The 46,476-nt window shown below is 36.4% G+C and carries 50 protein-coding genes (1 of these 50 cut by a window edge); 16 read left to right on the top strand and 34 right to left on the bottom strand.

Going from position 1 to position 46,476, the window contains the following annotated elements; translation table 11 throughout:
• Positions 1-1,196, top strand: a 1,196-nt coding sequence (locus CZ487_RS06880) for an IS1182 family transposase (protein ID WP_077211387.1), incomplete at its 5' end; no start/stop codon positions are given.
• Between the two features lie 141 nt (positions 1,197-1,337).
• Here CZ487_RS06880 and CZ487_RS06875 read toward each other — a convergent pair.
• From CZ487_RS06875 to typA, 3 genes are read right to left on the bottom strand one after another with little or no spacing between them, the layout of a single operon-like run.
• Positions 1,338-1,628, bottom strand: a complete 291-nt coding sequence (locus CZ487_RS06875; protein ID WP_077211891.1) for a hypothetical protein — start codon at positions 1,626-1,628, stop codon at positions 1,338-1,340.
• An 8-nt stretch (positions 1,629-1,636) separates the two neighbouring features.
• Positions 1,637-1,951, bottom strand: a complete 315-nt coding sequence (locus CZ487_RS06870; protein ID WP_077211386.1) for a YlaH-like family protein — start codon at positions 1,949-1,951, stop codon at positions 1,637-1,639.
• A 23-nt stretch (positions 1,952-1,974) separates the two neighbouring features.
• Positions 1,975-3,813 (bottom strand): translational GTPase TypA, encoded by a 1,839-nt coding sequence (gene typA / locus CZ487_RS06865; protein ID WP_077211385.1) that lies wholly within the window; start codon positions 3,811-3,813, stop codon positions 1,975-1,977.
• 157 nt (positions 3,814-3,970) lie between these two features.
• Between typA and CZ487_RS06860 the strand changes: the two genes are divergently transcribed.
• Positions 3,971-4,156, top strand: a complete 186-nt coding sequence (locus CZ487_RS06860; protein ID WP_077211384.1) for a YlaF family protein — start codon at positions 3,971-3,973, stop codon at positions 4,154-4,156.
• A gap of 59 nt (positions 4,157-4,215) precedes the next feature.
• Here CZ487_RS06860 and CZ487_RS06855 read toward each other — a convergent pair whose 3' ends face one another.
• Positions 4,216-5,013, bottom strand: a complete 798-nt coding sequence (locus CZ487_RS06855; RefSeq protein WP_077211383.1) for an inositol monophosphatase family protein — start codon at positions 5,011-5,013, stop codon at positions 4,216-4,218.
• Positions 5,014-5,211: 198 nt separating this feature from the next.
• Entirely contained in the window at positions 5,212-5,406 is a 195-nt protein-coding gene (locus CZ487_RS06850) for a hypothetical protein (protein ID WP_077211382.1), read from the bottom strand.
• A 166-nt stretch (positions 5,407-5,572) separates the two neighbouring features.
• Between CZ487_RS06850 and CZ487_RS06845 the strand changes: the two genes are divergently transcribed.
• Positions 5,573-6,208, top strand: coding sequence for a YktB family protein (locus CZ487_RS06845; protein WP_077211381.1), 636 nt, complete (start codon positions 5,573-5,575; stop codon positions 6,206-6,208).
• 91 nt (positions 6,209-6,299) lie between these two features.
• On the opposite strand, the gene CZ487_RS06840 is transcribed toward CZ487_RS06845, so the two are convergent.
• Both CZ487_RS06840 and CZ487_RS06835 read right to left on the bottom strand, forming a co-directional pair.
• Positions 6,300-6,572, bottom strand: coding sequence for a UPF0223 family protein (locus CZ487_RS06840; protein ID WP_077211380.1), 273 nt, complete (start codon positions 6,570-6,572; stop codon positions 6,300-6,302).
• Positions 6,573-6,654: 82 nt separating this feature from the next.
• Positions 6,655-7,614 carry an NAD(P)H-dependent flavin oxidoreductase gene (locus CZ487_RS06835; RefSeq protein WP_077211379.1) on the bottom strand — a complete coding sequence of 320 codons (960 nt, stop codon included), beginning with the start codon at positions 7,612-7,614 and terminating at the stop codon, positions 6,655-6,657.
• Positions 7,615-7,848: 234 nt separating this feature from the next.
• Here CZ487_RS06835 and CZ487_RS06830 point away from each other — a divergent pair, with 234 nt between their 5' ends.
• A complete protein-coding gene (locus CZ487_RS06830; protein WP_077211378.1) occupies positions 7,849-9,318 on the top strand; it encodes an aminotransferase class I/II-fold pyridoxal phosphate-dependent enzyme in 1,470 nt (489 codons plus the stop codon).
• Positions 9,319-9,410: 92 nt separating this feature from the next.
• On the opposite strand, the gene CZ487_RS06825 is transcribed toward CZ487_RS06830, so the two are convergent.
• Positions 9,411-9,533, bottom strand: coding sequence for a GapA-binding peptide SR1P (locus tag CZ487_RS06825; protein WP_077211377.1), 123 nt, complete (start codon positions 9,531-9,533; stop codon positions 9,411-9,413).
• A gap of 218 nt (positions 9,534-9,751) precedes the next feature.
• Complete coding sequence (locus tag CZ487_RS06820) at positions 9,752-10,051, bottom strand: DUF3055 domain-containing protein (protein WP_077211376.1); 300 nt, start codon at positions 10,049-10,051, stop codon at positions 9,752-9,754.
• 201 nt (positions 10,052-10,252) lie between these two features.
• On the opposite strand from CZ487_RS06820, the gene CZ487_RS06815 reads away from it, so the two are divergent.
• A complete protein-coding gene (locus CZ487_RS06815) occupies positions 10,253-10,687 on the top strand; it encodes a DUF1885 family protein (RefSeq protein WP_077211890.1) in 435 nt (144 codons plus the stop codon).
• 1,095 nt (positions 10,688-11,782) lie between these two features.
• Complete coding sequence (locus CZ487_RS06805) at positions 11,783-12,151, top strand: hypothetical protein (RefSeq protein ID WP_077211374.1); 369 nt, start codon at positions 11,783-11,785, stop codon at positions 12,149-12,151.
• A 40-nt stretch (positions 12,152-12,191) separates the two neighbouring features.
• Here CZ487_RS06805 and lpdA read toward each other — a convergent pair whose 3' ends face one another.
• From lpdA to CZ487_RS06780, 5 genes are all read right to left on the bottom strand, one after another.
• Positions 12,192-13,604, bottom strand: coding sequence for a dihydrolipoyl dehydrogenase (gene lpdA / locus CZ487_RS06800; protein WP_077211373.1), 1,413 nt, complete (start codon positions 13,602-13,604; stop codon positions 12,192-12,194).
• A 3-nt stretch (positions 13,605-13,607) separates the two neighbouring features.
• Positions 13,608-14,894, bottom strand: a complete 1,287-nt coding sequence (locus CZ487_RS06795; protein WP_077211372.1) for a dihydrolipoamide acetyltransferase family protein — start codon at positions 14,892-14,894, stop codon at positions 13,608-13,610.
• 56 nt (positions 14,895-14,950) lie between these two features.
• Complete coding sequence (locus CZ487_RS06790; RefSeq protein ID WP_077211371.1) at positions 14,951-15,928, bottom strand: alpha-ketoacid dehydrogenase subunit beta; 978 nt, start codon at positions 15,926-15,928, stop codon at positions 14,951-14,953.
• A gap of 3 nt (positions 15,929-15,931) precedes the next feature.
• A complete protein-coding gene (pdhA, locus tag CZ487_RS06785; protein WP_077211370.1) occupies positions 15,932-17,044 on the bottom strand; it encodes a pyruvate dehydrogenase (acetyl-transferring) E1 component subunit alpha in 1,113 nt (370 codons plus the stop codon).
• A 603-nt stretch (positions 17,045-17,647) separates the two neighbouring features.
• Positions 17,648-18,310 (bottom strand): YkyA family protein, encoded by a 663-nt coding sequence (locus CZ487_RS06780; RefSeq protein WP_077211369.1) that lies wholly within the window; start codon positions 18,308-18,310, stop codon positions 17,648-17,650.
• A 179-nt stretch (positions 18,311-18,489) separates the two neighbouring features.
• Here CZ487_RS06780 and def point away from each other — a divergent pair, with 179 nt between their 5' ends.
• Entirely contained in the window at positions 18,490-19,044 is a 555-nt protein-coding gene (gene def, locus CZ487_RS06775) for a peptide deformylase (protein ID WP_077211368.1), read from the top strand.
• Between the two features lie 32 nt (positions 19,045-19,076).
• On the opposite strand, the gene CZ487_RS06770 is transcribed toward def, so the two are convergent.
• The gene (locus tag CZ487_RS06770) at positions 19,077-19,847 is read right to left on the bottom strand and encodes a Cof-type HAD-IIB family hydrolase (RefSeq protein ID WP_077211367.1); all 771 of its coding nucleotides are present in this window, start codon (positions 19,845-19,847) and stop codon (positions 19,077-19,079) included.
• A gap of 579 nt (positions 19,848-20,426) precedes the next feature.
• On the opposite strand from CZ487_RS06770, the gene CZ487_RS06765 reads away from it, so the two are divergent.
• Together CZ487_RS06765 and rnjA are read left to right on the top strand one after the other, a co-directional pair.
• A complete protein-coding gene (locus CZ487_RS06765) occupies positions 20,427-20,639 on the top strand; it encodes a DNA-dependent RNA polymerase subunit epsilon (RefSeq protein ID WP_077211366.1) in 213 nt (70 codons plus the stop codon).
• Positions 20,640-20,642: 3 nt separating this feature from the next.
• The gene (rnjA, locus tag CZ487_RS06760; RefSeq protein ID WP_077211365.1) at positions 20,643-22,310 is read left to right on the top strand and encodes a ribonuclease J1; all 1,668 of its coding nucleotides are present in this window, start codon (positions 20,643-20,645) and stop codon (positions 22,308-22,310) included.
• Between the two features lie 69 nt (positions 22,311-22,379).
• Here the strand turns inward: rnjA and CZ487_RS06755 are convergent, their stop codons facing one another.
• The 6 genes from CZ487_RS06755 to CZ487_RS06730 form a co-directional block, all read right to left on the bottom strand.
• Positions 22,380-23,039, bottom strand: a complete 660-nt coding sequence (locus CZ487_RS06755; protein ID WP_154676014.1) for a potassium channel family protein — start codon at positions 23,037-23,039, stop codon at positions 22,380-22,382.
• Between the two features lie 99 nt (positions 23,040-23,138).
• Positions 23,139-24,260 carry an N-acetyldiaminopimelate deacetylase gene (locus tag CZ487_RS06750; RefSeq protein WP_077211363.1) on the bottom strand — a complete coding sequence of 374 codons (1,122 nt, stop codon included), beginning with the start codon at positions 24,258-24,260 and terminating at the stop codon, positions 23,139-23,141.
• A 92-nt stretch (positions 24,261-24,352) separates the two neighbouring features.
• Positions 24,353-25,066, bottom strand: coding sequence for a 2,3,4,5-tetrahydropyridine-2,6-dicarboxylate N-acetyltransferase (gene dapD, locus CZ487_RS06745; RefSeq protein ID WP_077211362.1), 714 nt, complete (start codon positions 25,064-25,066; stop codon positions 24,353-24,355).
• 115 nt (positions 25,067-25,181) lie between these two features.
• Complete coding sequence (locus CZ487_RS06740) at positions 25,182-26,072, bottom strand: LysR family transcriptional regulator (RefSeq protein ID WP_077211361.1); 891 nt, start codon at positions 26,070-26,072, stop codon at positions 25,182-25,184.
• Positions 26,073-26,174: 102 nt separating this feature from the next.
• The gene (gene cbpB, locus CZ487_RS06735; protein ID WP_077211360.1) at positions 26,175-26,609 is read right to left on the bottom strand and encodes a cyclic-di-AMP-binding protein CbpB; all 435 of its coding nucleotides are present in this window, start codon (positions 26,607-26,609) and stop codon (positions 26,175-26,177) included.
• Between the two features lie 267 nt (positions 26,610-26,876).
• On the bottom strand, positions 26,877-27,113 hold the full coding sequence (locus CZ487_RS06730) for a YkuJ family protein (RefSeq protein ID WP_077211359.1): 237 nt from the start codon (positions 27,111-27,113) through the stop codon (positions 26,877-26,879).
• Between the two features lie 181 nt (positions 27,114-27,294).
• Between CZ487_RS06730 and CZ487_RS06725 the strand changes: the two genes are divergently transcribed.
• Together CZ487_RS06725 and CZ487_RS06720 are read left to right on the top strand one after the other, a co-directional pair.
• Positions 27,295-28,251, top strand: coding sequence for an MBL fold metallo-hydrolase (locus CZ487_RS06725; RefSeq protein WP_077211358.1), 957 nt, complete (start codon positions 27,295-27,297; stop codon positions 28,249-28,251).
• Positions 28,252-28,284: 33 nt separating this feature from the next.
• Entirely contained in the window at positions 28,285-28,527 is a 243-nt protein-coding gene (locus tag CZ487_RS06720; protein WP_077211357.1) for a glutaredoxin family protein, read from the top strand.
• Between the two features lie 40 nt (positions 28,528-28,567).
• Here CZ487_RS06720 and CZ487_RS06715 read toward each other — a convergent pair whose 3' ends face one another.
• From CZ487_RS06715 to gmd, 4 genes are all read right to left on the bottom strand, one after another.
• Positions 28,568-28,810 carry a hypothetical protein gene (locus tag CZ487_RS06715; protein WP_077211356.1) on the bottom strand — a complete coding sequence of 81 codons (243 nt, stop codon included), beginning with the start codon at positions 28,808-28,810 and terminating at the stop codon, positions 28,568-28,570.
• 544 nt (positions 28,811-29,354) lie between these two features.
• On the bottom strand, positions 29,355-30,218 hold the full coding sequence (locus CZ487_RS06710) for an alpha-1,2-fucosyltransferase (protein ID WP_077211355.1): 864 nt from the start codon (positions 30,216-30,218) through the stop codon (positions 29,355-29,357).
• A gap of 57 nt (positions 30,219-30,275) precedes the next feature.
• Positions 30,276-31,652, bottom strand: a complete 1,377-nt coding sequence (locus CZ487_RS06705; protein ID WP_077211354.1) for a sugar phosphate nucleotidyltransferase — start codon at positions 31,650-31,652, stop codon at positions 30,276-30,278.
• Positions 31,653-31,718: 66 nt separating this feature from the next.
• Complete coding sequence (gmd, locus tag CZ487_RS06700; RefSeq protein ID WP_077211353.1) at positions 31,719-32,828, bottom strand: GDP-mannose 4,6-dehydratase; 1,110 nt, start codon at positions 32,826-32,828, stop codon at positions 31,719-31,721.
• Positions 32,829-33,176: 348 nt separating this feature from the next.
• Between gmd and fcl the strand changes: the two genes are divergently transcribed.
• On the top strand, positions 33,177-34,109 hold the full coding sequence (gene fcl, locus CZ487_RS06695; RefSeq protein ID WP_077211352.1) for a GDP-L-fucose synthase: 933 nt from the start codon (positions 33,177-33,179) through the stop codon (positions 34,107-34,109).
• Between the two features lie 366 nt (positions 34,110-34,475).
• Here fcl and CZ487_RS06690 read toward each other — a convergent pair whose 3' ends face one another.
• Positions 34,476-35,690, bottom strand: coding sequence for an EAL domain-containing protein (locus CZ487_RS06690; protein ID WP_077211889.1), 1,215 nt, complete (start codon positions 35,688-35,690; stop codon positions 34,476-34,478).
• A gap of 269 nt (positions 35,691-35,959) precedes the next feature.
• Between CZ487_RS06690 and CZ487_RS06685 the strand changes: the two genes are divergently transcribed.
• Positions 35,960-36,832: a metallophosphoesterase gene (locus tag CZ487_RS06685; RefSeq protein WP_077211351.1), complete on the top strand. Its 873-nt coding sequence runs from the start codon at positions 35,960-35,962 to the stop codon at positions 36,830-36,832.
• Between the two features lie 82 nt (positions 36,833-36,914).
• Here the strand turns inward: CZ487_RS06685 and CZ487_RS06680 are convergent, their stop codons facing one another.
• On the bottom strand, positions 36,915-38,999 hold the full coding sequence (locus tag CZ487_RS06680) for an RNA degradosome polyphosphate kinase (RefSeq protein ID WP_077211350.1): 2,085 nt from the start codon (positions 38,997-38,999) through the stop codon (positions 36,915-36,917).
• Positions 39,000-39,143: 144 nt separating this feature from the next.
• Positions 39,144-40,682, bottom strand: coding sequence for a Ppx/GppA family phosphatase (locus CZ487_RS06675; RefSeq protein ID WP_077211349.1), 1,539 nt, complete (start codon positions 40,680-40,682; stop codon positions 39,144-39,146).
• A gap of 180 nt (positions 40,683-40,862) precedes the next feature.
• Here CZ487_RS06675 and CZ487_RS06670 point away from each other — a divergent pair, with 180 nt between their 5' ends.
• Positions 40,863-41,327 (top strand): YkyB family protein, encoded by a 465-nt coding sequence (locus CZ487_RS06670; RefSeq protein WP_077211348.1) that lies wholly within the window; start codon positions 40,863-40,865, stop codon positions 41,325-41,327.
• A 58-nt stretch (positions 41,328-41,385) separates the two neighbouring features.
• Here CZ487_RS06670 and CZ487_RS06665 read toward each other — a convergent pair whose 3' ends face one another.
• Positions 41,386-42,291 carry a chemotaxis protein gene (locus tag CZ487_RS06665; RefSeq protein ID WP_077211347.1) on the bottom strand — a complete coding sequence of 302 codons (906 nt, stop codon included), beginning with the start codon at positions 42,289-42,291 and terminating at the stop codon, positions 41,386-41,388.
• Between the two features lie 310 nt (positions 42,292-42,601).
• On the opposite strand from CZ487_RS06665, the gene CZ487_RS06660 reads away from it, so the two are divergent.
• Complete coding sequence (locus CZ487_RS06660; RefSeq protein WP_077211346.1) at positions 42,602-42,805, top strand: hypothetical protein; 204 nt, start codon at positions 42,602-42,604, stop codon at positions 42,803-42,805.
• Positions 42,806-42,880: 75 nt separating this feature from the next.
• Here the strand turns inward: CZ487_RS06660 and CZ487_RS06655 are convergent, their stop codons facing one another.
• Positions 42,881-43,315, bottom strand: a complete 435-nt coding sequence (locus CZ487_RS06655) for a universal stress protein (protein ID WP_077211345.1) — start codon at positions 43,313-43,315, stop codon at positions 42,881-42,883.
• Between the two features lie 185 nt (positions 43,316-43,500).
• On the opposite strand from CZ487_RS06655, the gene CZ487_RS06650 reads away from it, so the two are divergent.
• Positions 43,501-44,652: an aminotransferase A gene (locus CZ487_RS06650; RefSeq protein WP_077211344.1), complete on the top strand. Its 1,152-nt coding sequence runs from the start codon at positions 43,501-43,503 to the stop codon at positions 44,650-44,652.
• A gap of 27 nt (positions 44,653-44,679) precedes the next feature.
• Here CZ487_RS06650 and CZ487_RS06645 read toward each other — a convergent pair whose 3' ends face one another.
• From CZ487_RS06645 to CZ487_RS06630, 4 genes are all read right to left on the bottom strand, one after another.
• Positions 44,680-44,859, bottom strand: a complete 180-nt coding sequence (locus CZ487_RS06645; protein WP_077211343.1) for a hypothetical protein — start codon at positions 44,857-44,859, stop codon at positions 44,680-44,682.
• 70 nt (positions 44,860-44,929) lie between these two features.
• Entirely contained in the window at positions 44,930-45,811 is an 882-nt protein-coding gene (locus CZ487_RS06640; RefSeq protein ID WP_077211342.1) for an NAD(P)-dependent oxidoreductase, read from the bottom strand.
• Between the two features lie 118 nt (positions 45,812-45,929).
• Complete coding sequence (locus tag CZ487_RS06635) at positions 45,930-46,388, bottom strand: hypothetical protein (RefSeq protein ID WP_077211341.1); 459 nt, start codon at positions 46,386-46,388, stop codon at positions 45,930-45,932.
• A gap of 76 nt (positions 46,389-46,464) precedes the next feature.
• Positions 46,465-46,476, bottom strand: the final stretch of a protein-coding gene (locus CZ487_RS06630; RefSeq protein WP_077211340.1) for an SDR family oxidoreductase. 774 nt of this gene lie beyond the right edge of the window; 12 of the gene's 786 nt are visible here — the last part of the coding sequence; its start codon lies beyond the right edge, outside the window — the gene reads right to left on this strand; the stop codon is at positions 46,465-46,467.

The raw sequence follows: 46,476 nt of genomic DNA, 5'->3' as shown, positions 1-46,476 counted from the left end.
CTTTTAAATACTTTCTCAACATGGCACCAGAGGAGCAAGTAATTGATCCTAGCTCTTTAACAAAGTTTAGAAAATTACGGTTAAAAGATATTAATCTTTTAGATCTGCTTATCAATAAGACTGTAGAAATAGCTATTGAAAAGGAAGTCATCAAAAGTAATTCTATTATTGTTGATGCCACCCATACAAAAGCTCGGTATAACCAAAAAACTCCTAAAGAGGTCCTTATGGACCGTTCCAAAAAACTGAGAAAAACGATATATCAAATAGATGAAAATATGAAGAGTAAGTTTCCATCCAAAACGACAACGGATGTACTAGAGGATGAAATCAAATATTGCCAAGATCTCATTGATGTGATTAAAAAGGAAGAAGTTCTTGTTCAATATCCAAAAGTAAAAGAACAGTTAAATCTTCTGGAAGAAACCGTTGCCGATGATGTTGAACAATTACAGATATCAGAAGATAAAGACGCAAAAGTTGGACATAAAAGTGCGGATTCCGCATTTTTTGGATACAAAACACACCTTGCCATGAGTGAAGAGAGAATTATCACAGCGGCAACAATAACCACTGGCGAAAAGAATGACGGAAAGCAATTAGAAGCGCTAATTGAAAAAAGTATCGAAGCTGGAATGGAAGTTGAAACTGTAATTGGTGATGCAGCATATTCTGAAAAGGGAAATATAGAATATGCCAATAAAAATGAAATAAAATTAGTAGCTAAACTAAACCCTTCTGTCACACAAGGATTTCGTCCAAAAGAGGATGAATTTGAATTTAATAAAGATGCTGGAATGTATGTCTGTAAAGCAGGGCATATGGCTATAAGGAAAGCGAAACAAGGAAAAAAAGGGGAAGGTAGAAACCAAGTAACTACGTACTATTTTGATATAGAAAAATGTAAACATTGTCCGTTTAAAGAAGGATGTTATAAAGAAGGGGCTAAAAGTAAGACTTATTCTGTAAGTATCAAATCAAACGAGCATACAGAACAGGCAAAATTTCAGGAAAGTGAGTATTTTAAAGAAAAATCTAAAGAACGATATAAAATAGAGGCTAAAAATAGTGAATTAAAACACAGGCACGGGTACAATGTTGCAAAATCCTCGGGTCTATTAGGCATGGAATTACAAGGTGCAATGTCTATATTTACAGTAAATCTAAAAAGAATATTGAAGCTAATGAATCAATAATAAGGGGATATAGACCCCAATCCACACAAAAAACGACTCAGAAAATAAAATTCTGGGTCGTTTTTTGATCCACTTCTATAATCCCTCCGAAAAATCCGAAGGATTTTCAGTGCCCTCCTTTATGAATGCCTGGTTTTTTCTTTATTCTTCTGGGAAATTTCTATACTTTTCTGGTTCCGCATTTATTTGATCTAGCATAACTTCGATTAGCTCTCGAGGATATCGATACATTTTTCTTTCGCCTTTTTGTTGATAATGAACATAGTACATAACGTCGTCCTTTGTTACCTCAATATCAGAGACACCATGTTCATTTTCCAGCATACCGAAGAACATTTCTTCCGTTTCTAGAGCAGCAGCATCATCTGGTCGTACGTCCGTGACTACTTTAATAGTTAACCAATTATAAAGGGCATCTTGTAACGATTTTATCATAGCCATTACATTTCATTGCCTTTTTCTTTCTTTTCTTGGTTAAGACGAACTTTATAAATAATCAAAATTAGCGCAGCAACGACAAGTCCCTCTGTTATTGGCAAAAAGACAGCAAAGAAAGTCAGAATCGTGCATCCTAAAACGAGGAATGCGTAGATCACCACATTTTGTATTAACGGAAGTTTTCTTGCAAATCCCAATTTAAACACGATGATACAAAGAATAATAATTGTAATATACAGAAACCACATTCCCATTTTGGGATTTTCTTGTACTTTAAACAATGCAGCAAAAAAAGACAGTCGTTCTGTAATATCCATTTGAAATACTCCCCTTTAAAGCCCTAGTTCATTTCCGCATACTTCTTCTTCTTAGCTACTCTTTCTCTCTCACCTTTATCAAGAATTTTTTTACGTAAGCGGATTGATTCCGGTGTCACTTCACAGTACTCATCATCATTTAAATATTCCAATGACTCTTCTAATGTCATAATTCTAGGTTTTTTCATTACAGATGTCTGATCTTTCGTTGCTGAACGAACATTCGTCGCATGCTTCATTTTTGTGATATTAACCGTAAGATCATTATCACGGTTATGCTCTCCGACGATCATACCTTCGTAGATCTCTGTACCAGCATCAACGAAAATAACTCCACGATCTTCTACTCCCATAATACCATATGTGGAAGCTTTTCCGGATTCCATTGATACAAGAACTCCTTGACGTCTTCCTCCAACTTGTCCCTGTGCCATTGGCTGGTAACTGTCAAAACTATGGTTAATGATTCCAAAACCACGTGTTAACGTCATGAATTCAGTCATATAACCAATTAATCCACGTGCAGGAACCATGAAAATTAAACGAACTTGACCGGTACCATTGTTAACCATATCAAGCATTTCACCTTTACGAGCACCCATAGATTCCATAATTGCCCCAGTATGCTCTTCAGGTACGTCAATTTGAACACGTTCAACAGGTTCGCAGCGAACGCCGTCAATTTCCTTAACAATAACTTCAGGCTTCGATACTTGAAGTTCATATCCTTCGCGGCGCATGTTTTCAATTAAAATTGATAAATGCAGTTCACCACGTCCAGAAACGATCCACGCATCAGGTGAATCGGTATTGTCAACGCGCAAACTAACATCCGTTTGAAGCTGCGCACGCAGACGTTCTTCAATCTTTCTAGAGGTAATATATTTACCTTCACGACCAGCAAATGGGCTATTATTTACTAAGAACGTCATTTGTAAGGTCGGTTCATCGATTCTTAACACTGGCAATGCATCCTGATGTTCAATCGGACAAACTGTTTCCCCTACATTTATATCTTCCATTCCTGAAACGGCAATAAGGTCTCCAGCATGAGCTTCTTGAACTTCTTCTCTTTTAAGGCCAAAGAAGCCAAAGATCTTAGTTACACGAAATTGTTTGACTGAACCGTCCAGCTTCATTAATGCAACTTGTTGTCCAACCTGCATCGTTCCACGGAATACACGGCCAATCCCAATACGGCCAACGTAATCATTATAATCAAGCAGGGCTACTTGGAATTGAAGCGGTTCATCGCGATTATCCACTGGTGAAGGAATATGATCAATAATTGCTTCATATAATGATTGCATATTTTCGTCCTGCTGATCAGGATTTGTACTAGCAGTACCGTTTATTGCTGAAGCATATATTACAGGAAATTCCAATTGTTCTTCATTTGCATCTAACTCAATAAATAAATCTAATACTTCATCAATTACTTCTTTCGGTCTTGCAAAATCACGGTCAATTTTATTCACAACGACAATCGGTGTTAAATTTTGCTCTAGCGCCTTTTTTAATACAAAACGCGTTTGAGGCATACAACCTTCATATGCGTCTACCACTAGCAGCACACCGTCAACCATTTTCATGATGCGTTCAACCTCGCCGCCGAAATCAGCATGGCCTGGTGTATCAAGGATATTAATTCTTGTATCTTTATATTGAATCGCAGTATTTTTTGCCAAAATCGTAATACCGCGCTCCCTTTCAATATCATTAGAATCCATCGCACGTTCTTCTACATGTTCATTTGTTCGGAATGTACCAGATTGCTTTAACAGTTGGTCTACAAGCGTTGTTTTCCCATGGTCAACGTGCGCAATAATTGCTATATTTCGAATATCTTCTCTTAGTTTCAAATAGTTCACTCCTACCTTTATTATCAAATCCGTCACTACATTATCATAACTGAAACATTATAACACAATTACAGTAGAAACCTAAAAGCTTTTTGTAGTAAAATAGAAATATTCACCGGCATATTGAATAAAATCAGCTCCTTTAGGAGGGATATAAGTGAATAATATTAAATGGCCATTATTATTTTTTGCAATTGCCGCCGCTGCATGCATGATTTGGACAGGTATTGCAATTGGTTTTAGAAGTTCTCTCGGAGTCATTGCCTCTTTGGTAGCACTTGTGTTAGTAATGGGATTTGGCTTCAAAACGAAGAAAAAAATGCGTGAAAATGGTGAGTTATAAAAAAGAACCGGGAAACCCCGGTTCTTTTTTGTTTATTTTCAATATCACCACTATGTATGTTACCAATTCCCATCCTTTAAATAATCTTTCAATACCGCTTCATGCAAACCAGGTTTTGAGAAAAATACAGAATTTTGTTTAAGTAAGTTAATCTTCTCTCCTCTTAAAGTACTTGCAACTCCTCCAACTTCTTCCACTAGAACTAAGCCCGCTGCAAAGTCCCATGGAGATAATCTCAGCGTAATATAAGCATCCAGCCTTCCCGCCGCTACACTTGCAATTTCAATGGCTGCTGAACCATATGAACGGGTTCCTCGCACATCCTTCACCAAGGCGCCCAGTATAGCAGGATCTATTCTCCGATTCGCTGTCACCCAGGTCGCATTGACACCAATGATCGCATTTTGTACAGGGACCTCCTGCAATTTATCTAAAGGTGCTTCATTTAGAAAGGCACCTTCCCCTTTTATTGCATGGTACAATTCACGATGTACAACGTCATAAATAAGCCCAATTTTACCAATACCATCCTCGTATATCCCAATGGAAATAGCAAAATTCCGCTGTTGATGGACAAAATTCATCGTCCCGTCAATTGGATCAATAATCCAAACAACTCCCTTTAAACTTTCAAGTTCATCACCAAAACCTTCTTCACCTAGAATTTTATGATTTGGAAATGTCTCGTTGATTTTTTTTATAAAAAATTGTTCTGTTTCTTTGTCCATGTTCGTGACCAAATCGTTGCGATTAGATTTTGTCTCAACATCCAATGTTTCCTTAAATGACTTCTCAATTCGTTCTCCAGCTTCAACTATCCATTGCTTTGCATAACGGTATATTTCATGGGTATCCATTTTATCAGCATCCTCTTTCAAAATATTTACCACAGCTTATTTATTATTAGCGTAATGGAAAAAACAAGCACGTTCAACTTTTAAGGCAGCAAACATAAAAAGCGAACCCCTCTAAAATGTACAGGGGTTCGTTTTAAGCAATTTTCGATACCCATTTTGTATTTTCGTCATTGCTTTAATCTGTTCTCCTTGTCTTCTTTATAGAGCTTTCAAAACAATCAATTCTTCTCTAATTTTTTCCAGCTTTTCTTTGCTTTTACTCTTCTGTTTTTCATTATTATCCGTCATTGCTTCAAAAAGAGTTGCTAACTCATAATCAAGTTCTAATCTCAAGACTGCCTTTCTCTCTTTTTCAAGGTCCCTCTTCTTTAATGAATTTACCAATTGTTTCATAGGATGAACCCCCTTTCTACTTTATAGAACATTCAGATTATTTTTATTATTATATTATGAGTGTACTAATTTAGATGCAACAAATTTGTGCGATGACCCACCTTCAAAGTTTCTGTTTATCTCCGAATATGCTACAATAACTGACAAAAAGGTGAGGAGTAGTGATATGTCTTTTTCCGGTTTTACTAATAAAGACTTTGATGTTTTTAAAATAGATGGATTTGAAGAACGAATGGATGCCCTGAAGCAGCATATTAGACCCAAGCTTGAAGATTTAGGGCATCACTTTGCACCAACACTTTCCGCTTTAACAGGCGATGAAATGTTTGCACATGTAGCAAAGCATGCAAGGAGAACAGTCAATCCACCTAATGACACTTGGGTAGCTTTTGCAAACAATTCACGTGGTTATAAGATGCTGCCGCATTTTCAGATTGGATTATGGGGAACACATATATTTATTTGGTTCGCTGTAATTTATGAGGCTGGAAATAAGGCTGAATTCGGCACTGTGTTAAAAAAGCACTTAGAGGAAATTTATAAGGAAACTAATGAAGATTTCGTTTGGTCAGGTGATCATACAAAACCTGCTGCAATTCAGCATCAAGACCTTTCGGAAGATGAATTAGCATCCTTATTCGAACGGCTGCAATCTGTCAAAAAAGCGGAAATACTGTGCGGCTATCATATCCCAAAAGATAAAGCAGTGGATATGTCCGCTCAAGAATTTATTGAAAAAGTTAATAAGGTATTTAAAGACTTACTACCCCTTTATAGACTTGCGCAAACTTCAAGTTCATAAAGAAAAGTGCCCAAATTATATCAGAGATAGATTTTCTTATATCTGTAGTAAAAGAAGAACTCGACTTTTTAAATCGAGTTCTTTTCTTACTTTATGGCATTTTTATTTTGTCTCCCGGCTTACTTTCTTTAGCCTTTTTTATGGTTCTGTAGGAGGAATATCCACTTATCTCCTCAAACTCCCCACATACTTTTTTCTCCTCTGACTTACTTGGAACAATCTCTTTGAATCGTCGATATGTACCCATTAATATGTCGCGGTCAACACCTTTTTCATAGGCTGCCTCAATCACTTCATAAAACTTAATGACATCTACAATTTCATCTGTAGACCAATGGTAATCGATCGGATATTGATACTCCATTCATTTCACCTACTATTTAAGAGATAAGCAAGGGCTGTCATATTAGTCTAATGGATTATTTGAATAACAGCAATCTTTGCAGTTATTCTGCCCATTTCCCCCTAATATTTTCAGCATCTCTAATCATTGTATCAAATAATTCTTGAACGGTAGGACAATCTTTAATCAGTCCCATCACTTGGCCAGCCCATGCAAAGCCTTCATCTACATTACCGTCGTATATATAACGTTGATTAGCCGTCCCGCTAATATAATCCTTTAATTCCTCATAACCCCCGCCTTTACTTTCGATTTCTAAGATTTTATCAGTCCAAGAATTGATAATTGCTCTAGCAGGAGCACCAATACTTCTCTTGATAACAACTGTTTCATTCTCATTACCTTGAATTAGGCGTTCCTTATATTCTTTGCTTGCGTGTACACATTCTTTTGTGGCAATAAATCTTGTACCCATTTCAATGCCTTCAGCGCCTAAACTAAGCGCAGCCATCAATCCTCTTCCGTCACCAATTCCACCTGAAGCAATCACAGGAATTGAAACGGAATCAACAACTTGAGGGATTAAAACAAATGTTCCGATATCATCTCTTCCTAGATGCCCGCCACCTTCTTGACCAACAACCATTACAGCATCTGCTCCTAATTCCTCAGCTTTCTCAGCTTGTCTGCGTGCTGCTACAAGCACTAGCTTTTTAACATCGGTACCTTCTAATTGATCAAAAATAGGCTTAGGATTTCCACCCGTCATTGTAACCACCGGTACACTCTCTTCAATAGCGACATCTAAAAAATCAGCAAATGTTCTCCCATGCTGTCCAATTGCAAAATTCACGCCAAAAGGCTTGTCTGTTAACTTTCTGACTTTCTGTATTTCTTCTCTTAAGGACTCCGGATTTGGCAGGGACATTGCCGTAATTTGCCCTAACCCTCCTGCATTTGATACTGCTGCAGCAAGTTCTGAATAAGCCAGATGGGCAAGACCACCCTGAATAATTGGATATTTAATATTTAACATCTCGGTCACTCTTGTACTCCACTTCATCTTATTTCCTCCATCTTAAATTTGTTTTCATTATTAAATTTCTATTTTCATGTGTTAATTTCCTTTCATCTTCAAAAACTAACAACGATAAAGTCATATTTTTTCTATGCAACGAAAATGATTAATGCTATAATTCATTTGTTTTATTTACAACTTTAAGTACTGCAAGTTTTAAAACATGAATGGCAGTACGACCAAATAGAAAATAATACTATTAAAGAGGTGTGGAAATACTTGTCCCAATACGATACACCGTTATTTAGCGGTTTACTAGAACATGCTAAAAAAAATCCTATTCAATTCCATATTCCTGGTCATAAAAAAGGCGTAGGGATGGATCCGGATTTTAAAAATTTCATTGGTGAAAATGCTTTGTCAATTGATTTAATCAATATAGGCCCACTTGATGATCTACACGCTCCTAAAGGAATGATAAAAAAAGCACAGGATTTAGCTGCAGAAGCTTTCGGTGCCGATCATACCTTTTTCTCTGTCCAAGGTACAAGCGGTGCAATTATGACCATGGTCATGGCTGTATGCGGACCAGGAGATAAAATCATTGTTCCTAGAAATGTGCATAAATCTGTTATGTCAGCTATTGTCTTTTCAGGGGCTGTTCCGATCTTTATTCACCCTGAAGTAGATGAAAACCTTGGGATCTCACACGGAATCACTACTGATGCCGTAGAAAGAGCGCTAGAACAACATCCCGATGCTAAAGGGGTACTCGTTATTAACCCGACTTATTTTGGGTTTGCAGCAGATTTAAAGAAGATTGTAAACATTGCCCACTCTTATGATATTCCTGTACTTGTGGATGAAGCACATGGTGTACATATTCACTTCCACGAGGATCTGCCAATATCCGCTATGCAAGCAGGTGCAGATATGGCAGCAACAAGTGTTCATAAATTAGGTGGTTCAATGACACAGAGCTCTGTATTAAACGTAAAAGAAGGTCTTGTCTCGTATAAAAGAGTGCAATCTATTCTAAGTATGCTGACAACAACCTCTACTTCCTATTTACTGCTTGCTTCCTTGGATACAGCCCGCAAACAATTGGCAACAAAAGGGAGAGAACTGGTAGATAGGACTATTACCCTTGCTAAATCAATGCGTAAGGAGATTAATGAAATACAACATCTTTATTGTGTCGGGGAAGAGATTCTAGGAACACAAGCAACGTTCGATTTCGATCCAACAAAATTAATTATCTCAGTAAAAGAGTTGGGATTAACGGGTTTTGAGGTTGAAACCTGGCTTCGAGAAACATACAATATCGAAGTTGAACTTTCCGATCTTTATAACATCCTTTGTATCGTAACACCAGGAGATACTGAGCAGGATGCAAATGCTTTAATTAAAGCTTTAAGGGAATTGGCTCAAAGACCGCGCAATAATTCATATGTAGTCAATGCAAAAGTATTACTGCCAGATATCCCCGTATTATCGCTAACGCCTAGAGATGCATTTTATGCAGAAACGGAGCTTGTTCCGTTTGATGAATCAGAAGGAAGGATCATTGCAGAGTTTATTATGGTTTATCCGCCTGGAATTCCTATTTTCATACCAGGTGAAATCATTACAAGAGATAATTTGCTATATATAAAGGAAAATATTAAAGCAGGACTGCCTGTACAAGGTCCGGAAAATTTTGACGCAAGAATGTTAAGAGTAATAAAAGAGCATAAAGCAATCAAATAAATTAAAACCTTCCTTTCACACAGGAAGGTTTTTTTACAAAAAAAAAAAAAACATACCACGAGAGTATGTTCTGTTATTAAAAGATTTGACCACTATTCTTCTGTATTAGGAGTATGACAGCAATCGCATTTTGCATTTGCATAAAGTACCGTTACTTTTTCATCTTCGAAATGATCAATAGTTGTTTCACAAGTTTGGCATACGATGGTACCCATCCTTCATTCCCCTTTTCATTAAGTAATCTTATCATATTGAAAGCGTTTAATTAGCTCTTGAATATATAATAATATATCATTATTAATATTTCAAGCCTAAATTGTATAACACATTAAAGTTTTTTGAGCACTTTTTAATCATAAATTGAACAGTTTAAAGGGAATGAGGAGTTTATTCATTCTAAAAACAGACCTGAAAAAGCTCAGGTCCGTTCTTCTTATTCATATTGAGGAGTATAAGGAGTTTGCGGAAGGGCTAATTTAAAAAACTCAATAAGGTCAGATACTTGCTGTTTATCTTGGATACGAAAGGCAGATTGGATGTACTCGAGATCTTCGAGGTCTTTAGGATCGAGGAGGGTCGAACGGCCAGTTTGCATACAAATAACAAGAGGTTTACCGAAAAACATATTCGTGTAAATAATTCCAAAATCATAGCGTGTTTCTTCTGTTGTAAAACCAACAAATCGAACTTTCGCTTTTTCATTTTCATCATATAACTTATCGAAAAGTTCCATATCTTTCCTCCTTTTTTTTGAATATTTAGAATCTTAGTATAACTTGTTAATGCAATTTTTGCAATAGTTCTAAGTGATTATGTATTAAGTTGTCACAGAATTTTATTAAATGATAAAATAGGAGATAGAATCTTTTTAGTTTTTAAATATATGATAGTAATGGAAGTAGGTCTATTAGAAAAGGGAATTGGGGGATGTAAAATGACTAGCAATGCATACATAAAACTCGTACCAGCATCACTTAAAGAAACCGTTACCACAGAAGATATTAAAGAGCTTTTTCAATATTATAAAGAAATTACAAGCAAAACCGGTAAACAAGTAGGTTGGGATTATAGTCAATCTGCCTTTCCTTATGAAGTAAAAGAAAAGCCTGAAGGAAAAGACCAATGGTTTTATCTAAAGTCTAATCATCATGATTACAATATGATCTTAATCGGTGTGGACGCTGAGGAAGTAACCGAGGATGACGGATCCAAAAGGAAGCAAACCTATATCCAAGTAACACTTCCAGAAACAGCAAAATTCGGAGACAAAGCTAAAGCAAATGAATTCTGTAAATTCCTCGCAAAAAAGTTACAAGGTGAACTCCATTTATTTAATGGAAGAATCATGTACTATTATCCTAGAAAATAAGTAAAAGGGCAGTCAATAAGTCCCTAAAAAAAGCAATTGGAGAAAAACAGCTCGTTTTTCTCCAATTGCTTTTTTATTATATGTATCATTCCCTGAAAGTAGCCGTCGGATACAGGCTACTTTCAGTATATTGTGGGCTAATGCCACAATTCCAAACCCTATAAGAGCCATATGATTCTCTGGAACAAGTGTTTCAATATCAAGAATATGAATTGAATTTGAAGGTTGGCATAGGTTTTAAGTGTTGGAGCTAATTGTCTTTTAGGAGGCATTTTTTCATCAACCTCTGGAAGAAGAGTCATTTGAGTTTTATAATTTGCAGTAGTAGTCGTTGGAAAAACCCCCTTTTAAAATGTTGGTTTGGTCACTTACATCTTAGAAGGACGTTTTCCTGTACTTTTTTATAATTTGATAGTTGATAAGCCAAAAAAGATTTAATATAGGTTGATTGGAACGGAAGGCACGAAGACTCCTGCGGGATGACGGGGCAGGGGAGACCCCACAGGCGCTTAGCGCCGAGGAGGCTCCCCGTACCGCCCGCGGAAAGCGAAGTGCCTGAAGTGGAAATCAACAGCTCCATTTAACCAACATCTATAATTAAAAGGCTGTCAATGGTCAGTTACCTGACTTTTGGACAGCCCCTTTCTCCTTTTACTTAAAATTTTAAATATAATTTAATATTAACTGAATCAACCCATATGCGGCCAAGCTAAATACGCTAATCATAAAGGTTTTTCTTATTGATTTGATCATATAGTTGCCAGAAACAACTGCTATATAGAAAAATACTAGAAACATAAGTATATTATATAAAGGATCATCATATTTTGAGAGCCATTCAATAAGAGTATAACTGCTCCAAATAATCATCTGATATAAAACAACCATATATATCTTCATTTAAACCTCCATTTACTGCTAGAAATAGACTTTACTATATTTTATGAATACACCCCTAATGATATTTTTCATTTATGTAACATTTACATGACAATAAAAGAATAGGACTGTTCATATGTTAAAATATGTTCTAAATCTTGAATGAATGTGAATGACTTCTATTCGAGTTACTTTAGGGAAAAGCGAGGAATTGAGATGAAGGGGCTATCGATCATTATGATGATTTCTCTTTTGTTCATCACTACTGCATGTCAAAAAGAAAAATTAAAAATTGATAGCAGCACTAAACAGATCGTATTTTTCACTGATGAATCTAAATATCAAATTGAAGCACCTTACTATGATGCAATTATTGCTCTGAAGCAGCAATTTCCTGAAGAAATAAAGAATATGTTAATTCTTCCGCCGTCAAAAGCAAAAGATTATTACGATACATTTAAAGTAAAAGAGTGTCCCGCTATTATAGTCATGTACAACGATCAGGTTGTAGCAAGGGTAGATGGGGAAATTTCACGGGAACAAATTGTTAAACCTATCTCTTCCGCTCTTTCTAAATCACAATAAAAAATCCTTCTCGGCCGTCCGAGAAGGATTTTTTACATTATTATTTTAAAATATGAATTGGAGTTCCAAGAGCAACTTCTGCTGCTTCCATTGTAATCTCACCTAGTGTTGGATGAGCATGGATGGTCATAGCGATATCCTCTGCTGTCATACCAGCTTCAATCGCTAAGCCTAGTTCAGCAATGATATCTGATGCATTTGCACCAGCGATTTGTGCCCCGATCACAAGTCCATCTTCTTTGCGAGTGACTAATTTTACGAAACCATCTGTGCTGTCAAGGGATAAAGCACGTCCATTAGCCGCATATGGGAATTTAGCAGCAACAACGTCAATACCCTCATCCTTTGCTTCTTGTTCTAAATATCCTACTGTAGCTAGTTCAGGGTCTGAGAATACTACAGCTGGAATTCCAAGATAATCAATTTCAGATGGATGGCCAGAAATAGCCTCTGCTGCAATTTTTCCTTCATAAGAAGCTTTATGTGCTAGTTGAGGTCCTGGTACAACATCACCAATGGCATAAATATTGCTGACACTTGTACGGCACTGCTTATCAATTTCAATAATACCGCGGTCACTTACTTTAACGCCAGCTTGTTCTAGTCCCATTTCATCCGTATTTGGACGACGTCCAACCATTACAAAAACATAGTCAGCATCAATTTTCTGTTCTTCGCCTTTAGCTTCATAAGAAACAGTCACACCATTTTCTGTTTCTTCAACACCTTTAGCCATTGCTTTTGTAACGATTTCCACACCTTTTTTCTTAAGGCCTTTCTTCACAATAGCAGTCATTTGCTTTTCGAAACCAACGCTTAGAATATCATCCGCACCCTCTAAGATTGTTACTTGCGTTCCGAAGTTTGCATATGCACTTCCAAGTTCAACACCAATTACACCGCCGCCAATTACGACAATCTTTTCAGGTATCTCTTGTAGTGCAAGAGCTCCTGTCGAGCTTAGTACACGCTTAGAGAACTTAAACGTAGGTAATTCAATTGGACGAGAACCAGTTGCAATAATGGCATTTTTAAACGTATAAGTTTGAGACGCTGTTTCGCTCATTACTTTTAATGAATTGCCGTCCACGAAGAACGCCTCACCTTGAACGATATCCACCTTGTTACCTTTTAATAGTCCTTCTACTCCGCCTGTAAGTTTCTTAACAATGCTAGCTTTCCAATCCTGGACCTTAGTAAAGTCCACTTTTACGTTTTCAGCTGTAATTCCGTAAGCATCAGAATGCTTTGCTGTTTCATAGCGATGCCCAGCTGCGATTAGAGCCTTTGAAGGAATACAGCCGACATTTAGACAAACTCCTCCAACGTGCTCCTTTTCTACGATCGTTACCTTTTGGCCTAGCTGAGCAGCACGAATGGCTGCAACATACCCACCAGGGCCTGATCCGATGACTATAGTATCTGTTTCAATCGGGAAATCTCCAACTACCATGTATTACGCCTCCATTAACAATAGTTCAGGGTCATTTAATAAACGTTTAATATGGTTAAGAGCATTTTGTGCAGTTGCTCCATCAATCATTCTGTGATCAAAGCTTAAAGATAGTGCAAGAACAGGAGCTGCTACAATTTCGCCGTCCTTAACAACTGGCTTTTCGGCAATACGACCAATACCAAGAATGGCAACTTCAGGATGATTAATAACCGGTGTAAACCATTGACCACCTGCTGAACCGATATTTGTGATTGTACAAGATGCACCTTTCATCTCATCAGGAGCTAGTTTACCATCTCGTGCTTTTCCTGCCAACTCATTAATCTCATTTGAGATATTGAATACAGATTTACGATCTGCATCTTTAACGACCGGAACTAACAAGCCTTTTTCAGTATCAGCAGCAATTCCGATATTGAAGTAGTGCTTATGAACAATTTCTTGTGTTGCATCATCAAGTGATGTATTAAGAACTGGGAATTCACGCAATGCGCTCGTTAAAGCTTTTACAACGTAAGGAAGGAATGTAAGCTTGATTCCTTTGTTTGCAGCAACTTCTTTAAACTTCTTACGATGTGCAACAAGCTTTGTAACATCAATTTCATCCATTAATGTAACATGCGGTGCAGTATGTTTAGAGTTAACCATCGCCTTCGCAATTGCTTTGCGGATACCGCTCATCTTTTCACGAGTTTCAGGATATTCTCCAGCTGGGATCGGCATAGGAGCTGCTTTTGTTTCAGCTTCTGGTGCTTCTGGTGCTGCCTGCCCTTCAGCTTTAGCGGCTGCTGGTGCTCCACCACTTAAGAAAGCATCTATATCTGATTTAAGTACTCGTCCGTTGTCACCTGAACCAGCAACCTGACGGATATCTACACCATTTTCGCGCGCATACTTACGAACTGATGGCATTGCAATAACTCTTCTATTAGGATCTGCCTGTTCAGTTGCTGCAGCAGGTGCTTCTGCTGCTGGAGCTGGTTCTGCAGATTTAGCTTCCTCTTTTGGAGTTTCTTCTTCATCGCCTTTAAATTTTAAATCTTCATATCCAGGCGCATCAAACGTAATTAGTACTTGGCCAACTGTAGCAACAGTTCCTTCATCAACAAGTACTTCTTCAACTGTTCCTTCTACCGGAGAAGGAATTTCTACGACCGCTTTATCATTTTGGACTTCACAAAGAACGTCGTCTTCTTGTACTTTATCTCCTGGTTTTACAAACCATTTTACTATTTCACCTTCATGGATACCTTCACCAATATCAGGCAATTTAAATTGGAATGCCATTGGAAACACCCTCCTATTGTTGCTTTCATTTGTGTATAGATTAGGGCTAGTCCCTATTAAAAGTTAAATACTTTCTTTGCTGTTTCGATAATATCCTTATAATTCGGAAGCCATACAGCTTCAGCTTGAGGGAATGCGAATACAGTATCTGGTGCTGCTACACGTAAAACTGGTGCTTCTAAACTTAAGATCGCACGATCGTTGATTTCAGCAACTACATTAGCAGCAACTCCCGCTTGTTTTTGTGCTTCTTGTACAACAATAGCACGGCCCGTTTTTTCAACAGAAGAAATAATCGTATCAATATCTAATGGACTTACTGTACGTAAATCAACTACCTCTACAGAATGTCCTTCTTTTTCAAGCTCTTCCGCTGCCTTAATAGATTCATGAACCATTGCCCCATATGTAATAATGGATAGATCAGAACCTTCACGTTTCACTTCTGCTTTTCCTAATGGAATCGTATATTCTTCTTCCGGTACCTCTTGTCTGAATGAACGATACAACTTCATATGTTCAAGAAAAATAACAGGATCGTTATCACGAATTGCGGAAATTAATAATCCTTTAGCATCATATGGAGTAGAAGGAATTACTACTTTTAAACCTGGCTGCTGTGCCATTAAACCTTCTAAGCTGTCCGCATGCATTTCAGGAGTATGTACCCCGCCGCCAAATGGTGAACGAATCGTTACAGGAGAATGGTAGCGGCCACCTGAACGGTAGCGCATACGAGCTAATTGACCAGAAATAGAATCCATTACTTCGTAAACGAACCCAAAAAATTGAATCTCAGGAACTGGACGGAATCCCTGTAAACCAAGACCAACTGCCAGCCCGCCAATACCAGATTCAGCTAACGGTGTATCAAACACACGATCTTCTCCGAATTCTTTTTGAAGACCCTCTGTTGCACGGAAAACCCCACCGTTAACGCCTACGTCTTCACCGAATACGAGTACATTCGGATCATTACGCAGTTCTGTTCGTAACGCATCCGTGATTGCTTGAATCATTGTCATTTGCGCCATGGTTTATTTCGACTCCTTCTCTTTATATAGTTCATATTGTTCTTTTAAATTATGTGGCATTTCTTCATACATAATAGACATTAAATCCGTTACTTTTTGTTTTGGAGTATTATCCGCTACTTTAATTGCTTCTTTAATGTCTTCTTTTGCTTTTTCGATCGTTTCATTTTCCATTTCTTCATTCCAAATTCCCTTGCCTTCAAGGAACTTACGGAAACGAACAAGCGGATCTTTCTTTTCCCATTCATTATCTAGTTCTGCTGTACGATAACGAGTTGGGTCATCCCCCGCCATTGTATGTGGACCATAACGGTATGTTAATGTCTCAATTAAAGTTGGACCTTCACCATTGACCGCACGCTCACGAGCTTCACTCACAGCCGCATACACAGCTAACGGATCCATACCATCCACTTGAATACCAGGAATACCAGCTGCTACTGCCTTTTGTGCAAGTGTTTTTGCTGCAGATTGTTTTTCAACAGGAGTTGAAATTGCAAAACGGTTGTTTTGAACAATGAAAATAGCTGGAGCATTGTATGCACCTGCAAAGTTAATACCTTCGTAGAAGTCACCTTGAGATGTTCCACCGTCACCAGTATACGTAATCGCTACTGTCTTCTGACCGCGCTTCTTCATTCCTAGTGCAACACCAGCAGTCTGAACATACTGTGCACCAATAATGATTTGTGGGGAAATAACATTAACTCCTTCTGGAATGTTCCCACCTTCAAAATGTCCTCTTGACCATAAAAATGCTTGAGATAGTGGTAAACCATGCCAAACAATTTGAGGTACATCACGATAACCGGGTAAAATAAAATCTTCTTTTTCTAATGCGAATTGTGAAGCCAGCTGAGAAGCTTCCTGTCCTGCTGTTGGCGCATAGAAACCTAAGCGGCCTTGTCTATTAAGGGAAATTGAACGTTGGTCAAGAATACGTGTATAAACCATACGTCTCATTAACTCTTGTAGCTGATCATCAGATAATTTTGGCATTGCCGCTTCATTTACGACCTCACCATTTTCATTTAATACCTGCAATGTTTGAAACTGCTCTTCTACTTTTTCGAGTTGCTTTTTAACATCGAAATTAGCCTTCGTTTTAGAAGCCATTGTAGTCACCTCTTCCTTTCAATTAAAAGAATTATTAAAGTGATTTTCGTTCCCTTATATCGCAACGATTTGCCATTGGTCCAAGAAGTAATCACTCGAATTGATATGTAGGGATAATGAATATAACAAAAATTAGGATACCCGAAACGGAATCTTATTAGAAATATTTCTCAAGGGAAAATATGCTTACACAAATATCGACCCCTTAGATTCAATAACTTTAAAAGCAAACATACTTTTAAAAACTAGTTTTCCACAATTTCTGTCAAAATAAAACAATGGGATTCATATTTATGATCCATCAAACTGTATTACTATTTTCTCAAAAAATACTAATACAATATTTCTTTCGTTTCTTAGTGTACAACAATGAAATTCTTTTAGTCAATCACTTAGACTCAAGTTTTCAACCTTTTTCAGTTGTAAATATTAAGATTAATCTAAAATCTGTACTACAAAAAATACCATACTGTACTATATAACAACCATTCCATCCGAACTGTTATAATAAAGATAGTTATTTAAGAATAATTTTAAAGTGAAGTTTATCACTTTAAGTATTCAAAAAAAAGAACCGGTTATCCCGATTCCTACTATGATGGGTTATTTTTTTGTTTCTATTCCTGCACTTTCATAAAATTCTTCTTTTATTACATTATATTCCTTCGTTTTTTCATTAAATATTTTATTTGATTCTAATACGTGCTCATATGCTTCATTAATTTTAAGAACTTTCTCTTCTAGCGTTTCTATCGGTACATTCCCTTTTTGAAAAAGTTCATATAATTCTTGGTCCAATTCTAACCCAGTTAAATATTGTTCATATAAATTGTCATGTGATTCGTACCTAGTCATCATAGTATCGTATAACTGTTTGGCCTGACCTTGTAAAGTTTCTTCATCCAATTCTTCAATTAGCGGCAAAATCGATTCAAATTGCTGCTTCGAAGATCTTAAACTTTCCTTCTCTTTGTCCATATGCTCTTTTCTATCTTGAACAATTTTTATGGCTTCCGTCGCTAACTCTTTAATCTGCTCTTTTTCTTTCATACCTAGTTCAATAATTTGACTATATAATTCCTGTTCTTTCTTTTCCAATTCAACTAAGGGCTCTTGCTGCATTTCAAATTGTTTTTCGGTTTCAACTACTTTTTCTAATATTTCATACATTTCATTCACTGTTGCTTTCGAGTTCATACATGCTGTTAATGTCAAAAATCCACCTAATAGAAAAATATAAAGATAAATTCTCTTCACAAAAAGCACTTTTTCGCCTCCTTTATTGACAATTCTTACTATAGCGACTGTCCTACTGTTTTACAATAGAGAAACCCCAAAAAATGGAAAACTTATTAGATAACCTATCCAATCACAGGGAATGATATGACATTTGGAGAATAAGTTATTATAATGTAAGAAGCAGTTATTTATGGGAGTGAAGTACGATGATAACAATGGAAGACATTATACGGGACGGGCATCCGACTTTAAGAAAAGTTGCGGAAGAGGTTGTCCAGCCTGCCTCCGAGGAAGATAAAAAAATACTAAGCAGCTTGCTTGAATACGTAAAAGCGAGTCAAGATCCTGTAACAGCAAAAGAAAAAGGACTTCGTCCAGGAGTAGGACTGGCTGCTCCACAGATAAACATCTCTAAAAGAATGATTGCCGTTCATGTTACGGACGAAAAAGACCAGCTTCATAGCTATGCTCTTTTCAATCCAAAAATTATTAGTCATTCAGTTGAAAAAGCTTATTTATCTACCGGTGAAGGATGTTTATCGGTCGATGAATCCATACCAGGGTATGTACCCAGATATGCTAGGGTTACAGTGAAAGCCACAACTCTTAATGGAGAAGAAGTAAAACTGCGCTTAAAAGGATTGACAGCTATTGTGATTCAACATGAAATTGATCACTTGAACGGAATTATGTTTTATGATCATATCAATAAAGAGGATCCATTTAAACCAGTGGATAACGCGATTGCGATCGATCGTTAACCTATAAAAAGGAACTTCCAGAGGAAGTTCCTTTAAATTAAATCGAGTTCTTTTAAACCATACCAAATCCCATCTTCCCCTACATCCTTCGTAATCAAATCTGCATGCTTCTTAACTTCTTCCTTAGCATTTCCCAACGCCACACCAGTTCCTACTGTCTTAATCATTTCAATGTCATTCAAACCATCTCCAAAAGCATAAACATCTTTTAGTTCAAACCCAAGTCTTTCAATCATCTTACTAATCCCTTCTGCCTTCGATCCACCCATTGGAATGACATCTGTCGATAAAGGATGCCATCTTAAAAACAGAAAATTATTAAATTCGTCGATATACTTATTTTCTTCCCCTTCTTTACAAAAAAGCAAGGACTGATAAATATCACGATCCAAATAAAAATCCTCATCCTTTTCAGGGTGTGCAAATTTCAAACTCGCCATGCTTTCTTTTATAAAATCATGATGTGAGACAGTAGCTTTCATTGTTTTTTCATTCATTAATACGATCGGGTGATTGTTACTTTTCGAAAATGATATTAAGCGGTTTAATTCATTGTGATCTAACGGGTTTTTATATATCACTTCATTTTCGAACACAACATATTGTCCATTAAAGCTGACAAATGAGTCTATATCCAATTCTTTTCTCAAACTTTCAAACATAAAGGGTGCCCTGCCTGTCGCAATCGCAACAAAGGTTTCAGATCTTTTTAATAACTGAATAGCTTCTTTTGTTTTCGCCGGTAATTTTTTATCATGGTCCAGTAATGTACCATCTATATCAAAAAACACAATTTTTTTCATTTCTACTCTATTCCCTTTCAAACATTCTTTTTTTGCTACTAGTATTGATCTATCATCTTGATTGTATTTCCACGATAAACTTCCTCTCCATCCTTTGTCAATTTTATTTGTGAAACTACCTTTGCCTCAATGACCACTTTTATCCATGAGAGAAAGATTGAATTCTTCATATAATATAGGTAAGAAAAACAATCTACCTCGGACGAATTTTTCTTTACTTTAGACAATTACCGTATAATACTAGAAGTAAGGAGATGATCCACAATGTTAAAGAAGCTTAGAAAAAAGCTTGTTGATCAGTGGAAAGAATTGCTTCGAAAAAAATCAATTGCATAAACACCAGCAAAAGCGGCAATAAAGAGCTGGAAACAATCTTTTATATTATTCCTAAAAAGAGCCCTTCTAACTTGCGAAGGGCTCCTTCCTTATAGTAAATTGAGATATAGTATATATTTACATAATCATTACTCAGTTACCAAAATTTATAAAATTGCCCATAAAAAAGAAAAGGAATGAAATAGCTGTCCTTTTCTTATATAATAAATAAAGCTACTATCGGAATAAGGAGAGAAATGAAATATGGTATTCAAAGTGTATTATCAAGAATTAATGAAAGAAGTTCCAGTTCGAGAAAAAACGAAGTCATTATATGTGGAAGCGGAATCCGTAAGAGAAGTGCGTACAAAATTGGCAGACCGTCCATATAATATAGAGTTTGTTACGCCCGTTCAAGGTGCATTCTTAGAATATGAACAAAAAAATGAAGACTTTAAAGTATTGGAGATAGGATAATTTATGAAATTTGTCAAAAATGACCAAACTGCTGTCTTTGCACTTGGCGGTTTGGGTGAAATCGGTAAGAACACGTATGGAGTACAGTTCCAAGACGAAATCATCTTAATTGATGCTGGAATTAAATTTCCAGAGGATGAACTGCTTGGAATTGACTATGTTATACCTGATTATACTTACTTAGTTAAAAATGAAGATAAAATAAAAGGGCTATTCGTAACTCACGGTCATGAGGATCATATTGGCGGAATACCTTATTTATTAAAACAAATCAATATTCCTGTTTATGGAGGGAAATTGGCATTAGGACTTATCCGTAATAAATTAGAAGAACATGGTTTATTACGTCAGGCTAAGCTCATTGAAATTAAAGAAGATGACATCATTAAATTCAGAAAAACATCCGTCACTTTCTTTCGGACTACACATAGCATTCCTGACTCTTATGGGATTGTCGTGAAGACGCCGCCAGGGCAAGTAGTTCACACAGGTGATTTCAAGTTTGATTTTACCCCTGTTGGAGAGCCTGCAAATCTAACAAAAATGGCTGAGATCGGTAAAGAAGGGGTTCTATGTTTATTATCTGACAGTACGAACAGTGAAGTCCCAAATTTCACGATGTCAGAACGAATTGTTGGAGAGAATATACATGATATATTCAGAAAAGTAGACGGCCGGGTTATCTTCGCAACTTTTGCATCCAATATCCACCGTCTCCAGCAAGTGACAGAGGCAGCGGTGGCAAACGGCAGAAAAATTGCGGTATTCGGCAGAAGTATGGAAGCTGCCATCGCCATCGGACAAGACTTAGGATATATTAGGGCACCAAAAGATACATTTATTGATGCTGGTCAAATTAACCGTCTTCCAGTTAATCAAGTTACCATTCTTTGCACAGGTTCGCAAGGAGAACCAATGGCTGCTCTTTCACGGATTGCAAACGGAACACATCGTCAAATACAAATAATCCCAGGTGATACTGTCGTTTTCTCATCTTCACCTATTCCAGGCAACACAATCAGCGTTAGCAGAACAATTAATATGCTGTTTAGAGCAGGGGCCGATGTGATCCATGGTAAAGTAAGTGATATCCATACTTCAGGGCACGGCGGCCAGGAGGAGCAAAAATTGATGCTTCGTCTGATTAAGCCTAAATTCTTTATGCCAATCCACGGTGAATATCGTATGCAAAAAATGCATATGAAACTTGCGGCAGATTGTGGAGTTGCTCCAGAAAACTGTTTTATTATGGACAATGGTGAAGTACTTGCTTTAAGTGAAGATACCGCACAAGTAGCTGGTAAAATCCCATCAGGCAACGTATATATTGACGGAAGCGGCATCGGAGATATCGGAAATATCGTATTACGTGATCGTCGTATTTTATCTGAAGAAGGCCTGGTAGTAGTCGTCGTCAGCATCAATATGAAGGACTTCAAAATCGCTGCAGGACCTGATATCATATCACGCGGTTTCGTATATATGCGCGAATCAGGTGATTTAATAAGCGATGCACAAAGCTTAATTTCAAAGCATTTGAACAAGGTGATGGAACGAAAAACCACGCAATGGTCTGAAATCAAGAATGAGATTACAGACACTCTTTCACCGTTTTTATATGAGAAAACGAAACGTCGTCCAATGATCCTTCCGATCATTATGGAAGTTTAATTAATTAATACTTCAACAAAGAAGCACTCCGAATATAGGAGTGCTTCTTTATATATATGCTTAATCAAGTTAACTCATAACTTTCTTTTCAAAACGATTTATATCTGAATCAGCCCCAATTACAATTAAAATGTCGTTTGCATGAATAATCTCATTTGCGTTTGGTGAGACAATTATATCTTTTCCTCTTTTAATGGCAACAATATTAATACCGTATTTTGCACGTATGTCCAATTCAATAATTGTATTCCCAGATAATTTTTCACTAGCGACAATTTCAACGATGCTGTGCTCATCTGATAGTTCCAAGTAATCTAATATACTTTTCGATACCATTTTATGCGCAATTCTCTTGCCCATATCTCTTTCTGGATGTACTACACTATCCGCGCCAATTTTCTTCAACACTTTTTCATGATAATCATTCTGTGCTTTTACCGTGATATGTTTTACTCCCAATTCTTTCAAAATTAAGGTCGTTAAAATACTCGCCTGAATATCATCACCAATAGCAACGATCACGTGGTCAAAGTTTCGAATTCCCAGCCCTTTTAGAACGGATTCATCAGTTGTATCACCCACCACTGCATGTGAAGCAATCATAGCAAATTCATTAACACGATCTTCATTATTATCGATTGCTAAAACTTCCATTCCTTGTTCGGCCAATTCACGGCATATACTGCCGCCGAAACGCCCTAATCCAATTACAGCAAATTCCTTTTTCACAAAAACTCCCCCGGAAGTTAAAATATGTTCCATTTTACCATATAACTATAGTAGAACATACATCAGACTAAGAAAACACAAAAAACCAGGACCTTGAAACTAGGCCTGGCTTCCTTTGTATTCGATATATTTTGTTATTGTTGTTATAGCTTTGCCAATCGCATTTTCATTAGGGTTAAGTTTTGAGTGGTGTAAACCATAACTTGAGTCAACTCCTAACCAAAACATAAATCCAGGAATTTCTTTAAGCATATAACCAAAATCCTCACCAGTCATAGCTTTATCACAGTGTATTAACTCAATATCAGTCTGTTGTTCTACAAATCCCATAAATTCTCTCGTTAATTTTTCTTCGTTATAGACTTGGTGATACATACTTCCATAATCAATAGCAGCTTCACAGTTATAACCTGCTTCAATCCCTTTAACAAGGGCAGTTATCCGGTTTTTAACCATATCCATTGACTCGACAGAAAGAGTTCGGATGGTACCTTCTAACCTCGCATTTTCAGCAATGATATTTTGAACCGTTCCGCTCGTTATTTTTCCGATGGTAATAACAGCACTGTCAAGGGGATTGACATTTCTTGATATAATGGATTGCAGCTGTGTAACAAGCATGCTGGCAGCAACGACCATATCATTCGTTTGATGAGGATATGCAGCATGGCCGCCTTTCCCTTTTAAATCAATGAAAAGTTCAGATGTGTTAGCAAACAATAACCCTTCCTTAACAGCAATAGATCCCACTGGATACTCTGGTGCAATATGCAGGGCTATTATCATATCAGGCTTCCATGCCTTCATAATATCAGATTCGAGCATAGGCTGCGCTCCACCTGGTCCCTCTTCTGCAGGCTGAAAGATAAAAAGTAAGGAATCATCGATGGGATTATTTACAAAATGAGTAAGCACCCCTAGAGCAATACTCATGTGAAAGTCATGTCCGCATGCATGCATCTGTCCTGGATGCTCTGATACAAATGGCAGCTGGGTTTCTTCGCCAATGGGAAGACCATCTATATCTGTACGATAACCAATTATTTTAACAGGATTGAGACCATTTATTTTAACAAATATCCCTGTTCTCCATGTCTTGATTTCGAGCCTTTCCTGTGGCAAAGAATGAAGATAATTTAATAAATAGCGCTGTGTTTTGTGTTCTTGAAAACCTAATTCCGGTATTTTATGTAAATCTCTTCTTATTTGAACAAACTCCAAATTGCAGCCTCCTTACAATAACGTATTAAGAAAGCGTGGATAGCTATCCACGCTTTTAGTCCAATTAGGCCTTGAACTTGACCATCTCTAATCTAAATCTGACGAAGGGCCTGCATAATTTCAGTCTTCGAAAGTGTTTTCTCATCAATTTCTTTAATTACACGGGCAGGTACACCTGCTACTAGTGTATTAGGCGGGACATCCTCTATTACAATAGCACCAGCTGCTACTCTTGCTCCTTTTCCAATTTTAACACCTTCGAGAACGACTACATTTGCACCAATTAGGACATCATCTTCTACAACAACTGGTTTTGCAGAAGGGGGCTCAATGACACCTGCTAAGACCGTCCCCGCACCAATATGACAGTTTTTCCCGACTGTTGCTCTTCCTCCAAGTACAACATTCATGTCAATCATAGTTCCATCGCCAATTACGGAACCAATGTTAATAGATGCACCCATCATAATAACAACATTGTCTCCAATTTCTACTTGGTCACGGATAACCGCACCTGGCTCAATACGCGCATTAATGTTTTTCATATCCAGTAATGGAATTGCAGAATTTCGACGATCATTTTCTACTACGTAATCTTCAATTTTTTCTTTATTGGATTCAATCGCAGGTCCAACCTCACTCCATTCACCAAAAATCACACCAGTATTTCCAGTTATAAAAGTTTTGGCATTCTCTCCAAAATCAATACCTTCAAGGTCCCCTTTAACATATACCTTTACAGGTGTTGATTTTTTACTATTCGCAATAAACGAAATAATCTCGTTAGCATCCATCATTTTGCTCATACTTTTGTTCCTCCCTGCGAAATTATGTATAGGTTCTCAATATTTTCCAGAAAAATCCTATAAATAGGGTTATTCCCGAACACTACTTTAACAGACAAAAGCAATGAAGACAAGCCTAAATATCATTATTTTCCTCGTGTAAAAATTCTTTTATTATACTGACAAAAGCTTGCACTTGCTTCAACTGAAAAGCTGATTCATACCCTAAAAGCCATGTGTCTCTATGCAGTGGTTTTCCATCTTCATCAAGCAAAGGAATTTTAAAGATATCCTGTTCACCGCCATGAAGTGTTATCGCTGGCAAAATCGCATATCCAATCCCGTTAAAAGCCATCTGTTTACATGTTTCGATTTGATCAACAACAATCGTTCTTTTCGGAAGAGTCTGGAATTGCCGATGCCACCAATCTTGGATTTCTTGATAATAATTAGAATCACTTTTGAATTGAATAAAAGGACGATCGGTCACCAGCACTTGTTCAGGTGAAGTGATTTCTTTATCTACTAGATACAAGCTGTCTTGAAACAGATGAATTTTCATCCCTTTCCAGTCTGGTGTCCCCCGAATAATCCCAATATGTACTTGGTCCTCGTATAGAGCTTTTAAAATTTCACTGCTCCAGCCCGTCACCAAGGAGATCTTCGCATGTGGATAGCGATTGACAAATTTTTTTAAGACTTGGGGCAGCCAATTCTGCCCGACAATTGAAGCAACCGCGATTCTTAGAGTTCCGTATACTTCTGAATTCATGGCGTTAATGGATTCTTTGACTTTCTCTTCTTTATCGAGGACTTCGTTAACAAACTTTATAACAAGTTCTCCTGCTGGGGTTAGTGATAAGCCTTTTTGAGATCGAATAAACAGCTTTGTACCCCACTCATTCTCTATATTTTGCAGCCGCTGTGACAGAGCTGGCTGTGATACAAACAACCTTTCAGCTGCTCTGCGCATATTCATTTCTGAAGCTAAAACAGAAAGGAGGTGATAGGCAGATAGTGTTGACAAATTCACACCTTCTTTTTACAGTTTTTCAGCAAAATTAATTCCTGTAATTGTATTATTAATAAAAAATTACGGCCTCCTATTCATTAGGAGGCCCAGTAAATATTATAACGAAAAATTCTTGTGTAATTGTTCCAATATCGTCCTTCTTGTAAGGATCCCCTCAAAATAGCCTTCCTTACTTTCAACACAAAGAAATGGGTGATTGATCAACAATTCTAAACATGCTTTCACGCCAGTGTCTAGCGTTACTCTTGGGATATCCTTATTCATGACTTCCTCAACAGGCTTTTCCTCAAGCTTCTCGAATTCAATTCGTTCAAGACCAAGTATAGCCTCCATTATAATCGGAGTACTGATTAATCCGTGTAATTTATATTGAGGATCAAGCACAGGAATAGCTGTGTAACCGCTTTTTGTAAGTACCAATAAAGCATGCTCTAAGCTATTTTTAATTTGAACATGAGCAACCCGTTCTGAAGGAATCATATAATCCCGAATATTCATCTCTAAAAATTCTCCACTGTGAAGACTAATCATAGCGAAAACCCCTCATTAATGTTTTCATTCTATCTTATTCTATCACAGTTTCATTTGGGATGCGTATGATTGCCTATCCTTTACTTGTTTCAATATTTCTTTTTTCATAAAGACATTTTGGACATTGATAAATCACGTTTTGGTTCGATTGCGCCGTTAATACATGATTCATTTCAACTTCAAATGAGCAGTTCGGGCACTTTACTGTTGGAATCATACTTTCACCTCGAGGATGTGAATTCAGCATCATGACCTTCGCCTTTAGTCCTATTGGATTAAATCAAATATTTCAATAGTAATCATATCGATATTATCAAACTGATATCTCTTCGGCTTTTCCTTCTCATTGTATACTTCTAATTCGTACGTCTCCGTTTTCGGATGATATGTAACCTGACACTTTTTTTCTCCATTTACTTCAAAAAAACGCTGAGCAGGCTCGCCATTACTTCCTTGCTCTTGGAGATTCTTTAATCTTGTAATAATACCTTGCAGCTGTGACATATTCCCTCTCCTTTCGAAACAAACCTAAGCTGATTTACTCATAGGTTTCTCTTTTGACATGTTTCTATCCATTTAGATTAATTTCAGAAAATTCTTACCTCCGCTTTACATGCCAATATTTACAGCATAAAATAATGTTAGTGCTTTGCACAAGAAAAACCTGAAAAAAGGGGGATTTTTTTTGAAGAATGTGGAACAACTCTTAGAAAAGATCTATTTAATAGACGGCCATGATTTACAGTTAGAGCAACGTACAGGTACATATGTATTGGCTGAAGATGAATTGACCATTATTGAGACAAGTGCTAGTCCTTCTATCCCATACATTCGAAGCGGATTAACGGAGCTTGGTTTTTCACCAGAGGATATTAAGTATATTATTGTTACACATATTCACCTTGATCATGCTGGAGGGGCGGGATTATTTCTACAAGAGTGCCCTAATGCAAAAGTCATTGTTCACCCAAAAGGAGAAAGACATTTAGCAGATCCTGCTAAATTGATTGCAGGAGCTAGAGCAGTATATGGAGAAAAGTTCGACTCTTTGTTTAATCCGATTCTTCCAATTCCTAAGGAACGATTAATGGTGATGCATGATAAGGATTCTTTTTCCATAAGTGAAAATTGCACGCTTACTTTTTACGATACCCCGGGTCATGCAAACCATCACTTTAGCATACATCATTCCGGTGTAAATGGAATGTTCACTGGAGACACTTCAGGAATTTTGTATCAGCCGCTTTTGCGTGATGGGATTGAATTTTACTTACCAACCACATCTCCTAACCAGTTTGATCCTGACAAGATGCTTCAATCTATGGAATTGTTTAAAAGTTTGCAATTAGATTATATCTTTTTCGGGCACTATGGAATGTCTAAAAACCCGAATGAAGTTTACAAGCAGGTCTCCTATTGGCTTGATCAATTCGTGGATAAAGCTGAGGAAGGATACCAACAAGCAGATACGATTGAACAACAAATCGAGGCAACCACAAATGGCCTTGTACAAAGAATAAAAAGACATTTGCAGGAACTTGGAGTCCCAGACCATCATGAAGTTCATGAAGTCATTAAACTTGACATGGAGGTCTGTGCTATGGGATTAATTGAATATCTACATAAAAAAAGTACTAAATAATCTGTACATGTATAGAACTGGGGGTAAACAGCTTTGCCAAAAATCACGCTTTACTCACAGCCGGACTGCCCGCCCTGTGAAATTACAAAACGCTTTTTAACAGAATACGGATTTAATTACGAGATTAAAGATATTATGAAAGATCAAAATGCGAAAAATGATCTTATCAAGAAATATAATTCGTACTCCACTCCCACCATCGTAATAGATGAGGATACAATTATCACAGGATTTGACATTCAAAAATTAAAAGATGCTTTAAAGATTGAAATATGATTGAATGCAAAAGCTGGTGCCTTCCGGGGCACCAGCTTTTTCACCACCAGCCTGTATAGAAACCAAAAAATATGATCGCAAAAAACCATAACAAAAAGGCCAAGGCATAACTTAAAAAAACCGGGTTTTTTATATAAACATGTCTCTTCACATTGGAAGATATAGATGCATCTAATTCTCCCTTAACCTCTTTTTGCCCCTTTGCTGCAGACAGTGTAAATCCTAGAGAAAATACAAGTATTCCGATACAAATGAATGTCAAGGTTAATATGAACATACTCATGGGTAATCCCCCCACCTTTAAGAAAGTATTACTCTTACCTTTCCAACATTCATTTGTAAATATTCTTGTTAAATTTAACAGTTAGCACCGGACATTATAAGAGAACTGTTTGTTCATGGGAATGAGATACTATATGCAAAGCATTAGCTTACCCTACATTAAAAAAAGATTTCGGAGATGAGAGGAAAGGCGTATCTATTACCCCTATGTCCCGCCAGTCTATCTAAATCAAGAAGGGTCAAGGAACCTGTCTCCTTGACCCTTCTTGATTTATCCTTCTTAGAATTTGTCACTGTGGCACCCAAAAGAATCTTGTTTCACAATTTATGTTCCTCAGGTGGTTAATTCAAAGTAAATAACTTAACATCGACAAGATCAAACAGTTTGTCCCGTTCGAACAAATAACATTACATGATCATGTCATGTCATGATTATCTAATAGCTTAAACCACTCTATTTATTTCCTATAAAACATCTAAAGTTCTCCTTAAAGTAGCTTCGGAAGAATACATTATCCTAAAAACTCTAGTAAAAGGATCATATGCTAAGGTTGACTCCATAAAAGTACCCGTGAGCTCCAAGGATCATATGGTACTAAACTTTTAGCTTTATATATGGGTCGATAAAAACTTTTCCCGTTTACATTTAGCATGCTTGCAGCAAATGAAAAACTACTATTAGAGATTGCCATAACATCGCATTGACTTAATAAGTAAAAGTCAGGGTAAAAATTACAATTTGGAAATAGTTGATTCATTTCACTCTGATCGAAGATATTGTTTGAGGTTATTGGGCTGTATTCAGAGAAGTCGTGTATTACTGAATCTATATCATCGCTAGCAATAAAAAGAACTGGTTCTTCTAACGTAGGCCAGATTTGCTCTAATAATTCCTTGTACCACTCAGTAGGAGCTGCATAGAAAAATCCCCTCAGTTCAGAATCTTTGTAATGTAGATAATCCCCTCTTCTAAGGTGAAGCCCAATGATTGTCTTACCTTTTGAACGTAGCCTTGTCATACCCTTTTGCAAAAAGCTTTCAATCGATGGTACTGGTGTAAATAAGGAACGTACATAATCTTTATATGATGAAATATGACTTGTATGAAATTGAAAATATCCCCAAAGATCAACATTTGTGTACGGGGGTTCTTCATGTTCAAATACATTTTCGTCGATTGTCCCTATATTTTTAACTTCGTTTTTAAATTCATCTTCGACAACAGTTGGGTATCTTTTAGAGACTTTCGGGTCTCTTGCATTGAATAAATAATTGCCAATCCATCTAGGTGTCTGTACTTCTAATCCAAAAACTTTTCCATATATTTTTAAGAAAGCATACTGAAAAATTTGATTTCCAAACCTTCCATTTTTACCAAGAGTTGTCATAGCAATGACTTGTTTTTTCATAAAACTCACCTCCAACAACATACTTCCAATTTTTGAAAGAGCATAAAAATTTCTTATTCATTGAAGATTATCCTCTAATTCTTCCCATGTCATAAAAAGGCGAGTTATGTCTTCTTCAACAAGTTTCTTACCTAGTTGGACTTCAATTACCTCTAACTCAGTAACAGCTTTAATACCATGCTTTGATCCTATGGGAATTTCCAAAACATCACCCGGTTGAACATCAAAGATTTGATTGTCGAGAACGAACTTTCCTTCCCCTTTTATAATTGTCCAAACTTCCATTCTATGATTATGATATTGATAACTTAAATTCTTCCCAGGTTTGACGATAATTTTTTTAGTTAAAACTTTATCTCCACTCTCATATTCGGTGTAATCTAGTACACTGTAGTAACCCCAGCGACGTTCTTCAAACATCGGTCTATCTTGGAAATGGGCAATTAAGTCTTTAATTTTCGAACTCGCAGACTTGTCCGAAACTAAGATTCCATCTGAACTACATGCAATTACAAGATTCGTCAGCCCCTGTGCGATAACAGGGATATTTAATTCATTAATTACATGGGTATTTAATGAATCATCACTTACAATGCCTCTCCCTAACAAGCTTGAATTCATTTCTTCTGTTAGAGTATTCCAAGTCCCAAGATCCTTCCAATTACCATTATAATGTACTACAGTGACTTGACTTTCCTTTTCAACTACTTCATAATCAAAGCTCCTAGTGGGTAACTGTCCGTATAGCTCGTAAAACTGATCATAATTAGCTGGCCATCCATTTTCTTTGATTATAGAGATGATATAGCTAAGTTTAAAAGCGAAAACTCCACAGTTCCATAGTGCACCGTCTTCAATTAATTTTTTGGCTGTTGCTTCGTTTGGTTTTTCAATAAACTTTCTTACGGGTAAATAATTAGGTTGTTTTTTTTTATTTTTTCCTTTTTTGTCAGGTAAAATATATCCATACTTCTCTGATGGATAGGTAGGTGTTGCCCCAAGTAGGACGAGATTTGAATTTGATTGTTCAACGATGGAATCTAATTGGTTTATTTTTTCAAAGTATTCATTTTCTACATATGCATCAACAGGCAGTACACAAATTATTTCATTTAAAGGCATCTTTTCTTTTGAGTATAAATATAAACAGGATAAGGCTATAGCAGGAAAAGTGTCTCTTTTGTGAGGTTCGATAATTAATGGTATATCTGTCCCTAACTGATTTTGTATGATATCGACTTGCGTTTTACTTGTTGTAATATAGGTTTTGTCTTTTAAACTATTGGACTGAAGCTGTTCCCAAACTCTTTGGACCATAGATTCAGGTTGTCCCTCTTTATTCTTCAAAAGTTTTAAAAATTGTTTAGATCTTGATTCATTTGATAACGGCCAAAGTCTTTTACCAGATCCTCCGGATAATAGTATTAATTTCAAATGATTACCCCTTTTTCCTTTTTTTAAAAATTACCTTATACTTTCTCACCTTAGGCATGATTATTTTTAATCAAAAAAAACATTAGGACTAAAACCTTCTGACTCTAGGATTTTTTCTTTTCGTGCTTCCTTTAAATCATGTTCAATCATTTCTTTTACTATCGTTTTTAGACTAATTTTAGGTGACCACCCTAATTTCTTTTTGGCTTTTGTACTATCACCGATTAACAAATCTACTTCTGTTGGTCTATATAATTGGGGATCTACAACTACTACTTCTTTGCCAATTGGTAATTGGTAGTTTAAATCATGACAAGCTCTCACATAGCCTTTTTCGTTTTCTTTTTCTCCTCTAAATTCTATTTCAATGCCTAGTTGAGAAAATGAAAGCTTAACAAACTCTCTCACCTCTGTGGTAATGCCGGTTGAAATGACATAATCATCTGGTTTATTCTGTTGAAGAATTAACCACATAGCCTCAGCATAATCTCTTGCATGACCCCAATCCCTTTTAGCATTCAAATTTCCTAAATAGAGCTTTTCTTGTAAACCCAACGCGATTCTTGCTGCACTTTTGGTTATCTTTTTAGTAACAAATTCTTCTCCTCTGATGGGACTTTCATGATTAAATAAAATTCCGTTACACGCAAACATTTCATATGCTTCTCGATAGTTTACTGTTATCCAATAGCCGTAAAGTTTTGCAACAGCATAGGGGCTTCTTGGATAAAATGGTGTGTTCTCCTTCTGAGGTACCTCTTGAACCTTTCCATATAGTTCTGAGGTAGAAGCTTGATATATTTTTGTTTTTTTGATTAATCCCAATATTCTTACGGCTTCCAAAATTCGTAACGTTCCTATCCCGTCCACATTCGCTGCATATTCTGGAGTTTCAAAACTTACGTGAACATGGCTCATGGCAGCTAAATTGTAAATTTCATCAGGTTCAATCTTTTTAATAATGCGTACTAAGTTGGTAGAATCAGCCATATCGCCATCATGTAATTGAAAATTTAAATAATTATTTTTCGTTATTAGTTCCCTAATTCTCTCAGTATTGGATAGTGAACTTCTCCTTTTTAAACCGTGTACAACATAGCCCTTTTTCAATAAAAGGTGAGCAAGATAAGCCCCATCTTGACCAGTAATACCTGTAATTAACGCTACTTTTGTCATGATATAAACCTCACTAGTTTTACATTGTATATCAATAACTTATGTTTCACTCAAAAGAAGAGGTAGGGCGAATTTATTAATTTTCAACAATCTATAAAATATAGACTCTAGAAATAACAGCTGAATTTTCTTTGCATACAATATCTTGTATTTATATTAATGAAGCCTGCAGAAAGGTTCTGATTATTCATATAATTTATTAATATCAAAGAATTTAATATGTAACAGGTTTACCGAGTTATGGTAATGATCGATGGAGAAAAAAGATTGCTTAAAGTTGAAGTACAAAAATACAGAACCAGTTTATTGGTATAAGGAATTAAATGAATTTGACTGGTGGTGAGGAAAATGAAATTAGACAGTAAAATTTATGTAGCTGGACATAGCGGTATGGTAGGGTCGGCAATTGTTCGACGTCTACATCAACTTGGTTACAAGAATATTGTCACGAAGACTTCAAAAGAACTTAATTTAATAAGGCAAGATGAAGTAGAGAAATTTTTTGAAGAAGAAAGACCAGAGTTTGTATTTTTGGCTGCGGCAAAAGTGGGAGGGATTTATGCTAACGATACTTTTCCAGCGGAGTTTATCTACAATAATCTTATGATCGAAGCAAACGTTATTCACAATGCTTACAAATATAAAGTTAAGAAGCTATTATTTTTAGGCTCATCTTGTATATATCCGAAGATGGCTGCACAACCAATTAAGGAAGAGTACTTACTTACAGGCCCGTTGGAGTCTACTAATGAAGCCTATGCCATGGCAAAATTGAGTGGTATAGCATTATGCAAATTTTACCGAAAACAGTTTGGATGTAACTTTATTTCAGTCATGCCTACAAACCTCTATGGGATTAATGATAATTTTGATTTGAAAACGTCCCATGTTCTGCCTGCACTTATAAGAAAATTCCATGAAGCCAAAATCAACGGAGATCAACAAGTAGTGATTTGGGGGACAGGAAAACCAAAAAGAGAGTTTTTATTTGTTGATGATTTAGCGGATGCTTGTGTGCATCTCATGAAAAATTATAATAATGAAATGCATGTAAATGTTGGAACAGGGAAAGATTTAGAAATTGGTAAACTAGCAAATATAATAAAAGATGTGGTTGGATATGATGGTGATATTATCAATGATCTAACTAAACCGGATGGAACACCAAGAAAATTACTTGATGTAAGTTTGTTAAAAAGTACTGGGTGGACATCCTCCACCAATTTAAAAGAAGGAATAGAAAAAGTGTATCACTGGTACGTTAGTCAATACCATAAATGAATAATCTTCTTCTTATAAAGTTTAACGGTTAACGACTAGGGAGCTGGAGATTAAGTGACCCACTTTCATTACCTTTTTTGTATACTTTTACTAACTTTAGATAACCCTGTGGACGTTCCATAAATCACGGAAAACAGATTATATTTTATGTTATAGGGGATTTTTCTTCCTACTATTCCTTTGAGATAGGTTTTGTTTCTTATTTCATTTCACTCATACAAATAAAAATCTCACTTTCCAAATAGAAAGTGAGATTTTTTCACATTTAAATCCTTGATTTTATCCTTATTGCGTGACTTCTTCTCCCTGATAAATCCGAAAAGAAGGAACTATTTTATCGGAAACGATTTCTTTTTAACTCTTTATTTATAGCAGCCCTATTTGTTCATATAAATATTCATACGATAAATCAATGAATAAATAATGCTTCTCATTAAAAGGATAAGAAAAGGTCCGAATTATCTCCCCTGTTTCAATATCACTGTATAAGTCAGATAGTATTCCTTTCTTTTCTTTTCGCATTTTTAAAATATTCTCTAGGAAGTAAGGACGCCAGCTCCAATTCTTTTGTAAATACTCCGGCTGAATAACCCAGCCATCTTTTCCCTTAAAGATATTAGGTGATTCTTGAAAACCATCCTCATCGCATACATACATTCTAAATGCCATTTGATCGAGGTCCTTAACTAGCGAATTTAGTAAAACTTCATAACTATCCAACCTTCGATACTTCTGTAGTAGCTCTGAAATCTTCAATTGGAAGCTTTCCGTAATTTCATAAAGGGCTTCAAGCTTCTTCTTTTCATTCGATATAAAATGCTGACATTCTTTTTTCAATTGATCTTTTAGAATATCACGATCAACAAAATCCGGAACTGGCTTATGCAAATAAAAACCTTGGTAATAGCGTCCGCTATTTTTCCATGCATACTCAAGCTGATAAACCATTTCAATATTTTCAAAAAGCAGGGTTGCTCCAATCTTTCTCGCAAGCATTGACAAGGAATAAATAATATCTTGAAAACCAGGGGACGTATTCGTGGACCTTAAAGCCAACAAATCAACTTTTAAGATATTGGGAGAAATTTGCCCAATTCTGTCTAAGTGGCTTCTGTCATTTCCTAATTTATCTACGGCAATTCTAATCCCATACGTACGGTAATAATTAAGTAAATGATCTAAATGCTCAATATCCCCATGATAATTTCTTTCCGATATTTCAAGAACAATACGATTCATCGAAATCCCTTTTTCTTCGAATTCTAAAAGAATTTGAAGAAGTTCCTCTTCATCTCCGTGCATCAATAAATCTGCATCTCTATTTATAAAAATAAAGATATCGCTATCTAAGGTAAGACATAATTGTAATGCCTTCTTTAGAATATGATTATCCACTTCAATTCTGTATTCTTCAGGTATATTCTCGTCCAGAAAAAAGGGACCAAGGCTTTTATATTCTCCTTCGGTTTTGTATCTCCCTAAAATCTCATAACCGATGACACGATGTTCATCAGCACTGAATATCGGTTGAAAAAAAGGCACTGTATTATCTAAATCTGTTAAGATATCCAATGCATCCACACTCATACACTCCTTATATCCTCCTTTCACGACAAAAGGAACTGGCTGCCATATGCTTAAAGAGGATTTGAAAATTCAACCATTTTACATGGTTATAGCTATGTAAATTTCGTTTACATTTTATCACTTTTTGTTTATTTTTCATACAAATATTACCTATGGAAACTCTTCCGGTTCTTGGCAAGACAGTATGCTTCTTTTTCTCTCTATTGTTTGTTAGTATAAATGAATAATAGAATAGAACTTCAGTGATAGGTTGGGAGAACAGTATGCCCGAAAAAGTTTCAAGAAGACATTTTATAAAAAAAGCCCTTGGTACCTTCCTTACAGTTACAGGCCTTTCTGCAGGTGGGTATTATTATGCTGGACATATAGAGCCTTATCGATTAAAAATAAATCATATTCAAATTAAACATCCTAAAGTCCCGAATGGTTTTGAGCGTTTTAAAATGGTTCAATTTAGTGATACACACTTGGGTTTTCAATATGATTTAGAGCAATTTAAGCAAATAGTTGACAAGATCAATGACCTTAATCCTGATATTCTTTTTTTTACAGGCGATCTGCTTGACGAGCCGAATAAATACAAAGAGATTGAAAAAGTGGTTCCTATATTAAATCAACTTCAAGCTCCCTTTGGAAAGTTCTCAATATACGGAAATCATGACCACGGGGGGTATGGGTCAGACATTTATAAGGAGATAATGGAAAAAGCAGGTTTTACGCTTTTACTAAATCAATCAACTGAAATTAAACTCCTAAACGGCGATCGTATTTATATAGCTGGTATCGATGATGCAATGTTAGGAAAACCCAATATTGAAAACTCTCTGACTGGTGTACCAGACGAAGCTTATAAAATCCTTCTTTCTCATGCTCCAGATTTAGCAGACATTGCCGCTTCCTACAATATACATCTGCAACTAAGCGGGCATAGTCATGGAGGGCAGATCAAAATTCCTTTCCTGGGTGCTCTCGTAAAGCCCCCATTTGCAGAGAAATATTATGAAGGATCTTATACGATTGGGACAGATGACCCCCTTACACTTTACGTCAATCGCGGTTTAGGAACTACACGATTACCATTTCGGTTTTTATCAACTCCAGAGCTTACTATCTATACGCTTTCCTCAAAAAATTGAAAAAGAAGCTTGCAACAGCTTCTTTTTCATTTATTCCTATATAGGGAGTTTCATTGTCACTACGAAAATTATACTAATTTTTCTATTCTTCATCCTCCTGCAGCTGGTACACTTCTCTCATCAATACCAATTGATTGTTTAACTCTTCGTTTTCATTTGTTACGTATTGATAATGTCCTAAAGAAGATTGTTCCCGAGCTTTTCGATTATCATTCAGCTGCAGCTTCAAAACATGCTTGATCTTTTGCTTTAAGACCCCCTCAAAAATCGGGAAGAGTATTTCTACTCTGCGGTCCATATTTCTGGTCATTAAATCAGCAGAAGATAAGTATATTTTTTCTTCTCCGTTATGATGGAAGTAGTAAATTCTGCTATGCTCTAAAAAACGGCCAACAATACTGATAACGCGGATATTCTCACTTACCTTTGGCACTCCAGTCTTTAAACAACAGATCCCCCTCACGATTAAATCAATTTTCACACCTGCGAGGGAAGTCTCATACAACTTATTCATGATCACTTTATCTGTTAGGGAATTCATCTTCGCAATGATGCGGCCGTTTCCATATTTTCTATGATAAGCAATCTCTCGATCTATTAAGTCAATAAATTTATCTCTAATATCATGGGGAGACACGACCAAATGGTTGTACTCAGGCTTTTCCGTGTAGCCACTCAAATAATTAAAAAAGTTCGTTGCATCAATTCCAAATTTCCGCTTTGCGGTCATATAGCCCATATCTGTATAAATTTTCGCTGTTTGATCATTATAATTTCCCGTTCCTAAATGAACAAATCTTTCAATTTTCCCATTCCGTCTTCTAACAACTAAAGTAATTTTGCTATGTGTTTTCAAGTGGGTCATCCCATAAATGACGTGACAACCAGCTTTTTCTAGTTCTTTAGCCCACTGAACATTGTTTTCTTCATCAAACCTAGCTTTTAGCTCCACCAAGACGGTAACTTGCTTGCCATTTTCTGCAGCGCGTTTTAATGATTCAATCACTGGTGAATCACCGCTGACACGGTAAAGCGTTTGCTTGATAGCGAGAACATCAGGATCATCTGCTGCATCCGATACAAAATCAATGACAGGTTGGAAGGACTCATATGGGTGATGAAATAACAAATCTTGTCTTAGTACTTTACTAAATAAATCCTCGTTTGATTTCAAATCAACCGGCGGCTGAGGGATAAAAGCCTGGTAACACAAATGTTCCATAGTTTGTGATAAAGTCTTGTAGAAAGAAAATAAAAATGTTGGGTCTAACGGTCCATCTACAATATAAATATCTTTTTGATGTATCTCAAGCTCATCAATTAAATAAGAAACCACTTTCTCATCTTGAATATCCTTTCTCATTTCAAGGCGGACAGCAGCCCCCCATTTACGTTTTTTTAATTCTTTTTCAATTTCTAAAAGCAGATCTCTTGCCCCTTCCTCGTGAATGGTAAGATCCGCATTTCTCGTAATTCTAAATTGTGTTACAGATTCAACATGGAACCCTTTAAACATTTTATAGATAAAATGACAAATGACATTTTCGAGCAGGACAAAGATTTGTCCAGTCTCAGAGGGCACTTTAATAAATCGATCTAGTACTGCCGGCACCTGAACAATGGCTAGCTTACAAGGAGCATCATCATTAGTTTCTTTAATACTAACAGCTAAATTTAGACTCTTATTTAATAAAATTGGAAATGGTCTGTATGCATCAACAGCTAAAGGGGTTAACACTGGAAAGACCTGTTCATCAAAATACTCTTCTAGAAAATAAAGCTGATCTTCATTTAATTCATTAATATTAAAAAGATAAACTTCATTATTGCTTAATTCAGGCAGTATCACGTTCAACAAAGTATAGTATTGAGACTCTACTTGCTCATGGGCATTTATTGAAATTGCAGATAGTTGTTGTTTCGGTGTCATCCCTGCTTTATTTTCTGGTTTGTTAAAGCCGGCTTTGACTTGATCTTTCAGACCTGCAACCCTCACCATAAAAAATTCATCTAAATTAGAGCTGACAATCGCAAGAAATTTGAGCCTCTCCAATAATGGATTTCGGTGGTCTTGGGCTTCTTGAAGCACTCTTTCATTAAAAGCAAGCCAACTTAACTCTCGATTATTGTAATAAGCTGGGGAATTCAAATCAATATTCTCTCTCATGTGTTTGCACCTCAACTGACATTTCGTACCCATTCATCATGCTCCGGAAACTTTTGTAGAAATATGACGAATATTGTATCTATTTCGTTTATATTAAAAGGGTATCAGTTTTTTGTTAATCAATTGTAAACAGTATGTAAATTTTTATAAATTTCTAAATGTCAAATGTATATCCTTCTTAATCGCCTTCATTAAGTGCCTGACTTGTTTTTCAGCTTGGTATTTTTCCACAAAGACATCTCCTGAACATTGTAGTATGAATTCCATCTTGCCGTCTTGCGCCATTTGTAGATGTGCTGCTTTGATAATTCCTCTTTTTGAGGCATCAAGTGCTGCAGCCAGTTTCGTAATCGCACCAGCAACCCTGATTTCCAGAAATTCTTCCTTTGAGAACCAGTCGTGAAAGCGTTCATAATACTGCTTTAAAAGAGTATTATTTTTGAATGAAGCAATGAGAGCTAACTTCAACCGATCCTTATGTAATAACCCTTCTATAGATGTATTCGCTAATAAATAAAATGTATGCTGGCTGCTAACATCTGAATCAACATATTCGCCAAGATAATAAACGCGTGCACTTAAATCTACTAAATGTATTTTTTCCTCACTATGACCAACCTGACATAATTGAGAGATCTGTTGATAAATTTGTTTTGCTAAGAATGAGACATGCTTTGAATGATCTATTTGAATCCCATAATGATGAACAAGCTCATCGATACTGGCTCCGGCTATTTGTTCAGATTGAATTCTATCTCCTTGCTCCTTGTACTCCTTTAAGAAGATCCCATCTCTTAGTCCCTTCCTGCTAAACAAAAAGGTATCAGATTCAACATAGTTAGTGAGCTCAACAAAAACTTCAATGGCGGGAAGGATAATATCTGCTCTGTCTGCAGCCAATCCTTCAAGCTTTGCAAGCTGATCGACATGCAGTCCTTCAACTAAAGAAAGCACTTCTTGCAAATCCTGTAAGCTCATCGAATACTGATGAATACCTGATAACGGATAGTTCTTTAAATTTTGATGAACTTGTGCTACATTTCTAGCACTCCCTCCAATGGCAATTATCGGAACGTTTAGGTCTTTTAACCACGGCAAAGTTTTAAAGGATTCTACTATATAGTTTTGCAGCTGTTTTTTTTCCACAGCAGTAATTTTATCACCGTTAATGAACTGTTGACTTAGTGATACAACACCAAAGGGGAAACTATGCGAGTATTGAAGCTCACGGTCTTTAAAATATGTAATCTCTGTGCTCCCTCCGCCGATATCTATTGTTACAGCATCAGCAATCGGCGTAGTGTGAATGACGGCAAAATAACCGAAATACGCTTCCTCATTTTCAGTTAGAATGGTTACATCGAAACCAGTTTCTGTTTTTACACGTTGAGTTATTTCCTTTTTATTAAGAGCCTGTCTAATCGCAGCTGTTGCGACACATTTAACTTCCTTTACTTTATGAAAATCTAGTATTTCTTTAAAACCTTTTAAGATCTTTAATAGTGAGAGCATCCCTTCTTCTTCAAGGTACCCATTTTGATTTAAATGCCTGCGAAGTCTGGCCGCAGCTTTAATATTTTCAGTCTCTTTAAACTTTCCAAATTCATTCTTATTATAAATAACAAGGCGGATCGTGTTTGAACCAATATCAATTATTGCTGTCTTCCTATTGTTTTTAATCATACAAAACTCCCTTTACATAAAGTCTGTATTCAGCTAGTTTATTACTTATCATTTTATAATAGATTATTTTATATTGGGTATTATTTACACAATTATGATAACAACCTTTCCTTTTTACTGAAAATAAGGTTATAATATTATTAAGAAAAAAAACTTAAAGGCTAGAAAGGAGTCATTACTTTGAATCGGGAAAGGAATTATTCTCCTCCATTAAATCCAACGATTGAAAACCTCTCACAAGCTCTCTTCATCGTTAATCGTCATGCAAAAACTGCTCCTAATCCAAAGTTTTTATATAAATTAAAGCATGATGCCTTGCAAAAGTTATTAAAAGAAGGAAAAGCAAGAAAAATTGGTTTACACTTCTCTAACAACCCAAAATATAGTCAACAGCAATCGGATGTACTCATTGTCTGTGGTAACTACTCTTTCCACCTGCCACCTTCAAAAAGTGATTTTGAACAATTACCTCATTTGGGAAAGCTAGATCAAAATGTAAGAAATCCTAAAGCTCGTATTTCTCTAAACGAAGCAAAAAAACTGCTGTCAAGCTATACAGGTGCGAAAGAGGACTTTCCAAAGCAGCCTAAAAAAAAGCGTTACCAAAAGCCTGTCTTTAAAAGACTCGGTGAAAACTACTTTTAATATTAGACAGGAAAAAAGAAGCTAGCTTTCCGCGTTAGCTTCTTTTTATTTCACGTCATTATAGAATATACTTATCAATTAATAGAACTAGTTCTGCTATTTCCGGTTTAGATACCTGCCCGTCAGCTCCCACCATCTGACCTTTATGACGAAGATCATCCGTAATAAGAGAAGAGAAAATAATAACCGGTAATTTAGATAATTTAGGGTGTCCTTTAATACGCTTTGTCAAATGGTGTCCATCCATTTGAGGCATCTCAATATCTGTTATCACAATCTGTACGCTTTCACTTATATCTCTATTCGATTGGGCTAAATCCTCTAGATAGAGAAGCGCATCACGGCCATTTTCAAAGAATTCCACCTGATGAAAACCCGCCTCAGCCAATGTATCACTAAGCAGTTTTCTAAGTAAGGACGAATCCTCAGCAACTACTAATCTTTTCGTTGATCTTTCACGAACTCCTAATTTTTTTAGCTGCTGTACATTAATCCCTGATTCAGGATTAATATCAACGACAATTTTTTCAAAATCCAGTAGTAAAATCATTTCCCCGTGCAATTTAATGACCCCGATAACTTGACTGTCTGATCCCTTATACATATCAGACGGTTTTTCAATTTGATCCCAGGAGATCCGGTGAATCTGGGTTACGGTATGTACATGAAAAACTACTTTCTGTTTATTAAATTCAGAAACAATAAATTTATCCTGCTTTGGATCTTGTGAACGGGGAAAACCAAGTGCAGCTGCTACATCCACTAAAGGCAAAACCTCTCCTCTAAGCTCAATGATTCCTTCTACATTAGGATGGCTATGAGGGATATGTGTAACGTTAATCGGATTTATAATTTCTTTTACTTTAATGACATTTATCCCAAATTTATTATTCCCAATACTAAATTCCACTATTTCAAGCTCATTTGTACCGCTTTCGAGTAAAATCCCCTTGTTACCTTCCATTCTTTTCTTCCTTCCTCTTCATTCATGATAGATCTATATTACTACTATATCATGAATGCCCAACATTACTTTCGGCATATTTAAAATAATTCCTAAAAAATTGTGAATAAAAATAGTAAAAATGTTAATCCTGGAATGGAAAACTTTTTTTATGAATCTTTTGTAAATAATTATCGCTAATTTGATATTTATGTGAATTTTTTCACTAACCTATGGACTTTTGCTTTTATCCGCACTACAATGCAGATGTAAAAACAATAAAGTAAACTTTCCCGTTTGCTTAATAAATTAAAAGAGGTGCAAAAGTGAAATGAAGGGCACTGCCATTCTTTTTCAAAAAAACCAAAAAGTAACCATTATTGAGAATGTTGACCGATCAGTTTTTGATGAAATCAAAGACCAATGTGGGTGTGATCACTGCAACTGTAAACTAGACAGCAAAGTGGTTGATTTCGGGCAGGTATCCCCTGTTTTATGGCATGAAAATGAAGTAGATTGGGATTACGGCTATTAAGCATTAAAATAAATAGAAACAGCAAATGCCCCTTGTTTTTAGGGGCATTTTTCAGCTCCTTTCAACATAAAGGATTTAGTCCATTAAAGGCACAACTGTAACAGGGCATGCCGCTAGATGAATCACACTATATGTAACACTGCCTAATGCATGGCTGACGACAGGGCTCATGCCTTTAGAACCCATGACGATGGAATGTGCTGAGATTTCCTTCGCCACTTTTGTAATCTCAATCGAAGGTAAACCAATTCTTACTACACTTTCATATGAAATCCCCTGTTTTTTAATTAACTCTTCTGCAGATGTCAAGATTTTTCTTCCTTCATCTAAATAAAAAGCATCAAGCTGTTCTTTAGAAACATTGCCCACTTTTTCAAACCCATCATACTGCGGCTTTTGTACATTCATCAGTACAACCCGATCACCTTGCTTCATGATCGAAATGGTAAATTCTACAGCCTTAATGGATGAATCTGAACCATCAATTGGTACCAATACTGTATTGCCCATAACAACCCCTCCTATATGCTCAAATTAACGCTTTTAGAAAAGATAAACAAGACTTTTTTCGCTTATTTCAAAAAGATTTCTTTTTATCATTTGACGCTAGTCCAATTTTAGTGAAGTTTTACTTTATATTTATGATCATTGGATATATCATGATAGAATAACTAACGGACTGGAGGCTAATTTCATTGGAACATTTAATTAATCCCCATGTGAAACAAATAGAAATATCCGGTATTAGAAAGTTTTCCAACATGGTAGCGGGAACAAAGGATATGATTTCATTAACAATTGGACAACCTGATTTTCCTACGCCCGAGCATGTTAAGGATGCAGGCAAAAAAGCAATAGATCAAAACTATACATCTTACACTCATAACGCCGGGTTAGCAGAGCTTCGACAAGCTGCTGCAAACTATGTACAAGAAAAATATCTGCTTACCTATAACCCAGAGAAAGAAATCATCGTTACCGTTGGGGCTAGTGAGGCAATTGATATTGCTTTTCGTACGATTTTAGTTCCAGGATCTGAAGTGATTTTACCGGGACCTGTCTATCCTGGTTATGAACCTATTATTCAGATATGCGGTGCAAAGCCCGTTTATGCAGATACAACAGGCAATGGATTTAGATTAACCTTAGATATCCTTAAGAAATACATCACGGAACAGACACGTTGTATTGTCCTTCCATATCCTTCTAATCCAACTGGGGTAAGCCTCACAAAAGGTGAGATTCTAGAAATAGCTGCATTCCTAGAGGATAAAGATATTTTTGTATTAGCGGATGAAATTTACAGTGAACTGGTTTATGATCAAGATCATTTCTCAATTGGAACCGTCCTGAAAGATAAAACAATTGTGATTAACGGATTATCAAAATCACATTCAATGACTGGTTGGAGGATTGGACTCCTATTTGCACCTCAATATTTAGCAGAACATATCCTAAAGGTTCATCAGTATAACGTTTCATGCGCTACATCCATTTCTCAGATGGCTGCACTCGAGGCATTAACAGTGGGGAAAGATGATGCACTTGTCATGAAAAAGGAATACATAAAACGAAGAGAGTATATGTATGAACGATTGAATTCTATGGGATTTGAACTCGTCAAACCGGATGGTGCCTTCTACTTTTTCGTGAAGCTGCCTGGGAATTATCATAATTCCTTTGAATTTGCTCTAGAGCTAGTTGAGAAAGCAAAAGTAGCTGTTGTTCCTGGCAGCGCCTTTTCTTCCCTTGGTGAAGGCTACTTCCGCTTGTCATTTGCTTATTCAATGGATACGTTAAAAGAAGCTCTTAATCGAATTGAGCAGTTTCTAATAAGCTCTAAATAAAGTGCAGGGCAAATGCCCCGCACTTTTTTATTGTCCCCTATATTTACCATTATTTTTTGGTGCTTTCTCTTTCCTTGCCTTATCTTTATGGATCTTATTTGTGTCTGCACTGCCCATTTCATGAGCAAATTCCTCATTTAATACTGCTGAATCAAAGCCTTTTTTATTCTTTTGCTTTGCATCATTTTTTTTGTTTTTCTTTGCCATTTAACAGACCCCCTAAGATGTAATCATTGTTATTTTGATGTAATCTCAGGATTCTATGTACGAAAAAAAGTTACTTTAAATTCCAGTATTTGAAGAGTGCTTGTGTCCCGCTATCCTCTTCTCCTTGCTCTGCTAACTTTTTGTATAAGGTTACAGCAAGTTCAAGTCCAGGTGTATCCATATCCATTTTCCCCGCTTCTTCTATGGCAATTTTCATATCTTTAATAAAATGCTTGATATAAAATCCTGGCTCAAAGTCTCCCGAGATCATTTTAGGAGCTAAATTGGAAAGTGACCAGCTGCCAGCTGCCCCAGATTCTATGCTTTTCAAAACATTATTTGGATCTAAGCCAGATTTAACGGCATATGCAATCGCTTCACTGACCCCAATCATTTGAGAAGCGATCACAATTTGATTACACATTTTAGTATGTTGTCCTGCCCCAGGCATTCCTTGATAAACAATGTTTGTACCAAGAACTTTTAAGATTGGCAATACTGTTTGAAAATCCTCTTTTTCTCCTCCAATCATAATGGATAGGCGTGCCTCTCTTGCTCCTATGTCTCCACCTGAGACCGGTGCATCAAGTGCATGCATCCCCTTCTTTTTGGCAGCTTCATATATTGTTTTAGCTAATGTTGGTGTAGAGGTTGTCATATCAATTAGATATGTATTTTCTTTGCCATTTGGGATGATCCCTTTTTCACCTAGATAGACCTCTTCTACATCTGAGGGGTAACCCACGATTGTAATAATGACATTTGCCTTTTGAGCCAGCTCCATGGGAGAGTCGGCCCACTCTGCACCATTTTCTAACAAGTCTTTCGCCTTCGCTTTTGTTCTGGAATAAACAATAATAGGGTACCCAGCTTGTAAAAGATTGCTTGCCATACTTTTCCCCATAACACCTGTTCCAATAAAACCAATCACAGTATTCTCATTTGTTAGCATGCTAAATCTCCCTTCCAGCATAATTCACCACTATTTTACCACTGAATTTCCCATTAAGATACATGGACAAAAAAAAGACCAAGCAGCACTTTACTTGGTCTTAAATACATTCAACATATTATAATTGTGAAGAAAAATTAGTCAAGAATGCCGTTGCAATGACTTCCTGCTCCGTATAAACTTCAACTGAAACAGCATGCTGATTAACAATTAGTTCCTCTATTTCAAAGGTATGCATATCTTTTCTTAAGGGAATTGGCTGCATGTAGATAACCTGTTCTTTCGATTCATCTACTTCTAGAGTTAGTCCCTCGTACACTGATTCCTGCCCATAATAGATTTCTTTTGCACCTAGAGCATTAGCTAATTCTTCGTTATGTATGGACACTTTAATTTTATACATTGTTTCATCTGTGAATATCTTTTCATTAATTTTGAAACGAAATTGTAATTCGTTATTCTTTGTTAATAATGCTTCCGCATAGCGATTAACAATGGACTGATTTGCTTCAGAAGTACACCCCGTAAGTAAAAGAAAACAACTAACTAGTAAAGATAGCGTAACATTTTTGACCATGCCGTCCCCTCCTTACTATTTACCATTTCCTATTACCTTTTACATTAAACTCATTTATTGTGATTTTTTGGAAGAATTAAAGAGATTT

Source organism: Robertmurraya dakarensis (genome assembly GCF_900156875.1).
GTDB lineage: Bacteria > Bacillota > Bacilli > Bacillales > Cytobacillaceae > Robertmurraya > Robertmurraya dakarensis.
The sequence above is the reverse complement of the archived record's forward strand: the minus strand, read 5'-3'. Positions and strand labels throughout refer to the sequence as shown.

What these genes read in the sequence shown, in the direction of transcription:
- CZ487_RS06870 (WP_077211386.1), bottom strand. Translation starts at nt 1,951, where the DNA reads ATGGATATTACAGAACGACTGTCTTTTTTTGCTGCATTGTTTAAAGTA.
- CZ487_RS06855 (WP_077211383.1), bottom strand. Translation starts at nt 5,013, where the DNA reads ATGGATACCCATGAAATATACCGTTATGCAAAGCAATGGATAGTTGAA.
- CZ487_RS06850 (WP_077211382.1), bottom strand. Translation starts at nt 5,406, where the DNA reads ATGAAACAATTGGTAAATTCATTAAAGAAGAGGGACCTTGAAAAAGAG.
- CZ487_RS06845 (WP_077211381.1), top strand. Translation starts at nt 5,573, where the DNA reads ATGTCTTTTTCCGGTTTTACTAATAAAGACTTTGATGTTTTTAAAATA.
- CZ487_RS06840 (WP_077211380.1), bottom strand. Translation starts at nt 6,572, where the DNA reads ATGGAGTATCAATATCCGATCGATTACCATTGGTCTACAGATGAAATT.
- CZ487_RS06835 (WP_077211379.1), bottom strand. Translation starts at nt 7,614, where the DNA reads ATGAAGTGGAGTACAAGAGTGACCGAGATGTTAAATATTAAATATCCA.
- CZ487_RS06825 (WP_077211377.1), bottom strand. Translation starts at nt 9,533, where the DNA reads ATGGGTACCATCGTATGCCAAACTTGTGAAACAACTATTGATCATTTC.
- CZ487_RS06820 (WP_077211376.1), bottom strand. Translation starts at nt 10,051, where the DNA reads ATGGAACTTTTCGATAAGTTATATGATGAAAATGAAAAAGCGAAAGTT.
- CZ487_RS06815 (WP_077211890.1), top strand. Translation starts at nt 10,253, where the DNA reads ATGACTAGCAATGCATACATAAAACTCGTACCAGCATCACTTAAAGAA.
- CZ487_RS06805 (WP_077211374.1), top strand. Translation starts at nt 11,783, where the DNA reads ATGAAGGGGCTATCGATCATTATGATGATTTCTCTTTTGTTCATCACT.
- lpdA (WP_077211373.1), bottom strand. Translation starts at nt 13,604, where the DNA reads ATGGTAGTTGGAGATTTCCCGATTGAAACAGATACTATAGTCATCGGA.
- CZ487_RS06795 (WP_077211372.1), bottom strand. Translation starts at nt 14,894, where the DNA reads ATGGCATTCCAATTTAAATTGCCTGATATTGGTGAAGGTATCCATGAA.
- CZ487_RS06790 (WP_077211371.1), bottom strand. Translation starts at nt 15,928, where the DNA reads ATGGCGCAAATGACAATGATTCAAGCAATCACGGATGCGTTACGAACA.
- pdhA (WP_077211370.1), bottom strand. Translation starts at nt 17,044, where the DNA reads ATGGCTTCTAAAACGAAGGCTAATTTCGATGTTAAAAAGCAACTCGAA.
- def (WP_077211368.1), top strand. Translation starts at nt 18,490, where the DNA reads ATGATAACAATGGAAGACATTATACGGGACGGGCATCCGACTTTAAGA.
- CZ487_RS06770 (WP_077211367.1), bottom strand. Translation starts at nt 19,847, where the DNA reads ATGAAAAAAATTGTGTTTTTTGATATAGATGGTACATTACTGGACCAT.
- CZ487_RS06765 (WP_077211366.1), top strand. Translation starts at nt 20,427, where the DNA reads ATGGTATTCAAAGTGTATTATCAAGAATTAATGAAAGAAGTTCCAGTT.
- rnjA (WP_077211365.1), top strand. Translation starts at nt 20,643, where the DNA reads ATGAAATTTGTCAAAAATGACCAAACTGCTGTCTTTGCACTTGGCGGT.
- dapD (WP_077211362.1), bottom strand. Translation starts at nt 25,066, where the DNA reads ATGAGCAAAATGATGGATGCTAACGAGATTATTTCGTTTATTGCGAAT.
- cbpB (WP_077211360.1), bottom strand. Translation starts at nt 26,609, where the DNA reads ATGATTAGTCTTCACAGTGGAGAATTTTTAGAGATGAATATTCGGGAT.
- CZ487_RS06730 (WP_077211359.1), bottom strand. Translation starts at nt 27,113, where the DNA reads ATGTCACAGCTGCAAGGTATTATTACAAGATTAAAGAATCTCCAAGAG.
- CZ487_RS06715 (WP_077211356.1), bottom strand. Translation starts at nt 28,810, where the DNA reads ATGAGTATGTTCATATTAACCTTGACATTCATTTGTATCGGAATACTT.
- CZ487_RS06710 (WP_077211355.1), bottom strand. Translation starts at nt 30,218, where the DNA reads ATGAAAAAACAAGTCATTGCTATGACAACTCTTGGTAAAAATGGAAGG.
- gmd (WP_077211353.1), bottom strand. Translation starts at nt 32,828, where the DNA reads ATGACAAAAGTAGCGTTAATTACAGGTATTACTGGTCAAGATGGGGCT.
- fcl (WP_077211352.1), top strand. Translation starts at nt 33,177, where the DNA reads ATGAAATTAGACAGTAAAATTTATGTAGCTGGACATAGCGGTATGGTA.
- CZ487_RS06685 (WP_077211351.1), top strand. Translation starts at nt 35,960, where the DNA reads ATGCCCGAAAAAGTTTCAAGAAGACATTTTATAAAAAAAGCCCTTGGT.
- CZ487_RS06680 (WP_077211350.1), bottom strand. Translation starts at nt 38,999, where the DNA reads ATGAGAGAGAATATTGATTTGAATTCCCCAGCTTATTACAATAATCGA.
- CZ487_RS06675 (WP_077211349.1), bottom strand. Translation starts at nt 40,682, where the DNA reads ATGATTAAAAACAATAGGAAGACAGCAATAATTGATATTGGTTCAAAC.
- CZ487_RS06665 (WP_077211347.1), bottom strand. Translation starts at nt 42,291, where the DNA reads ATGGAAGGTAACAAGGGGATTTTACTCGAAAGCGGTACAAATGAGCTT.
- CZ487_RS06660 (WP_077211346.1), top strand. Translation starts at nt 42,602, where the DNA reads ATGAAGGGCACTGCCATTCTTTTTCAAAAAAACCAAAAAGTAACCATT.
- CZ487_RS06655 (WP_077211345.1), bottom strand. Translation starts at nt 43,315, where the DNA reads ATGGGCAATACAGTATTGGTACCAATTGATGGTTCAGATTCATCCATT.
- CZ487_RS06645 (WP_077211343.1), bottom strand. Translation starts at nt 44,859, where the DNA reads ATGGCAAAGAAAAACAAAAAAAATGATGCAAAGCAAAAGAATAAAAAA.
- CZ487_RS06640 (WP_077211342.1), bottom strand. Translation starts at nt 45,811, where the DNA reads ATGCTAACAAATGAGAATACTGTGATTGGTTTTATTGGAACAGGTGTT.
- CZ487_RS06635 (WP_077211341.1), bottom strand. Translation starts at nt 46,388, where the DNA reads ATGGTCAAAAATGTTACGCTATCTTTACTAGTTAGTTGTTTTCTTTTA.